Annotated in this window: 38 protein-coding genes and 1 tRNA gene; 16 read left to right on the forward strand and 23 right to left on the reverse strand. The window is 32.1% G+C overall.

Annotated features, from left to right (window positions below):
* The 5 genes from ACHZDT_RS04695 to ACHZDT_RS04715 form a co-directional block, all read right to left on the reverse strand.
* On the reverse strand, positions 1 to 291 hold a 291-nt coding region (locus ACHZDT_RS04695), incomplete at its 3' end, for a glyoxalase (RefSeq protein ID WP_394773488.1).
* A 48-nt stretch (positions 292 to 339) separates the two neighbouring features.
* Positions 340 to 765, reverse strand: a complete 426-nt coding sequence (locus ACHZDT_RS04700; protein ID WP_394773489.1) for an SMI1/KNR4 family protein — start codon at positions 763 to 765, stop codon at positions 340 to 342.
* Positions 766 to 792: 27 nt separating this feature from the next.
* Positions 793 to 1,536 (reverse strand): DUF2625 domain-containing protein, encoded by a 744-nt coding sequence (locus tag ACHZDT_RS04705; RefSeq protein WP_394773490.1) that lies wholly within the window; start codon positions 1,534 to 1,536, stop codon positions 793 to 795.
* A gap of 148 nt (positions 1,537 to 1,684) precedes the next feature.
* Positions 1,685 to 2,344: a hypothetical protein gene (locus ACHZDT_RS04710; RefSeq protein WP_394773491.1), complete on the reverse strand. Its 660-nt coding sequence runs from the start codon at positions 2,342 to 2,344 to the stop codon at positions 1,685 to 1,687.
* 33 nt (positions 2,345 to 2,377) lie between these two features.
* Positions 2,378 to 4,525, reverse strand: a complete 2,148-nt coding sequence (locus tag ACHZDT_RS04715) for a cation:proton antiporter (RefSeq protein WP_394773492.1) — start codon at positions 4,523 to 4,525, stop codon at positions 2,378 to 2,380.
* Between the two features lie 319 nt (positions 4,526 to 4,844).
* Here ACHZDT_RS04715 and ACHZDT_RS04720 point away from each other — a divergent pair, with 319 nt between their 5' ends.
* The 8 genes from ACHZDT_RS04720 (at position 4,845) to ACHZDT_RS04755 (ending at position 16,939) form a co-directional block, all read left to right on the forward strand.
* Positions 4,845 to 6,272, forward strand: a complete 1,428-nt coding sequence (locus tag ACHZDT_RS04720) for an L-serine ammonia-lyase (protein WP_394773493.1) — start codon at positions 4,845 to 4,847, stop codon at positions 6,270 to 6,272.
* 119 nt (positions 6,273 to 6,391) lie between these two features.
* Positions 6,392 to 7,591, forward strand: coding sequence for an SH3 domain-containing protein (locus ACHZDT_RS04725; protein WP_394773494.1), 1,200 nt, complete (start codon positions 6,392 to 6,394; stop codon positions 7,589 to 7,591).
* Between the two features lie 49 nt (positions 7,592 to 7,640).
* Positions 7,641 to 8,459 carry a 3-methyl-2-oxobutanoate hydroxymethyltransferase gene (gene panB / locus ACHZDT_RS04730; protein ID WP_213298945.1) on the forward strand — a complete coding sequence of 273 codons (819 nt, stop codon included), beginning with the start codon at positions 7,641 to 7,643 and terminating at the stop codon, positions 8,457 to 8,459.
* A 386-nt stretch (positions 8,460 to 8,845) separates the two neighbouring features.
* Positions 8,846 to 9,535: an RluA family pseudouridine synthase gene (locus ACHZDT_RS04735; RefSeq protein WP_394773495.1), complete on the forward strand. Its 690-nt coding sequence runs from the start codon at positions 8,846 to 8,848 to the stop codon at positions 9,533 to 9,535.
* Positions 9,536 to 9,610: 75 nt separating this feature from the next.
* Positions 9,611 to 10,939, forward strand: a complete 1,329-nt coding sequence (locus ACHZDT_RS04740) for an aldehyde dehydrogenase (protein ID WP_394773496.1) — start codon at positions 9,611 to 9,613, stop codon at positions 10,937 to 10,939.
* 122 nt (positions 10,940 to 11,061) lie between these two features.
* Positions 11,062 to 11,853 (forward strand): hypothetical protein, encoded by a 792-nt coding sequence (locus ACHZDT_RS04745; protein WP_394773497.1) that lies wholly within the window; start codon positions 11,062 to 11,064, stop codon positions 11,851 to 11,853.
* A 96-nt stretch (positions 11,854 to 11,949) separates the two neighbouring features.
* Positions 11,950 to 15,999 (forward strand): PAS domain S-box protein, encoded by a 4,050-nt coding sequence (locus ACHZDT_RS04750; protein ID WP_394773498.1) that lies wholly within the window; start codon positions 11,950 to 11,952, stop codon positions 15,997 to 15,999.
* Between the two features lie 91 nt (positions 16,000 to 16,090).
* Positions 16,091 to 16,939: a neutral zinc metallopeptidase gene (locus ACHZDT_RS04755; RefSeq protein ID WP_394773499.1), complete on the forward strand. Its 849-nt coding sequence runs from the start codon at positions 16,091 to 16,093 to the stop codon at positions 16,937 to 16,939.
* Between the two features lie 373 nt (positions 16,940 to 17,312).
* Here the strand turns inward: ACHZDT_RS04755 and ACHZDT_RS04760 are convergent.
* The 4 genes from ACHZDT_RS04760 to ACHZDT_RS04775 form a co-directional block, all read right to left on the reverse strand.
* A tRNA-His gene (locus tag ACHZDT_RS04760) sits at positions 17,313 to 17,386 on the reverse strand.
* 87 nt (positions 17,387 to 17,473) lie between these two features.
* Positions 17,474 to 18,190 carry a bacillithiol biosynthesis deacetylase BshB1 gene (gene bshB1, locus ACHZDT_RS04765; RefSeq protein WP_394773500.1) on the reverse strand — a complete coding sequence of 239 codons (717 nt, stop codon included), beginning with the start codon at positions 18,188 to 18,190 and terminating at the stop codon, positions 17,474 to 17,476.
* Positions 18,191 to 18,731: 541 nt separating this feature from the next.
* The gene (locus tag ACHZDT_RS04770) at positions 18,732 to 19,805 is read right to left on the reverse strand and encodes a chorismate-binding protein (protein ID WP_394773501.1); all 1,074 of its coding nucleotides are present in this window, start codon (positions 19,803 to 19,805) and stop codon (positions 18,732 to 18,734) included.
* A 3-nt stretch (positions 19,806 to 19,808) separates the two neighbouring features.
* Positions 19,809 to 20,240, reverse strand: a complete 432-nt coding sequence (locus ACHZDT_RS04775; RefSeq protein WP_394773502.1) for a PaaI family thioesterase — start codon at positions 20,238 to 20,240, stop codon at positions 19,809 to 19,811.
* A 247-nt stretch (positions 20,241 to 20,487) separates the two neighbouring features.
* Here ACHZDT_RS04775 and ACHZDT_RS04780 point away from each other — a divergent pair, with 247 nt between their 5' ends.
* From ACHZDT_RS04780 to purL, 3 genes are all read left to right on the forward strand, one after another.
* Complete coding sequence (locus ACHZDT_RS04780) at positions 20,488 to 22,005, forward strand: hypothetical protein (RefSeq protein ID WP_394773503.1); 1,518 nt, start codon at positions 20,488 to 20,490, stop codon at positions 22,003 to 22,005.
* Positions 22,006 to 22,413: 408 nt separating this feature from the next.
* Entirely contained in the window at positions 22,414 to 24,279 is a 1,866-nt protein-coding gene (locus tag ACHZDT_RS04785; RefSeq protein ID WP_394773504.1) for an endonuclease, read from the forward strand.
* A 373-nt stretch (positions 24,280 to 24,652) separates the two neighbouring features.
* Positions 24,653 to 28,363 (forward strand): phosphoribosylformylglycinamidine synthase, encoded by a 3,711-nt coding sequence (gene purL / locus ACHZDT_RS04790; RefSeq protein WP_394773505.1) that lies wholly within the window; start codon positions 24,653 to 24,655, stop codon positions 28,361 to 28,363.
* 169 nt (positions 28,364 to 28,532) lie between these two features.
* Here the strand turns inward: purL and ACHZDT_RS04795 are convergent, their stop codons facing one another.
* A complete protein-coding gene (locus tag ACHZDT_RS04795; protein WP_394773506.1) occupies positions 28,533 to 28,811 on the reverse strand; it encodes a hypothetical protein in 279 nt (92 codons plus the stop codon).
* Positions 28,812 to 29,149: 338 nt separating this feature from the next.
* On the opposite strand from ACHZDT_RS04795, the gene ACHZDT_RS04800 reads away from it, so the two are divergent.
* The 3 genes from ACHZDT_RS04800 (at position 29,150) to ACHZDT_RS04810 (ending at position 34,078) form a co-directional block, all read left to right on the forward strand.
* Positions 29,150 to 31,555, forward strand: a complete 2,406-nt coding sequence (locus ACHZDT_RS04800) for a TonB-dependent receptor domain-containing protein (RefSeq protein WP_394773507.1) — start codon at positions 29,150 to 29,152, stop codon at positions 31,553 to 31,555.
* Positions 31,556 to 31,690: 135 nt separating this feature from the next.
* Positions 31,691 to 32,122 (forward strand): hypothetical protein, encoded by a 432-nt coding sequence (locus ACHZDT_RS04805; protein ID WP_394773508.1) that lies wholly within the window; start codon positions 31,691 to 31,693, stop codon positions 32,120 to 32,122.
* A 177-nt stretch (positions 32,123 to 32,299) separates the two neighbouring features.
* Positions 32,300 to 34,078, forward strand: coding sequence for an AMP-dependent synthetase/ligase (locus ACHZDT_RS04810; RefSeq protein ID WP_394773509.1), 1,779 nt, complete (start codon positions 32,300 to 32,302; stop codon positions 34,076 to 34,078).
* 69 nt (positions 34,079 to 34,147) lie between these two features.
* Here ACHZDT_RS04810 and ACHZDT_RS04815 read toward each other — a convergent pair whose 3' ends face one another.
* The 8 genes from ACHZDT_RS04815 to ACHZDT_RS04850 form a co-directional block, all read right to left on the reverse strand.
* Entirely contained in the window at positions 34,148 to 35,914 is a 1,767-nt protein-coding gene (locus ACHZDT_RS04815; protein ID WP_394773510.1) for a hypothetical protein, read from the reverse strand.
* Positions 35,904 to 38,444, reverse strand: coding sequence for a ribosomal protein L7/L12 (locus ACHZDT_RS04820; RefSeq protein WP_394773511.1), 2,541 nt, complete (start codon positions 38,442 to 38,444; stop codon positions 35,904 to 35,906). Before ACHZDT_RS04820 ends, ACHZDT_RS04815 begins: the two co-directional genes overlap by 11 nt.
* Before the next feature lie 8 nt (positions 38,445 to 38,452).
* The gene (locus tag ACHZDT_RS04825) at positions 38,453 to 39,151 is read right to left on the reverse strand and encodes a hypothetical protein (protein ID WP_394773512.1); all 699 of its coding nucleotides are present in this window, start codon (positions 39,149 to 39,151) and stop codon (positions 38,453 to 38,455) included.
* Between the two features lies 1 nt (position 39,152).
* Positions 39,153 to 40,283, reverse strand: a complete 1,131-nt coding sequence (locus ACHZDT_RS04830; protein ID WP_394773513.1) for an AAA family ATPase — start codon at positions 40,281 to 40,283, stop codon at positions 39,153 to 39,155.
* A gap of 36 nt (positions 40,284 to 40,319) precedes the next feature.
* Positions 40,320 to 40,946 carry a hypothetical protein gene (locus ACHZDT_RS04835; protein ID WP_394773514.1) on the reverse strand — a complete coding sequence of 209 codons (627 nt, stop codon included), beginning with the start codon at positions 40,944 to 40,946 and terminating at the stop codon, positions 40,320 to 40,322.
* A gap of 247 nt (positions 40,947 to 41,193) precedes the next feature.
* Positions 41,194 to 41,739: an exonuclease domain-containing protein gene (locus ACHZDT_RS04840; protein WP_394773515.1), complete on the reverse strand. Its 546-nt coding sequence runs from the start codon at positions 41,737 to 41,739 to the stop codon at positions 41,194 to 41,196.
* A gap of 187 nt (positions 41,740 to 41,926) precedes the next feature.
* Positions 41,927 to 42,457, reverse strand: a complete 531-nt coding sequence (locus ACHZDT_RS04845; protein WP_394773516.1) for a hypothetical protein — start codon at positions 42,455 to 42,457, stop codon at positions 41,927 to 41,929.
* Between the two features lie 371 nt (positions 42,458 to 42,828).
* On the reverse strand, positions 42,829 to 43,398 hold the full coding sequence (locus tag ACHZDT_RS04850; protein WP_394773517.1) for a hypothetical protein: 570 nt from the start codon (positions 43,396 to 43,398) through the stop codon (positions 42,829 to 42,831).
* A 996-nt stretch (positions 43,399 to 44,394) separates the two neighbouring features.
* Here ACHZDT_RS04850 and ACHZDT_RS04855 point away from each other — a divergent pair.
* Positions 44,395 to 44,550, forward strand: coding sequence for a hypothetical protein (locus ACHZDT_RS04855; RefSeq protein WP_394773518.1), 156 nt, complete (start codon positions 44,395 to 44,397; stop codon positions 44,548 to 44,550).
* Positions 44,551 to 44,571: 21 nt separating this feature from the next.
* Here the strand turns inward: ACHZDT_RS04855 and ACHZDT_RS04860 are convergent, their stop codons facing one another.
* The 3 genes from ACHZDT_RS04860 to ACHZDT_RS04870 are packed head-to-tail and all read right to left on the reverse strand — an operon-like array spanning position 44,572 to position 47,467.
* Positions 44,572 to 46,044, reverse strand: a complete 1,473-nt coding sequence (locus ACHZDT_RS04860; RefSeq protein WP_394773519.1) for a tyrosinase family protein — start codon at positions 46,042 to 46,044, stop codon at positions 44,572 to 44,574.
* A 39-nt stretch (positions 46,045 to 46,083) separates the two neighbouring features.
* Positions 46,084 to 46,512, reverse strand: coding sequence for a hypothetical protein (locus tag ACHZDT_RS04865; RefSeq protein ID WP_394773520.1), 429 nt, complete (start codon positions 46,510 to 46,512; stop codon positions 46,084 to 46,086).
* Positions 46,513 to 46,528: 16 nt separating this feature from the next.
* Positions 46,529 to 47,467: a multicopper oxidase domain-containing protein gene (locus ACHZDT_RS04870; protein ID WP_394773521.1), complete on the reverse strand. Its 939-nt coding sequence runs from the start codon at positions 47,465 to 47,467 to the stop codon at positions 46,529 to 46,531.
* Positions 47,468 to 47,754: 287 nt separating this feature from the next.
* Between ACHZDT_RS04870 and ACHZDT_RS04875 the strand changes: the two genes are divergently transcribed.
* The gene (locus tag ACHZDT_RS04875) at positions 47,755 to 48,156 is read left to right on the forward strand and encodes a helix-turn-helix domain-containing protein (protein WP_394773522.1); all 402 of its coding nucleotides are present in this window, start codon (positions 47,755 to 47,757) and stop codon (positions 48,154 to 48,156) included.
* Between the two features lie 73 nt (positions 48,157 to 48,229).
* Here the strand turns inward: ACHZDT_RS04875 and ACHZDT_RS04880 are convergent, their stop codons facing one another.
* Together ACHZDT_RS04880 and ACHZDT_RS04885 are read right to left on the reverse strand one after the other, a co-directional pair.
* A complete protein-coding gene (locus ACHZDT_RS04880; protein ID WP_394773523.1) occupies positions 48,230 to 49,351 on the reverse strand; it encodes an HNH endonuclease in 1,122 nt (373 codons plus the stop codon).
* The coding region (locus ACHZDT_RS04885) for a hypothetical protein (RefSeq protein WP_394773524.1) at positions 49,348 to 51,476 on the reverse strand (2,129 nt) is incomplete at its 5' end. The genes ACHZDT_RS04885 and ACHZDT_RS04880, both read right to left, overlap by 4 nt.

The following is a 51,476-nucleotide window of genomic DNA, read 5'->3' on the forward strand; positions in this document are numbered from 1 at the left end:
TAAATGGCGCGTTGGAGTTAATTTTACTCCATATTTTTCAGTTAAATTAAGTGCTAAAAGTTCGTTATAATAGCGATCGACATCATCAACTTCGAGAAAAATCATTGTGTTTTCATTCCAGCTTTTCTCATAATAATCCTGAAGATAAAAAGCTATTTCTCCGGTTTTAAATACAGAAAAATTAGCTTCTAAAACTGTTTCTTCAAAACCTAAATCACGATAAAACTTTCTTGAAATTTCAAAATCTTTAGCACCAATAAAAGGTCGGATGGATTTAGCTTTATGATTCATATTTATTGAATTTATGAAGATCTTAATTTCTCTAATTGATTATCAAATTTAAGAAAACCATTCAATTTTATTATCAAGACGAATAAGGAAATCTGTAAATGAAGTTCCAATTACAGTATTATTTCTACTATTTAAACCAATAAAAGGCGAAAGGATTATTTTCACATTCTCAAATTGATCGATTTCGATTCCAATAAATTCACCACTTCCGTTTGTACCAATTCCAATTGTTCCGTTCAATTCTTCAACTATTTTATAGCTTTTATTGGCTTCGATAATTTCTTCTAAACTCCAAAGTTTTATAAACTCAACACCAATAAACTGATCGATTCCCAGATAATTTTCAAGATAAAAAACATAATCTTCAGGAAGTTTCAAATTAGAAAAAGATTCAACTTCAGCTATTTGAATTGAAGAATTCAATTCCCTTTTTGGAAAATCATACTTTGAAATTATTGCTTGTAAATCTTCCATAAAATATACTTTCAAATCTTGAACTAACTATTTACTCGAACTCATTTGTTTTTGTAAATCTATATTCAAGCTATATTGTTCCTGAACGAAAATTATTTTTCGTGAACTTTTATTGATATCATTTCCTTCGGCTGACCATAAAAACGGATAAAAATTAAAAACCTCATCGCCTTTTAATTTTGAAACTTCTTCCCGCCATCCATTCCATCTGTTTCCTTCGTAAAACTTATCTAAATTGTTATTAAAACAAAATTCTAAAAATTCAGAATAAGTAATGTCAAGCGCTTCATATTGGAGATTATCAGGAGAAAAATAGTAAATTTTACCTACATCAGTTCCTAATCCGCCACCATTTAAAAGATAAAAACCGCCAATTGCGTCATCGGCAATTAATAAAAAAGAAGGTGTTTCGCCAAATTCCTTAAATGCTTTTCCTTTATTCCAATCCGGAAGCGTGCGATTAAATCTTGAATTTCCAGAACCTAAAATCCTGATCCATCCATCGTCAACTAAAAGTCCGCCTGTCATAAAAACAATTGCTCCCATTGGCGAACGCGTTGTAACTTGCGTTTTATATAAGGCATCTTTTGCTTTTACAGCATCAACCGGCAAAATCTCCACTTTATTTTTTGCTGTTTTAATCCAATCCTGAACAATTGGCCAGCCCGGATCCTTTTTATCAATAAGTTCTTCTGCTTTTTTCATTTTGTTTTGTCCTGTTGCAACAAAAGTTACCAATATCAATGCAATTAATACAAACCTTCTTGTCATTATTATCTTGTAAATATTATTTTATATCTAGTTTTTGATATTTCCCAAACCTCAAATTGTCTCTTTAAAACCTAAATTGCAATAAAAATTTCGTAAATATTGAAATAGAATAGCCATGTAATTCATTTTTTATCACTGTAAAATATAATCAATTTTCTTTACGATATAGCATTACCATCCTAGCTATCATTTGATAAGCAACTACCAACGTTATCCATATAGTAACGAAGAAAGAAAGTTTGTCTAATAAATTATTAAAGTGATTAATATAAACATCTCTTATCATTGAAAACACAATAACAAATGGGATAGTCCAAATTAACATTGCGGGAATCAAAATAAGTAAACCAAAAATAATTTCGACAAGACTAGCCTTTTCTCTAATAAAATTTGAAATTGAATTTGTAAAAGCATATGGTTTATAAATTCTTGTCAAATAATTATTTAAATCGTCTTGTTTAAACATTTTATCAAATCTTGATTTGGATATAATGTTAAATGCCACCAAAATTTCTTGCTTCTGATGACTTACTGAATTTAAATCATATAAGACATACACAAAAACCAACGGTATTAGTTTCGATAGTAAAGATGAATCAGTTATAGATACTGGTCCTAAGCTCAAATTTTCGATTTTTAGATTACCCGCAAATAAGTAAAGAAAAATAATAACAATTTGCCATACAATTAACTTATCTTCTTTTTCATTCAACACCGTTAAATTTTCAAACAGTTTATCGTGATAATCTTTGATTGTTGATTGATCATTATTAGCTATAAATTGATCTATTTTTTCAGAATTTGTCATATAATTAAACCTATACTATAATAATTCTTTATTTTATCCTTTCTTCAAAATATTTCCCAAACCTCGACCAATTTGTTCAATCGCTTCAAGACCTTTAGTTAATGGCGTTGCAGTAAAATCCTCATAAGCATCCATCGATGTTCCTTTGCGATCGTCTTGTGCATAAACTAAAATAAGGTTATTATCATCGAATGATTTCTCGAATTTCTGAGGCAATTTATCAAAGATCGATTTGTACGAAACAGAGCCTTTGCGGGATAAATTAAAAACAATTAAATCGGTTGGTTTGATTTCATCTGAGATTGATTCAAAATCTTCCCAATTCATGATGCTTTTGAAACCTAATTTTGCGTTCAATTTCAAATTTGTTGCAATTTGCTGAATCGTCTGATGCGTTTTATATTCGGCATAAATTATAATCGAAATACTTAATTCCTGAGATAATCGGCAGATTTTCTGTAGTAAAAGATGAAATCCAACGCCTCTTTCTGAGAATGGCGGACAAATAAAAACCAATCTTTTTTCTTCAATAAAATTTTTCTGAAATCTGCAAATGAATAAACTTTTATCTACGTTATTGATAATCGAATCTACGTTTTCTCCAAAAATTTTATCCAGAAATCCTGTTTTTCTCGGCCAGCCTACAATGACAATATCCGACATTATCTCCTTGGAAGTTCTCGCGATTCCGCTGGCAGGATTATGGTCAATTCTGGCAATCGTGTTAATCTTTACTTCAGAAGCTATTCCCTGAATCACAAATTTATCAACTGCTTTTCTATATTTTAAAATATTTTTTTCGGCCTGATCGTTATTTGGAACAATCGTTAACAAAGTAATCGGATTAGAAGATTTTTTATCTTTTATCAAAAGAGCAAAATCTAATAAAGTGGCTGTCGCCGAAGTTTTTGCTAACGGAATTAAAATATGTTCATCTAAAATCTGGTCGCTATGAGCATCTTCGTGAGAAACTTCTTCTTCGCATATAGCAATTTTTTTCGCTGCTTTTTCAGTTGCGAAAGATGCTACAATACATGTAATTAATATTAAGATAATAGTTCCGTTTAAGATATTTTCGTCAAGAATTTTGGCTTTAAAACCAACCAAAATTACAGCTAAAGTTGCCGCTGCGTGCGCACTGCTCAACCCAAAAATAAGTTGACGTTCTGTCTTTGTATATTTAAAAACAACTTGGGTAAAAAACGCCGCAATCCATTTCCCGAAAATAGCCACAACGCTCAAAGTTCCCGCCACAATTAATGCCGTTGGTCCGCTTAAAATAACGCTGATATCAACCAGCATTCCCACAGAAATCAGGAAAAACGGAATAAACAATGAATTTCCAATAAACTCAATTCTGTTCATCAATGCTGATGAATGCGGAATTAAAGGATTCAAGGCCAAACCGGCAACGAATGCGCCAATAATAGGTTCAACTCCTGCAACTTCGGCTAAAAATGCTGCGAAGAATACAACAGAAAGCACAAAAATATAATGGGCGTGTTTTTCACTTTCTAACTTCTTAAAGAACCATTTTGCAATCCTTGGAATAACCAAAAACATAATCGCGGAGAAAATCGCTAATGAAACGCCTAATTTTATCCAGAAAGCCTGATTTAGATTTCCCTGACTGCTTCCCATAATAATGGCTAGAATTATCAAAACAGCAGTATCGGTTAAAATAGTTCCTCCAACAGTTATGGCAACAGCTTGATTTTTAGCAATTCCCATTTTACTTACAATAGGATAAGCGACTAAAGTGTGTGTCGCGAACATACTTGCGGTTAAAAAACTTGCATTAAAATCATAATTTAGTAAATAATAACAAACCGGAAACCCAATCGATAATGGAAATATAAAGGTGAAGAACCCGAAGAGTAAACTTTTATTTCGGTTGGCTTTAAACTCGTTCATATCAAGTTCTAAACCGGCGATAAACATAATATATAAAAGTCCGATTGTTGAAAATAAATCAACGGCTGAATTTTTGGCCAGAATATTAAGTCCGTGAGGTCCAATGATTACACCGGAAATAATAAGTCCGATAATCCCTGGAATATTTATTTTTTTCAGTAAAATAGGTGACAAGAGAATAATGAAAAGTATCAACGAAAAAATTAATACTGGATTGCTTAATGGTAATTCGAATTCTTGTAAAAAATGCTTGAAAAATTCTATCATAATGTAATTTTATCTTCTTTGTGGTATTTTAATTTTCGTAAAAAGAAATATCCAAATTAAAATGAAATCGCAGAAGTTATTATATTCCAATTTATTTAAAAAGATTAATAAAATTGGATTCTTTAGTGATTGCTTCACTACAAAAATACCTAAAAAAAACGCGAACTCTTTACGAAAACCGCATATTAAGGAATAAAATTTGTTTCATTGCCAAATTATTAAAATTTAATATTTTTTTTAACAAAACTGCAACATTAACAAATGAAAATAAATGTTCGTTGCATTATTCAATTATCTTTGTCTTAATAAATATTGCACAATGGAAGAATGTATCTCTGTTTTTGATATGCTTAAAATTGGCGTTGGTCCCTCAAGTTCACATACTTTAGGACCTTGGAGAGCCGCAGAACGTTTTTTAGAAGAGTTAAAAAACGAATCAATTTTAGACCAAATTAAACGAGTAAAAGTCGATTTATACGGATCACTTTCTTTAACGGGAAAAGGTCACGCTACTGATTTATCTGTAATGCTGGGCTTAAGCGGACAAGATCCTGAATATATCCCAATAGATGATATTGCCGGAATTATTAAAAATATCGAAGATTCAAACGAAATTATTCTGGCAAATGAATATAAAATTCCGTTTTACTTTCTACAGGATATTGTATTCAATAAAGAGTTTCTTCCCTTTCATGCAAATGGATTAAAATTCACCGCTTATAAAGAAGATGATTCTGAATATGATGCTACTTTTTATTCTATTGGAGGTGGTTTTGTGGTGAAAGAAGAACGCACAAATGCCAAAATCAAAGAGGTTATAAAATGTGCTTTCCCCTTCCCGATTCAAAATGCGGTTGAGCTTTTAAATTATACGATTTCAGAGAACAAATCGATCTCGGAAATTGTGTATGAAAACGAAAAATCGATGCGTCCGGAAGCCGAAATTCACTCAGAATTAATGCGCATCTGGAATACGATGTTAGAATGTATGTATATTGGCTGTCATACCGGAGGAATTCTCCCGGGTGGATTAAACGTTCGCAGAAGGGCTTTTGATATGCACCAAAACTTAATAGGTTTATCAAATTATTCGAACCCGCAAACGTGGCTGGAAGAAATTAGAAAAACCGAAGTAAAATTTCGTCAGATCCTGAAATGGGTAAGTTGTTTTGCACTTGCCGTAAATGAGGTAAATGCTGCTTTAGGCCGCGTTGTTACTGCGCCTACAAACGGAAGCGCTGGTGTAATTCCGGCGGTTTTAATGTATTATCTGGTGATTGAAAACCACGATGCAGGCGAAAAAGAAATCAAACAATTTTTAATGGTTGCCGGAGAAATAGGAAGTATCTTTAAAAAAGGTTCTACAATATCAGCTGCGATGGGCGGTTGTCAGGCAGAAATTGGTGTTTCGTCATCTATGGCTGCAGCGGCACTTTGCGAATTAATGGGCGGATCTCCTGCTCAGGTTTTAATGGCTGCCGAAATCGCAATGGAACATCATCTTGGTTTAACCTGCGACCCAATTGGCGGTTTGGTTCAGATTCCGTGTATCGAAAGAAATACAATGGGCGCCATAAAAGCCATAAACGCTGCGGAACTTGCGCTTGAAACTGATTCTAAAAACGCAAAAGTTCCTCTTGATAAAGTCATTGATACAATGTGGCAAACTGCAAAAGACATGAATTCTAAATACAAAGAAACTTCTGAAGGAGGACTTGCAATTGCCGTAAATATGGCTGATTGTTAAAAAATATTTTTACCACAAATTAAAGGATTATCACAGATTAATATCTAAAATGTAATTTGAAAAATCCTTTTAAATCTTTTAATCTGTGGCAAAAAAAATCCTATCCAAAAAATAACTCCATGAAAAAATACCACTTTTTTATAGCATTCTTATTTTGCTCTGTTTTAATGCATGCTCAGGAACGTTATTTCCTTAATTCAGATACACGTTTGTACACTTCGGCAAGTGCTTCGGCTGAATTTTTGGGATATTTTAAATATGGTGCCGAAATTCAATTATTATCCGAAAGCAAAAACGGCTGGTATAAAGTAAAAGCTGATAATTTATCTGAAGGTTATATTCCTGAAAAATTTGTTGCCACAAGATTAAATTCAGCCGACATTAAAGTCCGTGACAACGAAAACCCAATTATTGAAGGCAGCGATAATTATTACGGCAGTAATCACCTTTTTGTTTTGGTTGCCGGTTTAAAAGCAAGAGCACAACCTGATAAAACTTCGAAAATTAAGGAAATTCTAAATGTTGGTGATCCGGTTGCTGTAAATTATCTCCCGAAAAATCAGGAAGAATGGGTAAATATAAGTGGTAATTTTAGTGATGAATATGCAAAATTTACTTTACGCAAATTCATTGGTAAAAGACCTGATTTCAATACTTTATTAAAAGATTTTGATAAACTGGATGTTAATAATATTACAGAGCGCAAAACTGTTGGTGAGCGAATTGTAGAATTAGCATGGAATAGTGATGCTGCAACTCTTGCTCCGGCTTATCAAAGATATTATGAGGTTGTAAAACAATTAAACGATCCGAAACTTCTTGCTGATACTGAACTAAATATGGCTATAGCCAAAGGATTAGCAAAACATAAAAAACCGGAAGAGGTTCTGGCTTTCGTTAAAAAATCAGAATTTGTCCTGAAAGGTTTAAAAACCAAAGCATGGTACTTAACTCAAAAAGATTTGGAAAAAACTTTTGGAAAACCATTAAAAAAGGCGAATGTAAGTGATGAATGCGGTGTTTATTTAAGTGAGACTTTTTACTATTATCCGGATTTAGAAGCTTCTGTAAGTGAGCAAAAAAATCAGGCAGAAATAACAAAAGTTTTTATTAATGAAAATAACAAACTTGTTCTAAATCCAAATGCAACATTAGACAATTCAGTAACTGAAAAAGCATTTATCGAAAAATACGGATCTTATATTGGCGCTTCAATAAAAGCGCCGCATAATTACTCTATACAATTAGAAGACAGCGAATTTAAGGTAGAATTCAAGGATGGAAAAATATTTACCATCGAAATATTCTTCTATTGCTGATTTCAATCTATAATTAATCAATACTTTTACATCTTCAAAAAAAAATAAAATGTCAGTAGCAAAAAAAGATTATAAAAGAATCACAACAAAGTCATTGATCGAAATGAAAAGCAACGGAGAAAAAATCTCTATGCTTACGGCTTACGATTTTACGATGGCAAAAATTGTTGATACCGCAGGAGTCGATGTGATTTTAGTGGGCGATTCAGCATCAAATGTTATGGCGGGTCACGAAACGACGTTGCCTATTACTTTAGATCAAATGATTTATCACGCTTCATCTGTAGTTCGCGCTGTAGAAAGAGCGCTGGTTGTGGTAGATTTACCTTTTGGAAGTTACCAGTCTGATCCAAAAGAAGCTTTGCGTTCTGCTATCAGAATCATGAAGGAAAGCGGCGGCCACGCTGTGAAACTTGAAGGTGGAAAAGAAATTAAAGAATCTATCAAAAAAATATTAAACGCAGGAATTCCGGTTATGGGACATTTAGGTTTAACACCTCAATCCATCTACAAATTTGGAACTTACAGCGTTCGTGCAAAAGAAGACGAAGAAGCAGAAAAATTAATCGCAGATGCAAAACTGTTAGAGAAAATTGGCTGTTTTGGTATTGTTCTTGAAAAAATCCCTGCTCATTTAGCGGAACAAGTTGCTAAAAGTATTTCGATTCCCGTAATAGGAATTGGTGCCGGTGGCGGCGTTGACGGACAAGTTTTGGTAATTCATGATATGTTAGGAATGAACAATGAATTTAGCCCCCGCTTTTTACGTCGTTACCTAAATTTATACGATGAAATGACTAAAGCAATTGGTCAATATGCTGCTGATGTTAAGTCAAGTGATTTTCCTAATGCCGGGGAACAGTACTAGCTTTTTTTAAAGTTGCTAAGTTTCTGAGTTACTGAGTTGCTAAGTTTTCTTTTTAGGTTCAGAGGTTTTAAATGAATATCCTCTGGTTTTACCTCAATGTTATTAAGTTAAGGATAAATCTATAATAATATAGCGAATAATCCTCTCGCAAAGATGCAAAATCGCAAAGAGTTGTCATCTCGACGCAGGAGAGATCACACTAGTATTTCCGTTCAGGTATTCGCCAATCTTTGTCGAGTTTCTTCGTGATCTCTCCTGCGTCGAGATGACAAGATTACGGCTTCTGATTGAGCTTTAACTGAAGGATATATTTTTAATTCACCAAAATGGCTTTAGCCAAATTTCTTTTCTAAAATCAGAAATCTAAAATTTACATAAATTCTACAATGAAAATTCTTTCAGATAAAAATAATCTCCAAATTCTACATGAAGATAATCATATTATTGTGGTTAATAAACGCGTAGGCGATATTGTACAAGGTGATAAAACGGGTGATAAACCTTTATCTGATGTTGTAAAAGAATACATTAAAGACAAATACAATAAACCTGGCGATGTTTTTCTGGGCGTGATTCATCGTCTAGATCGTCCCACAACCGGAATTGTGGTTTTTGCCAGAACAAGTAAAGCTTTAACGAGAATGAACGAAATGTTCAGTAATCGTGAAACGCAAAAAACCTATTGGGCAGTTGTGAAGAATAAACCTCAGGAAACAACTGCTAAATTGGTTCATTATCTTAAACGAAATGAAAAAAATAATACTTCAAAAGCGCATTTAAAAGAAGTTCCGGATAGTAAACTGGCAAGTTTAGATTATACGGTTTTTAAAGAACTTCAAAATTATGTGGCTCTTGAAATCAATTTACATACAGGTCGTCATCATCAAATTCGTGCGCAATTGGCCGCGATTGGATCTCCTATAAAAGGCGATTTAAAATATGGTTTTGACCGAAGTAATCCTGACGGAGGAATTCATCTTCATGCCAGAAAACTGGTTTTTATTCATCCGGTTTCTAAAGAAAACGTTACAATTGTCGCTCCAACTCCCGATGAAACTATTTGGAACGCGCTTTGATTTTTATGTTATAATTTATAATTTTTTAATTTTTATCGATTAACTTGCATAGACATAAATCAAGCTGATCAAAAAATGGATTATAAAAACGACATCGGATATAGAAAAGAAACGCTAAAAAAGTTGTTGTATAACATTCAGAAAAGTGAAGACTTAATTGTAAAAGCTTTATACGATGATTTTAAAAAGCCTGAATTTGAAGCTGTTTTAACCGAAACAAATTATGTGATTTCGGAATTAAAAGACACGATCAAAAACCTCAATAAATGGGCAAAACGCAAACGTGTTTTTCCTTCAATTCTTAACTTCCCTTCTACTGATTATATTTACAAGGAACCTTACGGAGACGTTTTGGTCATTGCGCCCTGGAATTATCCTTTTCAGTTAGCATTATGTCCGTTAATTTCTGCCGTTGCAGCCGGAAACAGAGTTGTTTTAAAACCATCAGAACTTACTCCGAATACTTCAGCCATAATTGCTAAAATCATCGAAAAAGCATTTCATGTCAGTCATGTTGAAGTTGTTGAAGGCGGTGTCGAAGTTTCGAATAAATTACTGGCGCAACGCTGGGATTATATTTTTTTTACAGGAAGTGTTTCTGTTGGAAAAATAGTTGCCAGAGCCGCAGCCGAAAACTTAACTCCTATAACTTTAGAATTAGGCGGAAAAAATCCTTGTATTATTGATGAAACTGCCAACTTAAGACTTGCCGCAAAACGAATTGTCTGGGGAAAATTTATTAATGCAGGTCAAACTTGTATTGCGCCGGATTATATTTTGATTCAAAAAAACATGAAGGTCAATTTCATTTCTTTTGTAATTGAAGAAATCATAAAAGCATACGGCAAAAAAATAGACAAATCTCCTGACTTTGCCCGAATAATTAATACCAAAAACTGGGTTAGGCTAGATAGTATGATTGAACGCGAAAAAGTAATTTTTGGCGGAGAAACTGATGCCACTAACCTATATATTTCGCCTACACTTATTGAAGAACCGTCATTGGATAGTCAGATAATGAAAGAAGAAATATTCGGACCTATTTTACCTATTTTGATTTATGAGACGGAAGCCGATATACAAAACGTAATTAGCCGTTATGAGAAACCTCTTGCATTTTATGTTTTTAGCGAAAATAAATCGTTTGCCAAAAAATTAATCAAAACGTATTCTTTTGGCGGCGGATGTATCAACGATACGGTTGTTCATTTTTCTAATAAAAGACTGCCTTTTGGAGGTGTTGGTCATAGCGGAATTGGCGCTTATCACGGAAAATTGAGCTTTGATATTTTCTCGCACCATAAAGCGGTTGTAAAAAAAGCAAACTGGCTGGATTTACCCATGAGATATGCCCCTTACAAAGATAAATTAGCCTCTATTAAAAGAATATTGGACTGGATGTAAGCTCAAAAAACAATTTCGTAATGTTTTCGAGTTTTTCATACGGAATTGATTAAAAATATTATATTTACGCTTGAATACCATCCTAAATCGCGGAAATATAAAATAATTCTACTTACCCAAAAATGAAATCCATATCTGATCAAATCAAAGACATTAAAAATCATGGTTATACCTTAGATTTTTCAAATGTTTTTAACCTTGCTTTTGAGAATTATAAAAAAATAGCGGTTTACGCGGGATTAATCTTGTTAGTCTTTTCCGTCTTTTTTGGTGTGATCGCTGCTGTAATTTTGATACAAATTTTTGGTGTTGACAAATTAGAGAATGCAAAATTTCTCACTATTGAGCCACAACATCTAACACAGATTCAATTGGTTTATTACATCTTTGGAACCGCAATACTTTCAGCAATATTTAGTCCGTTTACAGCCGGATTTCTAAAAATGGCAGATTCGGCTCAAAAAGATCAGGAGTTTAAAGTTGCTACCGTTTTTACTTATTACAAAAACCATTATTTTTTACAAATATTTCTTGCCACATTTACCATTTCTTTATTAAATGTTGCTATAGGCACATTTTTAGAGTTACAGCACCTCAACGTTTTAGGACTTGCGGTATCTTTATTTTTATCCTTTTTTACATTCCTGATCATTCCGTTAATTATATTCGGAAATCTAAAAGCCTTCGATGCTATAAAATCAAGTTTCATCATTATTTCAAAGCAACCCGCCATATTATTCGCCTTAATAATTACTATTGTTGGCGCAATGCTTATTGGCTTTATGGCATTTTGTATCGGATTACTCTTTACAATTCCATTTAGTTATTCAATGACTTACGCAATATATTGTACCATTTTTAATATTGATAAAGAAGATCCGATTGATACAATTGGAAAATCGGATTTAGAATAAAAACAGAAAATTTTAGATAATATCAGAGCTTAACCTACTCTTTTTTAAAATTTTCAAAAAGGCTTATTTACTAAACCAAAACATACCCCAAAATCTATGGTACAAAACTATAGTTTTTTCAATTCGTTGATTTCAGGAATTGCCTTTGTTGGTAATGCCCTAAAATCAATTATTGCAACGTGGTACGTTTTTACTTCTGACATTATTTTCTATAACAATCCTAAGCTCATTCTTTTAGGATTAGCTTTAATTGGTTTCGTGGGAATTCTGGTTTATCAATTCATCAAAATAAAAGCCAGAATTGGTTATTTTATCGAAAAGAAATTAGAAACCGAAACCGCAAATCGCGAATATCAGCTTTATCTTTTATTTTTTGGTATCTCCATTATTGTAATCGAAATCATTAACGAAATTTTTAAAGTCAGACCGCGAAGTATGCTGGTTTTAAACGTTATCATTGGATCTTCAATACTTTTAATTTATCTCATAACCAATAAAGTTAAATTTTTACGCGACAGAGTTCAGCAAATATTTATTGTATTATTTCTGATGTTTCTTGTACATGTAGGTTATAATATCATTTATCTTAAGCACGATTTAGTTCCTATAATTGCTTTTCTGATTTCCTTCTACTTCTCTTACAGCATTTTAAAACCCATAAAAGTCTATTGGGTATTTGTAGGAGTTGTATTTATCTATCTTATAATCACAGTTGTTTTACATTTGATTCCGGTAAAATCATCTATTTTATTAATTAATTACTGCATTATTGTGTTTATAATTAATCAGGTAAAATACGCAGTTTTATTAAACAACAGAGATAATTTCAGGTTTACAAATGAAATCGTTCACAAAGGAAATTCGCTGACGATTGCTACAAACAAAAAAAATGAAGTCCTGTTTTGTAGTGAAACCATCACTTCAATTTTAGGTTATTTGCCCGATGAAGTAATGGGTTTGAGGTTTTGGAAACTAACTAAAGAAACTGACGTTGATAATATAAAAAACTTCAATCATGAAGAAAAAACGCTTTATATCCGAAAATTAAAAAGCAAAAATGGCGAGTTCAAATACATTCAATGGAAAGATAAAAAATTCTCCGAAGATCTAATTATAAGTATTGGTCAGGATGTTACGGAACAAATCAATGTCAGGGATCAATATAAAAACCTGATTCAGACTGCGACAGATATTATTTTTGAAATTGATACTGATGGTTATTTCACTTTTGTAAATGATTTTGGATTTTCGATTTTAGGCTATTCTGAAAATGAAATTACCGGACAGCATTATTCTAATTTTATACATGAAAATTATCAGCGAAATGCAGTCGATTTTTATGAAAACCTGGATATCAACGAAAACAATTTCCCAACAATTGAGATTCCGATATTAAAGAAAAACGGAAAACCATTATGGATTTCGCAAAAGATCATCATTCGCAAAAATGATTTAGGTCAAACTATTGGTTTTGCGGGAATTGCAAGGGATATTACCGATATTAAAAACATAGAAAACGAGAAAAAGAAGCGTCTTAAAAAAATTGAAGCCTATAATAATTCCACAAAAAAATTATCCACTTCAGATTTCAGCAAATACGATACTTTAAATTCTGTAATTGATTATATTATTAAAGAAGCTTCGACGGTATCAAAAACGAATCGGGTAAGTTTCTGGAAATATTCCAACGATTTAATTACGTGCAAAAACTTATTTAGCCTTGATAATCAAAACTTAAGCGACAAAAATATTCTCGATAAAGAATCATATCCTATTTATTTTGAAACCTTAAAAAGCAAAGCAATCATAAATGCTCCGGATGTATTCAACAAACTCGAAACATCTGAATTTCAGAGGCTTTATTTTACTAAAAATCACATCAAATCAATGCTTGATGTCCCAATATTTTTAAGCGGACAACTTGCCGGCGTTGTATGTTTTGAAAGTACCGATGAAAAAAGAGACTGGGATAATGAGGATATTAATTATGCCAGAACGATATCTGATGTAATTTCGTTAGCGATTTCGTCACAAATGCGTCTTGAAGCAGAACGAAGACTGGAATTCAAAAGTCAGTTACTTTCGGCACTTGCTTTGTGTACAGAGAAATTTTTGCTGAGTAAAACGACGCACGAAATGTTTCAGGAAACCTATGATTTGATAGGAAAAGCTGCCAAAGTCGACCATATGTATTACTACGAAAAAGACTTTACAAGTGATACCGTTTGCCAAAAATACAAATGGTCGAGAAAAGGAATCGAACATCAAATAACTGAATTGCGCCATTTTACAGAAGATAATTTAAAAGAAATTTACGAATCAGCGCAAAACAAAAAAATCTTAAATACACTTACACGCAATCTTGATGATACTTTTTTCAAGACATTATTGATGGAAAATGAAATCAAATCAATCCTGATTTTGCCTTTGTACATCAATGATATTTTTACGGGTTTTATAGGTTTTGACGATTGTACGAATGAACGAAAATGGTCTGAAGAAGAAATTTATATCTTTCAGGTTCTTGCCAATAATATTTCATCGGCATTAGAAAGAAATCGAAATGAAAATAGAATTCTTGAAAGCGAAGAAAAGTTTAAATTGATTGCCAACAATATTCCGGGAACGGTTTATTTATCCAAATTTGATGCTTTTTCGACCAAAATATTCCTGAATGATGAAATTTTAAATTTAACCGGTTATTCAAAATCAGAATTTATTGAGAACAATTTATCCTTTTTATCGCTGATTCATCCTGAAGATAAAGACGAAGTAATCAACAGTCAGATTGACAATTTACAAACCGGAATGCCTTTGCATAATGTTTACCGAATTCAGCGAAAAAGCGGTGAATATATTTGGGTCGAAGAATTTGGAGATGTGATCAAAAAAGGAGATGAAATTGAATTTGTGGGCGGAATTTACTTTGATATTACCAATAAAAAAGAAACTGAAGATGCGATAAAAGCCAAACAACTTGCCGAAGCCGCAAATAAATCTAAGTCTGACTTTTTAGCCAATATGTCGCATGAAATCAGAACGCCGTTAAACGGAATTATTGGTTTTACGCATTTATTGATGAAAACTGAACTTGAAGAAATTCAGGAAAAATACATGACAACAATCAATCAATCGGCACATTCGCTGTTGGAGATTATAAACGATATTCTTGATTTTTCTAAAATTGAAGCCGGAAAACTGGAACTTTTTATTGATTTATATGATATTAAAAAAGTACTGGGGCAAGTATTTGATTTAATTGTTTACGAATCAAATCAAAAAAATCTGAAACTGGAATTAAATGTAGATCCTGATGTTCCTAAATATATCTGGACTGATATTGTGAGGATTAAACAAATTTTAATCAACTTACTTTCAAACGCAGTAAAATTTACTAATGAAGGTTCTATTAAACTGAATGTCTCGGTTTTAGAAAAAAGTAAAGGCAATAATTGTGTGATTCGATTCTCGGTTGTAGATACGGGAATTGGGATTCTTGAAAAAAATCAAAAGAAGATTTTTAAAGCATTTTCTCAGGAAGATAGTTCTACAACCCGAAAATTTGGCGGAACAGGTTTAGGATTAACCATTTCGAATCAGTTATTAGGGTTGATGGAAAGCCATTTGCAGCTTGAAAGCAAAATTGATTCAGGAAGTAATTTTTATTTTGATTTAAATTTAAAAACCAGCAATCAAAGTATCAACGAAAAATACAACGCCGAACTTAAAAAAATCAGCCTTGAATTAAGCGCCAACAATATTATTTCAAACCATAAAGACATTACATTTTTAATTGTAGAAGATAATAAGGTAAATATGTTACTGCTAAAAACTATAATCAAGAACTTATATAGTACAGCTTATATTTATGAATGCGAAAACGGATATGAGGCCGTAAATCAGTTTGAAAGCATTAATCCTGATCTTGTTTTTATGGACATTCAAATGCCAATTATGAATGGCTATGAAACTACAAAAGCCATTAGAAACACGATTTCCGGCAAAGATATCCCAATAATCGCAGTAACTGCCGGCGCTGAAAAAGACGAAAGAAACAAATGCATATCAGCCGGAATGGATGATTATATTTCAAAACCTATTATTAAAGGTACTGTGGAAGAAGCCTTGGTAAAGTGGTTAAAATAGTAAAAACTAAATTACAACTGTAATGCATATTTCCTAAAAAATATATAAATTCGTACAAGATAAAAGGCAATAAACTAAAATACAATATAATATGAAGTGGTTAGGATCAAGAGAAAGCGATAATGTTGAAGACAGAAGAGGTATGTCTGGCGGAAAAGTAGCTGTTGGAGGTGGAGTAATTGGTATAATTATTTTGTTATTAAACGTTTTTGGTGGTGAAACCGGACAAACTGTTGGAAATGTATTGGAGCAAATGCAAGGCGGGCAACAACAAACTGAAGCTGCCGCCCCATTAAGCAAGGAAGATGAAGAGATGGGACATTTTGTAAGAACTGTCCTGGCTAAAACTGAAGACACGTGGAGCAAAATATTTACCGAACACGGTATGACATATAAAAATCCAAAATTAGTTCTTTTTAGAGGTTCTGTAAATACCGCTTGCGGTGGAGCATCATCTGCATCTGGTCCATTTTATTGTCCCGGTGATCAGAAAGTATATATGGATTTAGGCTTCTTTGAAGAGTTAAAAAGTAAATTTGGTGCTAAGGGTGGTGATTTTGCTATTGCTTACGTTATTGCGCACGAAATTGGGCATCATGTACAAACTTTAATGGGAACCTCAGCAAAAATGCATGAGGATCAAGAAGGAAAAAGCGAATCACAAGCCAATAAACTTTCGGTAGCTTTAGAACTGCAAGCTGATTTTTATGCAGGTGTCTGGGCCCATTATGATAAAGAGCATTTAGATACAGGAGATATTGAAGAAGCTTTAAGTGCCGCAAATGCTGTTGGTGATGATGCTATTCAAAGTAAAATGCAAGGTCAGGTTGTTCCCGATTCTTTTACACACGGTACATCAGAACAAAGAATGTACTGGTTCAAAAAAGGATTCAAAACGGGTGATATTAAACACGGTGATACTTTTGCTGAAATACAATAATTCATAAACCAAACTATAATAACCAAAAAAGCATGACTTAAACGTCATGCTTTTTTGTGGTAAAAATTCCAAAAAAGAAATTCCAAATTCCAACCTTGTCGCTCTACATAATCTTGCCCGACGATGGAGAAATCTTCGCAAGGAAGGATCGACAAGATTAGATTATCGTTACCGGAGTTACTTGTGGAGATTTCTCGTTCGAGACGACAGTCTTTTTCATCCAAAAATCTGCTCAATCTGCAAAATCTGCGAGAAATAAAAACCAAATCACTTATAAAAAAAGGGGATTTGTTTTTATCATAGAAATCTAAATGACAAAAAAATTAAGCGCACAAAAAAAGCCTTGAATTTCTTCAAGGCTTTCCAAATTCTGGGTGGCTGACCGGGTTCGAACCGGCGACCCTCGGCACCACAAACCAATACTCTAACCAGCTGAGCTACAACCACCATTTTTCTTTGCGGTTGCAAATATACAACAAAGGTTTACTTCTACAAAGAAAAATTTGAAAAAATTACATCAAAAAATTGAAAAATTTATATCAAATTATCTAAGCTATTGATTGCCAAACACCTTTCAACAGTAAAACCTTCTGCAAATTCTTTACCAACTAACCTTCCTAAGTCCTGCGCACGATAATTTAAACTTTCTAAGAAGTTTTTACTCGTAATTGGTGTTGCAGGTTCTTTTGAATTCGGATCATAAAATTGCGTTTTATAAGCCGTAATCGCTTCCACTTTTTTATTTTCAAAACCTGTAATATCCACTACAAAGTCTGGTTGAATATTTTTCCACTGTATATAATGATACACGACTTTTGGTCGCCAAGCTTCCTGATTTTCTCCGTCAATCGAAGTTTCAATTTTCATCAATCCCGATAAAAAACAAGCGTCAGAAACTAATTTGCTTCCTTTACCATGATCGATATGGCGATCGTCAATTGCATTGCACAATACAATTTCAGGTTTGTATTTGCGAATCATTTTAATGACTTCTAACTGATGTTTTTCGTCATTGGTAAAAAAACCATCGCGCATTTCTAAATTTTCACGAATCAAAACTCCCAGAATTTCAGCCGCATCTTTTGCTTCCTGATCTCTGGTTTCTGCCGTACCGCGGGTTCCTAATTCGCCACGCGTTAAATCAACGATTCCAACTTTCTTGCCCAGAGATACTTCTTTTAAAATTGTTCCCGCACAACCCAATTCTACATCGTCCGGATGCGCGCCAAAGGCTAATATATCTAATTTCATTTTTTGTTTTGTTTTTGTTGTTTCAGGTTTTCTTTGTTCCAGGTTTCAGCGTAATCTTGTCATTTCGACGCAAGGAGAAATCACACAAGAAATTCCGCGCCTAATGTCACCAATCTTTGTCGAGTTACAAGTGCGATTTCTCCTTTCAGTCGAAATGACAACTAAACGTATTTTTGTTTCAGATTTGTTTTGTTTCAGGTCTCAACGTAATCTTGTCATTTCGACGCAAGGAGAAATCACACAAGAAATTCCGCACCTAATGTCACCAATCTTTGTCGAGTTACAAGTGCGATTTCTCCATTCGGTCGAAATGACAAACTAAACGTATTTTTGTTTCAGTTTTTGCTTTATTTCAAGTCTCAACGTAATCTTGTCATTTCGACGCAAGGAGAAATCACACAAGAAACTCCGCACTTAATGTCACCAATCTTTGTCGAGTTATAAGTGCGATTTCTCCTTTCAGTCGAAATAGACAAACTAAACGTATTTTTGTTTCAGGCTTCAAGTTACCAACAAAACCTGAAACTTTAAACCTGAAACTTTAAACTATTTTTCTCCTCAAAACCCTTTTCATCGTCATTGATTTATTGACGCTTTCCTCCCATTCTTTCTCAGGAATACTTTCTTTTGTGATTCCGCAGCCCATGTATAAAATGGCGTTATTATCCTGAATTTGCATGCTTCGTAAATTTACAAATAAATCAGAACTAATATCATTATGCGCAAAACTGCTGTTTAATTCGCCCAGGAAACCCGTATAAAAAGTTCTGTTATAATTTTCATTTTCTATGATAAATGCCTTTGCTTTTTTCTTTGGTAAACCACAAACTGCCGGAGTTGGATGCAGCGTATCAATCACTTCTTCAAGAGTCGAATTATCATTCAATACCCCGGAAATATCCGTTTTTATATGCCAGATTGATCCCGCTTTTACGCTGTAAGGTTCCGTGACATTAACTGACGAAGCTACTTCACGTAATCTTTTTACAATAAAATCAGTTACATATTGCTGTTCGTCTTTTTCTTTTTGCTGCCAGACAATTTCAGTTTCCAGATTCGCTTTTTGAGTTCCTGCCAAAGCCGTAGTTTCAAACACACTTCCATTAGCTTTTAATAATTGTTCCGGCGTTGCTCCCATCCAAAATCCAATTTCAGGATGAAAAAAAACATATGAAAAAGTCGTAGGATATAATTCAATCAAATGCTGAAAAGTTTCGATAAAGTCAAATTCAGATAAAGTTATTTTTTCGCTTCTGGACAAAACCACTTTCTTGAATTCTTCGTTTTTAATTGCCTGAATTCCTTTTGAAACTAAATCTTCGTATTGAATTTTAGCTGCTGAACCAAAACTTAAATCTTCAATTTCGACAGCATCAAAAGTAATTTCTTCTTGTTCCGTCGTTATTATTTCCGATTCATTTTCCGGAATTAAAATCAGTTGTTTTTCATCAAAAGAAGCAAAGACAAAACCTTTTTCTTTGTAATTTGAAATTTTATGTAAAGTATTATTCTGCTGTAAAAGCCCAAAAATATTGCTGGAATTTGGCTTGGAATACATTACAAAAGGCAATTGCTTCTCGTAATGTTTTTTTATTTTAGAAAAAAAGTCATTCATGTTTTATTCTGTTTTCTTTCTGTCTAAAACCATATTCGTCAGTTTGCAAAGCGAAATCAGATTTCCGGCTTCATCCGTAATTTTAATTTCCCAAAGATGAATACTTCTTCCTTTATGGATAATTTTTGCTGTTCCGAAAACCCAGCCTTCACGAATACTTTTCAAGTGATTTGCCGAAATTTCAATTCCCCGTACTTCTTGTTCCTTTGGATCAATAAAAAAAAACGATGCCGCACTTCCCACACTTTCTGCCAAAGCTACAGAAGCTCCTCCGTGCAATAATCCCATTGGCTGGTGAACGGACGGATTTACAGGCATTTTTGCTGTCAAAAAGTCTTCGCCAGCATCTATATATTCTATTTTTAGCGTTTCCATTAGCGTGTTTTTAGAGAACTCGTTACAACGCGCTAAAATTTGCTCTTTTGTATAATTCATTAAAATGGAATTTAAAATCGTAAAATTAAAGAAAAGAAGAGATACAAATTAGAAAATACAATTCTATTATTAAAAATCATCTCCGAACATGTAAGTTTTTTGTTATTTTTACAAAAACAATCAATATCAATCCGTGGCTGATTTTTTTTTTGCCACAGATTACACAGATTAACACAGATTAGAATTTATACACAAAGAGTGAAAAATCTTTCTAATCCTTTAATCAGTGGCAAAAAACTTTATTTAAATGCGTCATTACTATATACTCTTCATTTTCGGAATACTTTTAACTGCCAGTTCTTGCCGAACTGATTTTGATACCGTTGCCAATTCCGGAAATTTAAAATTTTCAAAAGACACGGTGTATTTGGATACTGTTTTTAAAAATATTGGTTCCAGTACGTACCAACTTAAAGTGTATAATAAAAGTAAAGACGATATTTCAATTCCGACGATTCAATTCAAAAATGGCTTAAATTCAAAATACAGAATGACGGTTGACGGAACGAACGGAAACAGCGGAAAAATCTTTAACGATATTACGCTTTTAGCCAAAGACAGTTTGTACATTTTTATTGAAACTACGGCAGATATTACAGACGCTAATCCGACAGATTTTTTATATACAGATCAAATTCAGTTTGATAGTGGCGCGAATCTTCAGGAAGTGGCGCTGGTGACTTTAATTCAGGATGCTGTTTTTCTTTATCCAAAACAAAATCCTGACGGAACTAAAGAGAAAATCAAAATAGAGGATAAAGATGTTGATGGTTTTTATTTAGATGAAAATGATCCTGTAAACGGAAATGAATTACTTTTTACCAACCAGAAACCTTATGTAATTTACGGATTCGCAGGCGTTCCTGAAAATAAAACTGTTACTTTTCAAGCCGGAGCTCGTGTATTTTTCCATGCTAATTCCGGACTTTATGTAGCCAATAAAGCATCACTTCAAATTAACGGAACTGCATCAACAACTGAAAAATTAGAAAACGAAGTTGTTTTTGAAGGCGATCGATTAGAATCTCTTTATGATAATATTCCCGGACAATGGAACTCGGTTATTTTCGCTAACGGAAGTAAAAATCATGCGATAAATCATCTTACTTTAAAAAATGCAATCACAGGTTTAAACCTGAAAAACCCTGATAACAGCACGACAATTCAAATAAAAAACACTCAGATTTACAATTGTGCCGAATATGGGATTCTCGCCCAAAACGCACATATCAACGGAGAAAATATCGTAATTAATTACGCTGGTTTAGCCGGTTTATCGTGTATTTATGGCGGAGATTATGTTTTTACTCATTGTACCTTTAATAACAATTGGCAAAGTAGCGCGCAATTCGCCGTGAATTTAAGCAATAGTTTAGCGGGTGCAACTCCGGAAACTAATCCGTTAACACAAGCGACTTTTAATAATTGCATTATTTACGGATCAAGCAGTAATGAATTCAATTTAAATAAAAATGCGAATACTCCATTTGTATATCAACTGAATAATTGTTTGTTGAAATTTAGCAGTTCTTCCACAAATCCGGATTATCAATTTAAAACTGATGCTGCACATTACAATCAGATTATCTTAAACGAAAACCCGAAGTTTTTCAACATTTCTCAAAACAAATTTAATATCGATAATACTTCTGCCGCTTTCGCGAAAGGGAATCAGGCATATATAATTCCGTTAGATATTTTAGGTAAAACGAGAACTTCTCCGCCTGATTTAGGCGCGTATCAAAGTGCGGCTTTCCCTAAATAATATTTTCTAACCATATAAGTGATATAAGAAAATTTAAGTTTTTTTCTCATTTTATGTCATTTCGACGGAGGAGAAATCGCAGACGGGATTCGATAAAGATTGACGATTTTAATTGCGGAATTTCTCGTGTGATTTCTCCTCCGTCGAAATGACAAAACAATACGCTTAATAAAACTTTGCAGCGTAGCGCATTAGCGAGATTATTTTCTAACATTCTTCTAAAAATGAACTTACATAACTTATATGGTTCAAAAAAACTCAAATATTAAAAAAAAACCCGTAAGAAAATTTATCCAAAAATAATCTTTCCTTAACTCAGCGTATTCCTAAAAGTAGTATTTTTGATACAATAATAAATTAAAAACCTAAAGTTCAATTTATTAACTACCCAAATCTTAAACTATTTTTATGAAAAAAAATTACTCTTTATTATTTTTATTGCTTGTCACGGTTGGTTTTGCTCAAATTCCGTCTGGTTATTACAGCACGGCAACAGGAACAGGATACACATTAAAAACTCAATTGTACAACATTATTAAAGGCCATACAGATAATGGTTATGCAGGTTTGTACACGACTTATCAAACTTCAGATGTTGATAATTTCTATGAAAATGACGGAAGCGTTTTAGACATGTATTCTGAAAATCCGTCAGGAACAGATCCTTATAATTACAGCACCGGAACTACACAAAGATGTGGAAATTATTCTGTAGAAGGCGATTGTTATAACAGAGAACATATTATTCCGCAATCGGTTTTTAATGAAGCATCACCAATGGTTGCCGATGCGCATTTTATCACGCCAACTGACGGAAAAGTCAACGGAATGCGTTCTAATTATCCGCATGGCACTGTAAGTTCTGCAACTTATACTTCTCAAAACGGAAGCAAACTGGGATCAAGTTCTGTAGCTGGATATTCAGGAACTGTTTTTGAACCTATAAATGCTTTTAAAGGTGATATTGCCAGAATGTATTTTTATTTTGCAACACGTTATGAAAATACTGTTGCAGGATATTCTTACCCAATGTTTGACGGTTCTGGAAATAAAGTTTTTACAACTGCATTTTTAAATATGCTATTAGCGTGGAATGCTCAAGATCCTGTAAGCGCGAGAGAAATTGCAAGAAACAATGCTATTTATGGTCGTCAAAACAATAGAAATCCTTATATTGATCATCCTGAATATATAAATCAAATTTGGGGTGGCACTGCTCCTTCCGGAGATACTCAGGCGCCAACTGCTCCAACAAGTTTAGCTTCTACAGCAAAAACTGCGACTTCGATTACAGTTGCCTGGAATGCATCGACAGATAATGTTGGCGTAACAGGATATAATGTATATGCAAATGGCGTTCTAAAAAATACAGTTACAACATTAAACTATACTATAACAGGTTTAGCGGCTTCAACAAGTTATAACATAAACGTTTATGCGAAGGATGCAGCAGGAAATACCTCAGCGTCCAGCAATACAATTGCCGTTATAACCAACGCAAGCGGCGGAACCGGAGGAACTGCAACCGAATTATTATTCTCTGAATATATTGAAGGATCAGGAAACAATAAAGCATTAGAAATTGCTAATAACACAGGAAGTTCTGTTAGTTTATCATCTTATACTGTAAAAAAACAAACTAATGGCGCCGGTTCATGGAGTACAGGTTTGGTTTTAAGCGGAACTTTAACTACAGGAAGTAAATTTACGATCGTAAACAGTTCAATGTCTTCAAGCTGTTTTGCTACAAGCGCAGCTAATATTTCAACAACTGCAACCGAATTGACTTTTAACGGAAATGACGCTGTTGGTTTATTTAAAAACGGAGTTTTAATTGATATCATTGGAACTTTTAGTGGCGGAACTGCAAATTTTGCTGCTGATGTTACTTTAAGAAGAAAATCTACTGTTACTGCTCCATCAACAACATTCAATCTAAGTTCTCAATGGGATTCATATACTGTTGATACCTGCTCAAATTTAGGTGCTAAACCGGCAAATGATTCCAGTCTTGAAATACCGGAAGAAACTTTTACAGAATTACAAGGTTTGGTTTTATATCCAAATCCTTCTAACGGAAATTTCAACATTTACTTTAATACTATTAATTCACCTTATTCTATCGAGATAATTTCAATTTTAGGTCAGAAGGTATTTGAGCAATCAAATATCACTGATTCATTATCGACGATAAATAATTTGCCAAAAGGCATCTACATTGTTCGTGTTAATAACGATTCTGAAACTTTTAGTAAAAAGATCATTATTAACTAATTAAACCGAGTGCTTACTACATTTAAAGCGGCAATATTGCCGCTTTTTTTTATTTCTTAAACCAAATAAGTAATATAAGATAATTTAAGTTTTTCTTTTTTCGCGCAAAGACACAAAGGCGCAAAGTTTTTCTTTTTTACCATATAAGTGATTTAAGTTCATTTTAGAAAAGATAATTAGAAATATCAATAAGTAAAAATCTGTTTAATCTGTAAAATCTGTGGCCATATCCTTTGCGAAAAACTTAAATTTTCTTACATCACTTATATGGTTCAATAATCGATTTTTTTTTCAAAAGACTTTGTTTTCAAATTTGCGCTTGCTATTTATTTACACTAAATTTGCACCTCAATACAACAAACTACACAAAACAATGATCCATTTCTTTGAAAACCAAAGCAAAACTGTTTTTGCCGTACAAACGCAAAACGAAATTTCGGCTCAAGACATTTCAAAATTAAACTGGCTTTTTGCCAACTCTAATAAGATCGAAAAATCCGCACTGTCGGATTTTTTTGTTGGTCCTCGTGCCACAATGATCACACCCTGGAGTACAAATGCTGTAGAAATCACTCAAAACATGGGTATTCCAGGCATTATCAGAATTGAAGAATTTCATCCGGCAACGGAAGATTTTACTGATTTTGATCCAATGCTTTCACAAAAATTCAATCAATTAGATCAGGAGATTTTCAGAATCAACGTTCAGCCAGAACCAATTTTAGAAATTGATGATATTGCAACTTATAATAAAGTAGAAGGTTTAGCTTTAAGCCAGGAAGAAGTTGACTATTTAGACAACCTTGCTGTAAAACTGGGAAGAAAGTTAACCGATTCTGAGATTTTTGCTTTCTCACAAGCCAATTCAGAACACTGCCGTCACAAAATTTTCAACGGAACTTTTGTAATTGATGGTGAAGAAAAAGAAACCTCACTTTTTAAATTAATCAAAAAAACATCACAGGAAAATCCTAACGATATAGTGTCTGCTTACAAAGACAACGTTGCTTTTGTAAAAGGACCAAAAGTGCAGCAATTTGCACCAAAATCAGCTGACAAACCTGATTATTACGAGATAAAAGAATTTGATTCGGTTTTATCTTTAAAAGCAGAAACACACAATTTTCCAACAACTGTTGAGCCTTTTAACGGAGCTGCAACAGGTTCAGGAGGAGAAATTCGTGACCGTCTTGCCGGCGGACAAGGTTCTTTGCCATTAGCCGGAACAGCAGTTTATATGACATCATATTCTCGTTTAAAAGCTGATTCCGCTCAGCCCTTCGACTCCGCTCAGGGTGACAGGACTTGGGAAAATGCAATGGACGAAAGAAAATGGTTGTACCAAACACCAATGGATATTTTGATCAAAGCTTCAAATGGAGCTTCTGATTTCGGAAATAAATTCGGGCAACCGTTAATTACAGGTTCGGTTTTAACTTTTGAACATTCAGAAAATAATCGCAAAATTGGTTACGATAAAGTAATCATGCAAGCGGGCGGAATTGGTTACGGAAAATTAGATCAGGCAATTAAAAAGAAACCACAAGTTGGTGATAAAATCGTAATTCTAGGTGGAGAAAATTATAGAATTGGGATGGGTGGAGCTGCGGTTTCATCTGCAGATACAGGAGCTTTTGGTTCAGGAATTGAATTAAACGCGATCCAACGTTCGAATCCGGAAATGCAAAAACGTGCTGCCAACGCTATTCGTGGTTTGGTAGAAAGCGATCTTAATCCAATTGTTTCTATTCACGATCACGGAGCTGGAGGACACTTAAATTGTCTCTCTGAATTGGTGGAAGAAACTGGTGGATTAATCGATTTGGATAAATTACCTGTGGGAGATCCTACTCTTTCGGCTAAAGAAATTATTGGTAACGAATCTCAGGAAAGAATGGGATTGGTTATTGGTCAAAAAGATATTGATATTTTGCAAAGAATCGCCGACAGAGAGCGCTCGCCAATGTATCAGGTTGGAGATGTAACGGGAGATCACCGCTTTACTTTTCAATCAAAATCAAATGGTTCAAAACCGATGGATTATGCTTTAGAAGATTTCTTTGGAAGTTCTCCTAAAACGATTATGAACGATAAAACTATCAATAGAAAATATGCTGATGTAACGTATTCGGCAAATGATTTCGAAAAATATTTACAAGACGTTTTACGTTTAGAAGCTGTTGGATCAAAAGACTGGTTAACGAACAAAGTTGACCGTTGCGTTGGCGGAAAAGTAGCGAAACAACAAAATGCAGGTCCGCTACAATTGCCTTTGAATAATGTGGGAGTTATGGCGCTGGATTATTTAGGTAAAGAAGGAATCGCCACTTCGATAGGCCACGCTCCTATCGCTGCTTTGATTGATCCGGTTGCGGGAAGCAGAAATGCTATTGCAGAATCGTTATCAAACATTATCTGGGCGCCAATTAAAGATGGTTTAAAAGGAATTTCACTTTCTGCAAACTGGATGTGGGCTTGTAAAAATGAAGGTGAAGATGCTCGTTTGTACGCTGCCGTTGAAGGTTGTTCAGAATTTGCAATTGAATTGGGAATCAATATTCCGACAGGGAAAGATTCACTTTCAATGAAACAAAAATATCCAAATGACGAAGTAATCGCACCGGGAACAGTTATTATTTCGGCTGGAGGAAACTGTACCGATATTAGAAAAGTGGTTGAACCGGTTTTACAGAAAAACGGAGATTCTATTTATTATATCAATTTGTCACAGGACGATTTCAAATTAGGAGGTTCGTCTTTTGCACAAATCAGAAATACAATCGGGAACGAAACTTCTACTATTAAAGACGCTTCTTTTTTCAAAAATGCTTTTAATACAATTCAGGAATTAATTGGTGAAAACCAAATTTTGGCGGGTCACGATATCGGAAGCGGTGGTTTAATTACTACTTTATTAGAACTGTGTTTTAACCCCCTAACCCCCGAAGGGGAAAATCCTGTAGAAGCAGGAATGAAAATTTCGTTTGATGCTTTTAAAGAAAAAGATTTAGTGAAAATTTTGTTTTCAGAAAATATTGGTCTTGTAATTCAAGCAAAAGAAGATGCTGTTTTCGAAAATAAATTAAATTCAAATAAAATAGAATTTTTCAAACTTGGAACAGTTACTGAAAACGGAACTTTAGAATTTGGAGATTATAAATTGGATATTCCAACATATCGTGATATTTGGTTTGAGACTTCTTATTTATTAGATCAAAAACAATCTAAAAACGGAAGAGCTCAGGCACGTTTCGAAAACTATAAAAATCAGGTTTTACAATACACTTTTCCAGCACATTTCACTGGTAAAAAGCCTGTCATCTCTAGCGAAGTCGAGAGACCAAAAGCAGCTATTATCCGTGAAAAAGGAAGTAATTCTGAGCGTGAAATGGCAAATGCAATGTACTTGGCAGGATTTGATGTAAAAGATGTTCACATGACGGATTTGATTTCCGGTCGTGAAACTCTTGAAGATATTCAGTTTATTGGTGCTGTTGGAGGTTTCTCAAACTCTGATGTTTTAGGTTCTGCCAAAGGTTGGGCGGGAGCTTTCTTATACAACGAAAAAGCAAAAACAGCATTGGATAATTTCTTTAAAAGAGAAGATACTTTATCTGTTGGCATTTGTAACGGTTGTCAATTGTTTATGGAACTTGAAGTGATTAATCCTGAGCATGAAGTTCACGGAAAAATGCTGCATAACGAAAGCCAGAAACACGAAAGTATTTTTACCTCTGTAAAAGTTCAGGAGAATAATTCGGTAATGTTATCAACATTGGCTGGAAGCACTTTAGGAGTTTGGGTTTCTCACGGAGAGGGAAAATTCAATTTGCCTCTTGCCGAAGAAAACTACAACATTGTTTCTAAATATGCTTATGAAGGTTATCCTGCAAACCCTAACGGATCTGACTATAACACGGCAATGATGTGTGATAAAACCGGAAGACATTTAGTGATGATGCCTCATATTGAGCGTTCTACTTTTCAATGGAACTGGGCTAATTATCCAAAAGACAGAAACGACGAAGTTTCGCCTTGGCATGAAGCTTTTGTTAATGCAAGAAAATGGATTGAGAAAATCTAAAAATATATTTACTAAAAACGCTCGAATTTATCGGGCGTTTTTTTTTGTTCTTTTTGCCACGAATTTCACGAATTTCCACTAATTACTTTGTGTTAATTATTGTGATTCAAAAAAATAAAATTAATGATTCGTGCTAATTCGTGAAATTTGTGGCGAAAAAATATTTTTTTTATCTTTTAGTTAAGGAAGCAAGTCCCGTAACAATTCCTGAAGAAGCAAATGCTGCTAATCCGGAAGCAATCGCAATTTGACCTGCAAAAAATTGGTTCTCCATTATTGCATTTCTAAACAATGTTCCGCCGGCAACTCCGGCAATTATTGACAAGCCAAGAACAGTATAAATCCACCAAGGCTCAGGATCTGGATGTGGATGTGGATTTTTCCAGGGTCTCCAACCCGGATATTTTGTGCCACACCATCCCATCATTATAAAAAAAGCAATTTCCATAATATAAATTTTAAAATAATGCCTACTCGTTTGCTTTTCGGCTTACGCAATTAATTCATTTCAAAACTACATTGTCCTGAAATAGAATTACTTCTGCTTTTTCCTGTTTTTATTAGGGGAAAAAAGCCCTTTTTTCGTAAGCTTAAATAATAAAATTTCTAACACATAGAAACATAAATTAAATGTTCTTAAAAGGCGTTTCACTTATTTAAATACACAGAGCGAAATATGAAAAAAGTATCTTAGAATGCATTCCTTTAATACTATCTAAGAATAATTTAATACTATCTTAAGGCAGTTTTAGCGAGCGTATTTATTGGGATAAATATCTTTGCCTTATGAAAAAATGGAAGCAAAACTTATCTCTGTTGATTTTCTTATTTACACTAAGTCAATTTTCTTTTGGTCAAAAATCCACATCCGTACAAGGAAAAATTTCAGATGGAAAACTTCCTGTGGAATTTGTTGATGTTATTTTAAAAACTGCAAACGACTCTACAAAAGTTGCCAATTATACTGTGACAGATGCTTCCGGGAATTTTTCTCTTGATAATGTACTTTCGGGAGATTATCAATTACAATTCAAATTAATAGGGTTTAAAACTATTACTCAAAAAATTAAAGTTGCTGATTCTCCGCTTTTAATTGGAACAATAACTTTACAAAACGATACTAATTTATTGAACGCAGTTGTTGTTAATTCTCAAAAAAAACAAATTCAAAAAACAGCTGAAGGTTTTGTTTTTAATGCCGTTTCGAATATTTCGCAATCCGGAGGAACCGCTACAGATATGCTGAAAAGTATCCCGACAATAGCTGTTGATGCTGACGGAGGAATAACATTACGCGGAAAATCGCCAATGATTTTAATTAACGGAAAAAATTCTGCGATTACGAATATGGATCAAATTGCCTCAAGCAGTATTGAAAGTATTGAGGTTATTAGTAATCCTACTGCTAAATATGATGCGAATGCCGAAAGCGGAATTATCAATATTAAGCTTAAAAAAAACAATCAAAGCGGTATTAATGGCGCCGTTGTTTTAGGAAGTGGTTTTGGTGCAAAAGGCAGATTGAATAGTTCTGTGCTTTTAAATCAGAAATCTGAAAAATGGAATTTTGGTTTGGCATATGACAATCGTTTTGCGGGAAGAACTAAAAAAATAAAAGGTGAAAGAATTAATAATTTTATTGATGATGAACACTTTATCAATCAAAACAGAAATGACGAAAGAACTGAAGGATTGCAGAATCTAAAATTCAATATTGATTTTTCTCCAAACGAACGCAACAGTTTTTCATTTGAAGCTCTAGGAAACCTTGAAAATCAGGATAATGACGAGACTTTGCATACGCAGGTTAATACAAATACAAATCAGTTTTTTTCTGATAATATTAGACATTCGTTAGAATTAGAACGCTCAAAAGTTGGTGAGCTGTCTTTTAGTTATGACAGGAAATTTGCTGATGATCGAAAAAGCCTGACTGCAAGTATTACTTCTTCTTTTAATAAACACAGGGAAAATACCAATATTGACACTTTTAATTACGACCAGTATAATGCGCAAATTGGCGATGCTTTTTTACAAAGAACGCACAATTATGAACATGAAAATATCTCAAATGCTATTGTAAACTTTGCGATTCCGGTTTCGGAAAAATCAATTCTGGAAACAGGTTACAAAGGAACATTCCGCTTTTTTACTTCTGATTTTGAAAGCGCGGATATGAATAATGGAGAATATGTTGTCAATCCATTGGCGAGCAATAGTTTTAAATTTAATGAACAAATAAATGCTGTTTACGGAATGTTAAATTCCTTTATTGGTGATAAAGAAAACCCAAAGTGGAAATATAATCTAGGTTTACGTGCAGAAAATGTTTCGAACACCGGAGCAACAAAAAATAATAGTGATCGCTTTAGTAATGATTATTATAAACTTTTTCCATCAGCATCTTTACAATTAAATTTAAGAACAGATGAATTTGTAAAAATTGGATACAGTAAACGTATTAACCGTCGGGATTTAGACGAGTTGAATCCGTTTATAGATATTACAGATGCCTTGAATCCTCATGGTGGAAACCCATATTTACAGCCGGAAATTATTCATATTGGCGAAATGAGTTATAATAAAGAGTGGTCGAAATACTCGTTTTCAACTAATGCTTTTTATAGAAATGCCACCAATACTATTAAGCAATATGCAGAATTACAAGACAATGGAGTTATTTTCCTGCAACCCAGAAACATTGGAAGCACGATTACTTATGGTTTAGAAACGATTTTTAGTTTAAAACCTATTGGCTTTTATGATGCAAATATCAGTATTACAGCTTTTCAGCAGAATATAAATGCCTCTAATCTGGCACAGGATATTGTAAATAACGCTTTTAGCTGGTACGGAAAAATCATTAACAATTTTGTTCCCTGGAAAGGCGGAAAACTTCAAATTATTGGTAATTATAATTCGGCATTAGCAACTCCGCAAGGAAAAAGAATTCCTATTTATAATGTTGACATGGGTTTCCAGCAAAAAATTGGCAAAGGAAATGCGCGCTTGGGATTAGTAATTACAGATATGTTTAATACGCTGGAAAGCGGTTTTAAAAATAACACTTTACTTTTTAGCAATAATAGAACTTCAAAATCAGATACACGCGCACTTATGGTGACGTTTGCTTATACTTTTAAATCTGATTTTAAAGAAAAATTATTAGAAAATCAGTTTTCTACAGAGTAATAATTGATATAATAAAAAAACTCATTCTTGTAATTGGGATTCATTTTTCTATTGAAATTTGAACTATATTCGCCATAAAAATCCTGCCACTGGATTTTTTTTAGTATTTCCAAAAACATTAAAACCTGCTATAGAATGAAATCTTTACATTTATTACTAATTACGTTATTTTTTGTTGCAACACAATCTCACGCACAAGTTCATGTAGATCAAATCACCTACAATGGGCGCGAACATTTTATTACCACAACTATTGGTTATCCTGTTCCGGGAACTTTTATTCCTACGGGGCAAAAAGCACCAAGTACGATACTTAATCCTGATGGAACGGGTGTTATTCAGGCTGACGATTTAACGAAACAAAAAATAAATTGGGGATTGGAATGTACTGATGAAGGTATTCCTATTTTTAAAGAAGGGTTTAATAGTGCATCATATACATTTTGGTACAGAACAAATGATAGCGATGCCTGGAACTATTCGCAATTTTCTATTCATTTTGCCAAGAAAAAAATGTTTTTAATGGGCGAAAGAGTAAAAGAATATGTTGATTATAATGTACAATAATCTGCAGGCACCTAAATCAAAATAAATTTTTCTTCGTTTTTTAGAACATTTACTACAAATAAGAAAACGTTTTCGTAGAATTTCAATAGTACCTATAATTTTTCCCATAAATTTTAATAAAATCAAGATTCATACCTTATTTTTATTTAATTTGCAGTAAAATTCAATATATTAAACATGGTTTCAATCACACGCCTTTTTGATTTTCCTTATTATCAACAAGAAACTTATAACCTTCAGGTTGCCTTAGCAACTAAAAAAAATGGAGTCTGGGAAAAAACTTCTAGCCAGGAATATATTGCAAAAGCTAATGCTGTTTCAAGGGCATTATTACGAATGGGCGTTCAGAAAGATGATAAAATCGCTTTAATCACTTCAAGTAATCGTACGGAATGGAATATCATGGATATTGGTATTTTACAAACCGGTGCGCAGAATGTGCCTATTTATCCAACAATTTCCGAAGAAGATTACGAATATATATTAAATCATAGCGGTAGTATTTACTGTTTTGTTTCTGATGATGAAGTACTTCAAAAAGTAAATGCAATTAAGGCAAATGTACCAACTTTGAAAGAAGTTTATACTTTTGATGAGATTTCAGGCGCTAAACATTGGTCAGAATTATTGACTTTAGGATCTGATGAAAGCAATCAGGCTGAAGTTGAGGCTAAAAAAGACAGCATTACCGAAGATGATTTAGCTACTATAATATACACATCAGGAACTACAGGAAAACCAAAAGGCGTTATGCTTTCGCACAAAAATATTGTGTCGAATGTTTTAGACAGTGCACCAAGAATTCCGTTTGATGCAGGAAAAAGTACTGCTTTGAGCTTCCTGCCTATTTGCCATATTTTTGAAAGAATGATTTTGTACATCTATCAATATTATGGTGTTTCGGTTTATTTTGGAGAATCAATTGACAAGATCAGTGATAATTTAAAAGAAGTACGACCAACGGTTATTACTGCTGTACCAAGGCTTTTAGAAAAAGTTTACGATAAAATTTATGCAAAAGGAGCTGAATTAACGGGCATCAAGAAAAAATTATTTTTCTGGGCTATTGATTTGGGTTTAAAATATGAACCATACGGAGCGAATGGTTTCTGGTATGAATTTCAGTTAAAAATTGCCAGAAAACTTATTTTCAGTAAATGGAAAGAGGGTTTAGGAGGGAATTTAGAATTACTGGTTTCCGGTAGTGCCGCTTTACAACCTCGTTTAACAAGAGTTTTTGCTGCTGCCGAACTTCCTGTTATGGAAGGTTACGGATTATCTGAGACGTCGCCGGTAATTGCGGTAAACGATCAAAGAAATAAAGGTTTCAAAATTGGAACTGTTGGCAAAATAATTCGTAATGTGGAAGTTAAGATTGCACAAGACGGAGAAATTCTTTGCAAAGGACCAAATGTAATGATGGGTTATTTTAAAGATCCTGAAAAAACTGCCGAAGCTTTACAAGACGGATATTTTCATACAGGAGATATTGGCGAAATTGACAGTGAAGGTTTCCTTAAAATTACAGATCGTAAAAAGGAAATGTTCAAGACTTCTGGAGGAAAATATATTGCGCCTCAATTGATTGAAAATGCAATGAAACAATCTCGTTTTATTGAGCAGATTATGGTAATTGGTGAAGGCGAAAAAATGCCGGCAGCTTTTATTCAGCCTAATTTTGAATTTGTAAAAGAATGGGCAAAAATTCATAAAATAACGTTAGGAAGCACCGATAAGGAAATCAGCGAAAATCCTGATGTTATTAAACGTATCGACGAAGAAGTAGAAGGAATCAATGAAAAATTTGGTCATTGGGAAAAAATCAAACGTTTTGAGCTAACTCCGGATGTCTGGTCTATCAATGGCGGACAACTGACTCCTACTTTGAAACTGAAACGTAAAATTATTAAAGAAATTTACAAAGATCTTTATCTTAAAATATACGATCATAATTAAATCAAAATAATATAACCAACGTAAAACGGCTGCCTTAAAAGGTAGCCGTTTTTTATTTTAATAAAACTTTTACTTCTTCAGTTTCAGTTTATACTTCATCACATCTTTTAGCATTGACTTATTGTTTTTATTAAAGTGCAATAATTCTGAAGCGATGTCCGGCATTTTATCAATTTTATCAGCTGCAATTTCATATGCAATGTTTTTGATCATTTCTTCTAGTCCTTCATATTTTGTAAACTCATGCTTTAATAAATGAAGAAATATTACACTATTTGCCGAAGACATTTCAGCGTTATAGACACTTTTTATTGCACTTGATAATTCATCAGGAGAATGAATGTTTGCAAAGTAATTATTAAGACATTTTCCTGCATCTTTATTTGTTTTCCAGCCTTCTAATAGTAATTCCTGAGCTTCTGTAATATCTCCAATTTTATTTTTATAAACTAAAGAGGCTTTTAAGTATTGAAAATGAGTTTTATAATTATCAATTACTTTATTAAAATATTTATCTGCTTCGGTTTTATTATGTAACATTAGGTATAAATCGCCTACTTTTTCATCCTCATTAAGTTCTTTGTAAAGTTCAATTGCACGTTTATATTCACTGCCTTTTTCATAACATTCGGCTGCTTTTTTATTGTTTTTAAGATACTTTAAATAAAGTGCCGCAGCTTCAGAATAAAACTCTCCTTTTTCCAGAACTTCGGCTGCCTTATGATATTTTTTTAGCAATTTCAAGTAAATATGTGCCGCTTTTTGATAGTCTTTGTTGGCTACGTATTCTTCTGCTAACTTCTCGTATTTATTTTGTAAAGTGATGAATCTGTCAGAATCTATTAATGCTGAACCTCCTAAATTTGAATTACCCGACGATTTACTGTTTTTTAATAAAACTGAAACTATAAAACCAACAATCAATACCAAAGCTATGAATATGAGAAATGGCTTAAATCCAAAATTTGAATTGCCTGAACCACAACTTCTAACTCCAAATATAAAAAAAAGAATAAATGCCCATTTTAATACTGTTATAAAAGAATCATCTCCAGCGGAACCCGAGTTTTTCCTATCAAACAAATCTCCTATTTTTGAAAAAAATGTTTTAAATACATTTTCTGATCCAAAAGAAAATCTACCTGCATTTCCTCCTCTTGAAGTTCCTAATGTATCCAGCGGAATTGCTAATTGCAAAGCTAGTTTTGGATTTTTATCAAGAAATTCTAAGAACTTGTCCATTTCCTTTTGATTTCCTTTCATCAGCTTTTGCATATCAAAAGGCAATTTAGCAATCATTTCTTCTTCTGAAGGTGGATTCTCAATAGATTCAAGAATTTTTTCCTGATCAATTTCAACTCGCATTGAGGTAATGAATAGCGGAATTGAAACTGTTTTTGACGGTTCTGTTATTTCGATTTGTTTTGGTTTCGATAACAAAAATAAATCAGACCAATTTACTTCATCCATCAATTCAACTAAACCTATTTCAGGATGCAAAAAATGATAGTGTTCTGAAAATAATTTATGCCATTCCTCTTCTGTTAATTCTGGGATAAGTGATGAGTTTTCAGGAATAAATAACTTATCTGATGCTAACTGGCAAAAATTATTTTTTCCTGTATCTGCAATTTTAATTTCGGTCTGATTGAAAACTATTAAACACCCAAACAATTCATTTGCGCGAATTCCCGGAACAGGAAATACCTTAATAGAATCTAGCGCTAAACCCATTTTCTGAATTTCATGAAGCCATACTTCTGCAGAGGTACTTTTAATTAAAATACCTCTTTTAGGAAATGTATTTTTCGTATTTATTTTTAATTTAAGCTCCATGATTCACAATATTCATAATAAATGGGTTAAAATATTTTTCTGTAAATCTTTCACAAGTTGTAACGTCTTGTTTGTATTCGTCCGAAATAAAAAACTCATTTCCGGTCCTTTCATCTATTGAAACCATTGTAGATTGCGTATCTAAAACAAAAGGAATATAAAACTTTTCAATTCTTGTATCACTACTTTCAAAAATTAAAATTCCGTCTTTATTTCTAATAGTACTTCCATCTTCAGATTCAAAAACTATTGTTTCTATATAACATACAGCTCCTGTTTCTTCGATTTTTTTTTTCAATTTTTCGGCTGTATCTTTCGTAACATTACTTAGAATCATTCCTAAATTATCATCTATAATAGTTTTAGCCTCTTTTAAATCTTTCTCAGTATTATTTTTAATTACTTTTATCACTTCAAGAGGTGAATTTCCTTTATTTTTTAAAATGAGGTTTACTTTTTCTTTTAATACTATTATACCATCTGGTCTCAATCTATATTTATTTTTTTCAAATTTTAAGTTTCTAAAACAATATTCATTTAAATTCAAGACATCTTTATCTATTACAGCGGTTTCCAATCTTTTAATTGTATTATATTTGATTCTATTTGCTTTATAAGACCTAATAAAATTGGTGCGTTTTTCAAAATAATTATCATATTCTAATTTTATATTCTCTCCTTTTATCTCCTCAATTTCAAAGTCATCATTGATTAACCAAAAATTTATATTATCCGTTAGATAAAAATCACCATTGTATTCAAATGCTAATAGCTTATTTTCCGGAAGCTTACCTTTTTCTATTTTTTTGGTTTTTAATTTATTAGTTTTAAGATTCAGAAAACTAACATTATGCATAGCATCAACAAAATAACAATTCAATAATACTTTTTCTTTATTACTATTAGTTTTTAATGCAAATTCACCTTTACCTACTAAATCAGGATTTGATGTTATTTTTTTTAATGCCTTATTAAACTTATTATCATAAAACATAAATAATGTACGACCTACACACTGATAAAAATCGTTTCCATCCTGAAAAATATTATAATAAAATCTTTCTATTGGATATAATAGCGGTAAACTCTCCTCATATAAACTTTTTGAAGTTTTTATCAATTCCTTATCATTTCTTAGCCATAACTCATCTAACGGCAAAATAATTTGCTGTAGCATTTTTTTGCCTTTATTATGATTTTTATAAACTCCGATATTTTGCATACCAATTGCAAAAACATATTTGATATCATCAAAATAATTACTCATTGCTTTTTGCATTGGAACTATCTTTAAACTTTCTTCTGATGAAAAAATAAAAACTTCCTGATTCTTACTATTGACCTTATTGGCAGTAAAAAATGCATTTAATCCCGCTGAACAATCCAATTTACCACTAAGTTCATTTAAGGCATTAATAACCTCATCAACGTTTTCAACCGAAATTTCTTTGTAATCTTCGCCAACAACATAAACCTGGCATTCAATATCAGTTTTTGGATGTCTGGCAATTGCAATTGCCGAGGCAAAAGCAAGGATTTTAGGATTTCCCCAGTTTTTTAATGTGTTATCGATTAATAAAATGCGTTTGAATTTATCGGCTTCAGGCGGAACTTCACGCTGAATATAAAGCGCTTCATTATTTGCAATTCTGGACATGAAAACATCATCATCATAAGCAAATTCAGAAATTACGAGTTTGTCGAAATCTCCTTTATTGGTCAAATCAGAAATTCCTCCTAGTGGCTGTTCGCTTGGATGATTGTGATGAAGCGGAATATTTAATCCTGACCAAAGTCGTTTTATTAAACTTCCTACATAAAAAGTTTTGTCTTCCTGAATAAGCTGATCAACAAAATTGGTCATATTATCAGATAAGTTCTTTTCTTCTAAAACTTCTTCATTCAATTTATCCTCTAAATCTGCATGAGGAACCCTTTCCATTGCATTTAGTATTGACTGAAGTGTTGGGAATTTCACTTTTAATAAAGCAAGAGTTCTGAAATCTTTTCTAAAAGTGGCATCATTAAATTCCTCTTTATCAGATGCCCGAACTAAATGGTGTCTGTGGTCTTTATATTCTCTAAGAAAATATTTTGCATCTGATGACGAAACTCTGTTATGACATTTATGAAAAATAGTCTCAAACAATTTCAATCTTTTTTCGCCAATTTTATACTCATTTGGCAAATTAGAAAGCATCTTTAAAAAATCGATACTTGCACCAATTCTAAAAGACTGCGACTGCGGAAAAGCGGTTACTATATTCTTGCTTATTGCCAGATTATGAATCATTTCAATAGCTTGCTCACTTTCTGGATTTGTTGCGGTAATGGCTAATAACAAGCTCCCAAACGGTGGAATGCTGTCATCCGAGAGATAATCTAAAATTTCAAAGATGAATTTTTCATAACCAATAGTTTGTCCATTTGGAATTGTTATGGATTCACAGACACTTTCTTCAGAAAATGTCTGATTATCCCATTCCCAGAAATAGTCATCGTATGATTGAAAATATTTTAGAAATTCCATTTTTTATTTTATGAAAAAGTTAGGCGAAATGAGCTAATTGATAGCGGTTTTATATTTTGTTTTGGAATTTGAGAATAGCTGTTATCTTCATTCCAGAGTATTATGTTTTCCTGTGTTGGATTTAATTTTTCCTGAAGCGTTTTTGTCAAAGCAAACCATTCAAAATCGTATCCGGTTGGAATTAAAAAATCATGATTCAGCCAATATGTTTTACCTTTTATTGGCAATAACGGCTTTCCTGTTATCAATATCTTTTCATCAATTACAATCCAGTTTAAAGGCTCAAGCCTGAATTTTGGTGCTTGTTCGATATATGGCTTAAATTCATCAAAATTTACAATCATGGCAAAAGCTTCTTTTACATTTTCAGACGGCTTTAAAACCATTTGTAGTTTTTGATCAATTCCAAAAAAATTATGATTGAAATTAGGCAATGAAACGGGCAGCGCACGTAAAATTGGACTCCATAATAATCCTGAAGGCAACTTTTTTGATGGCAAAATTTTATCCTTCTCAAACAATAAATTCTCCTTTAATTCATATACTTTTTTGTACGGAATTTGCTGAATTTCGGCTGTATTTATTTGTTCTAAAGAAAAGTCCTTTATCCAGATCATATTCGTTACAAAAGCTACTTTTAGCGTATCCCAATGTCTGATTGATCCTAACAAATCTTTGTGTTCTTTTTTAATTTCTAAAAAATACATATTAAATAGTTTGAAGTATTTTTTGCCACAAAGATTCTATATGTTCCTGAATATATTTTTTCTGTTCTGGATCTTTAATCCAGTCGCAGCGTGTTTGAATGTAACGAAGTTTATCCTTAACTACATTTTGTTCCTCGAAAGAAAGACTATCATCCTGCCATTTTTCTATCAGGTAATTTACTTCTTTCATTACACTTTCTGCATCTGGGGTTTTGTTGTACAATGCCTGTGGATGTGCTTCTGCCGAATCATCTTTCTCGATAATTTTATTGATTATTCCTTCCAGAATTTCGATTTGTTCTTCGTTATCCCAAATGTATTTCAAAACCCATAAATCAGATAAAACAGCTTCACTCCTTCCACACATTAATGCACTTGCTGCTATAAGATTTTGAAGTTTTACGGCACGTCTGTCAGATACTTTTATACCCGTATTTCTAAGACTGTGAATAACATCAACATATTGGTTTCTAATGGCATTCAAATCTACTTTACGGCAAAGCTGCTGTAATTTTTTAATTTCATCGGCTGTAATTGTTGGAGCCTCTGTGCTACTATTACTTTCAAATTTCCATCCTGCCAATAATACTCCGTGCAATAAATCCGGTTCAACATAATCACATTTTATCCTGATTAAAAAACGATCCAGCAAAGCATTTAACGATTCATCTTCCGGCAATATATTACTTGCACCAACGAACATAAGTGCAGGTAACTTTTTAGTTTCTTTGCCACGACGGAATATTTTTTCATTAAGCGCCATTAATAAACTGTTCAAAATTGCCGAGTTTGCATTAAATATTTCATCCAGAAATACCATTGAAGCTTCCGGCATCATACCTTCGGTATTGGTAATTAATTCGCCTTCTTTAAGTTTACGAATATCAAATGGTCCAAAAATTTCATTAGGTTCCGTAAATCGGGTTAAAAGATATTCGAAATTTTTACCATCCTCAATTCCATTGGATAAAGCTCTGATAATGGCACTTTTTGCAGTTCCGGGAGGTCCTAATAAAAAAGCATTTTCTCTGGCTAATAATCCAATTCCTAACAAATCAATAATCTCATTTTTTCCAACAAAAGTTTCTTTAATATGCTTTAAAACTATATTTAATTTATCGGTAGCTTTCATTTACTTTTACTTCTATTTATTTATTCGTTTTTATATTTATAGTTCTGCCCAAAATATTTTTTTATAATCACCAAATCCTATTTGCAGTTGTTCTTTTATGAAATTAGATTCAGTAAATTTTATTGCTTTTCTTTCAACGATTCGGTCGATATAAAGTTGTTTCAAACAATCATTTGAATAAAGAATCTCAAAATTTATTTGCTCTAAATCAACATCAAATCCTATTGCCGAATAATGAAACTTAAATAAATATTTTTCCAGAATTACAATAACCAAATCATCGGGATCTATTCGTTTCATTTCCATAATAATTTGTGGTAAAAAACGAAGACAAATATCAGCAGAAAGTAATGCCGATGCACTAATTTCACTATTATAATCAGGCAAAATAACAGCAAGATCGCTAATTTTATGTTCCCTGCATAGTGAAAGCTGCGCTGCCAGATAAACTGTTTTCGATGCCCACAAAGCAGCATTTGGATTAAAGTCCGGAGCAATATTTGGATATTCTAAAATTTCCCTTTCATATTCAGATTCAAGAAACGAAACAGTTTCACTTTCTTCCTCTTTGGCAATAGTTATTAGTTTATCGTATAAAATAATCTGCTCAATGGTTCTGAGATGAAAAATAGTATCTAAAAATGGGGTTTTCGTAGTGCTCATGATGGTAAAATTGTAACCTGTTTAATCTTAATTATTTTCTTTTACGAAAGGCGTGAACAAAACTTTTTATTTAAAATTGTATATTAACAAATATATCATTAAATATGAACTTTGCTAAAATATTATTTTTATTTAGAGAGCCCTTTATAAACTTAATTCTACATAAAAAAGAAACTGCAAATAAAAAATATTGCAGTTTCCTCCTGTAGCTATCACCTCAATAATAATGCTTTGCAACAAGATAATTCTAGTTGTTTAAACACCAATTCAAAATTTTGGCAATGTTCTTTGCATCGTCAATTCCGCGGTGATGCGTTCCTTCCAGCGGAATATTCAGCAAATGCAAAGCACCGTTCATTCCGGTTGGTTTTTGTAAATTTAGTTTCTCTGCTACTAATGTTTTAACATTGATATGCTGATCTCCCATTGGATACTGAATCCCAAATGATTTACATTGTTTTTTAATCATATTGATATCATATTGACCGTAACTTACCCAAGTATATAAATCAGGTTGATATTCATCGACCAATTTTTCAATAGCTTTCTCAAAAGAGATTCCGTTTTTATCCAGTAAATCCTGAGTAATCGTTGTTAATTCTGTACAAAACGGACTTACACTCGATCGTTGGGGCTTTATTAATATGCCTTGATTTTGAGTAATTTCTCCGGTTTGTGCATTTAAAACGGCTAAACCAATTTCAATAATTTCATTTTCCTGACCTTCAGGAATTGTACTTTGCCAACATGTGGCTTCTAAATCGATAATAATAATTTTATCTGTAGTTTTCATTTTTGTTTTTATTATTGGGTTGTTGATATCAACACATAGAATTTGTTTTAGCGTGTATTATAACAAGCCTTTAAGTTTCTATGTATTTAATAAAACTCCCCAGGTTTTATATTAATTTTAAATTTCTCTACTATATAGAGCTTTCAGTTCAGGAATTTCAATCGATCCTGTTTTTTAACCTGTTTCCCTAGAAAAGGTAGCTGCAAAATTTCAGGAAAAGATTTTCTTTTTTAGGATGTCTTATTGACGCTCCATTATTATTTTTCACAAAACGCTGTGTTTCTATGATATCTTTTTCTATTGCAATAATTGGTTTAGGCTTATCAGAATTTTCAAACTGTTTTGCTTCTTCAATTCTATACTTTTCATTAAACTTTTTAAAAGGACGCGGTTGAAAATCTACCATAATCGCAGCCAAATTTATGGCATCGATATTCAATGGATCTGTTTCGCCTTTAAAGAAGGTTTCAATAGGTCGGAACTTATCTTTTTGTTCCTTAAACTTATTCTTTTTTGTATGATCAAAATCTATAGAAAATAAATTTCTAAAAACATTAAGGTCATCCTGAGTTGGGTTATTTTCGAAAATTAACCAACAGAAATCACGTAGTTTTCCACGAGACGGACTATACAAATAATCAAAGTATTCTTGTTCTTTCTCTATCTCATATTTATTTTGGATCGCTTTTTTATATTCTTTTAGTGTATTGTTACGCATGATATTTCTTTTTTAGAAATTCTTGGGAATCTCAGGAAAGAGAAGTATTTCAGGGAATCGTTTACATACTATATCCCTTGAATTTACCTTTTCATTCCATCGTTTAATGAGCTCCACATCTGTTTTTTCTACTAATGCAAACAGACACTCACTAAACCTTATTATATTTATAGGACCAACATATTGGCCTGACATAAAAAATATTTTTTGATTCATTCTTAAATTTTATTTTTTAATTAAATCATCCACATTTACTGCTAATGATTTCTCTTTTTTTACTTCACGAATGTTTCCTTCAATTGAAGTACTACATTCAAATGTTCAAATGACACTGCGCAGTTATTTTGCGCAATACAAAATGTTTCATCTATTTATACAACTTCTAATTCCAGTCGTTTAATTCCAAAGTCTGATTTCCTTAACTTACACATTCGGTTATCTGAAATATGATGAAATACAATTCCCTCAATATCATTTTGGGATAAAAACTTTTCTAAATCGCTAAAGTCAAAACTTACAAATTCAAGCACTTCGCTACCGTGTCTAATTAAAAAGTGCCTTTCTAATTTCTCAGGATTTCCCTGTACTTTAGGTCCGCATAATTCATATGTTCCGTCTGTTTTTGCTTTTAAACGATCAAAACCTTCAAAGAAAAATTTATCCGATGATTTTGAACGATCACATTTTACCCAATGCGGTTGATGTCCGGTTATTGTATCGGCTTCCTGACACGGAATGGCGTTTTCCGGAATTGATCTTCCTTTTTTAGCATCAAATCTTTTAAACAACTCGCCATCAATAATTGCAACAGCTGTACCGTCAAACTTTCTTGTCGCGATTGCTTCGCCATTTATTACCCATGCATTTTCAGCATTTATCTTGTTTATTACTGTTGCTAAATTGTTTGGGTTTTTAGCAAATAATGTACTTATCTTTTTCATTTTTATATTTTTTTAAAATTTGCCGCCAAGTCACAAAAGCACTAAGCTTAATTTTTCTGTTATTTGTTTTTTTATCAATTTCTAGCAAAACCGCAAAGTTTTTTTGCCACAGATTAAAGGATTAAAAAATCTTTGCTCCTTTGTCCCTTTGAACCTCTGCACCTTTCTTCCAGACAAAAAAAAAGCACCCGATTAAAGGTGCTTCATGAGATTCAATATGATATAACTATCCTATTGCCTGTATTCATGCACCTGTATTGTTAAACATCCCAGTTCAAAACCCGAGTTTAGCAATTCTACGTTATATATATTTTTATTAAAATCCATTTTGTGTATTATATTATATATTGAAATCATTGTTGTTGTGTAAATCCGTTTGACAGATTTTCTTATGCAAATATAAAGTCAAAAAAATCAATTATCCAAATCATTTTTTAACTTATTTTACTGATAATCAATTAGTTAAATTTAAAAATAAGTCATAGAAATTCCTGTCCGCATTATAATGCAGATTCTTGATTTTATCAAATAACTGTTATTCACCAGAGTACTTTTCAAGATTATATTTCGATATTGGATTTAATCATTAAACATTTGGTTATTAATTTTTTAATTATTTTAGTCATGGTTTATTTTTTTTATCTTTTTTCTCACATTTTGCGATTCCGAAGTTTGAAGAAAGTTCTTGTAAAACTTTGTTAAACAAAAAAAGCGCCCTATTGAGGACGCTTTTATATATTTATGTTGAGTTTGTAATTACAATTTACATTTCAATTCTTTAAATACATATCACATCCATATCATTTAGCAGGTATAAATACCACTAAACGATCGCTATATTCTTTTGCGGACAGGTTGATATGTATGTTTTTCATTTCCATTTGTAAAGCAAATATAATTGTTTTCTCGAATATTTTAACATTTGTAAAAAATTAATTATGAAATATTATAATTAAATGAGTTTGTTAAAATCGAATGAAACGTTTTACTTAAACGATGCTTTCTATCAAAAATGATATTGATTTTCGCATAATGGTTAATCTGACTTCGAATTTATATAAATGGAATTATTGGGTTATGATTTTAGCAAAAGCACATTTTTACCGTGCTGTTCCTTTTAAAACCGAACGTATTGAGGGCGATTTTATTTAAAACAAAACAATCTTTTCTGGATTAATTTATTTTTGCAACACTAATTTTTTCCAGTGTAACTTTAGCATCGCCGCTTCCGGTCTTCTTGATTATGATTTCAAAATCCTTATCTGACTTCACTAAATCATCTGAAATATAGTAAGAGAAACTCAGTTTAATTCCATCCTCGGCAACTTCGTGTTTTACGTCGATTCCGTGATCATGAGCAACTCCAAAGAAAGTCATTGCGCCTACATATTGATCCGGTTTTCCGGGATAACGAAGGTAAACTGTATAAAAATCCTTTGGTTCTTTGTAAACCACAACATCCAGATTTAATACTATTTTAGAGTTTACTTCGGCAGTAAAAACTTTATTGGTACTTTTTGCTAATGTACTTGTAACTTTATGGGCAAAAGGAGTTGCGCTAAGAGTTTTACCTACTTTTTGTTCCCAGATAACTTTTTCTTTTGAATCCTGAAATGAAATTTCATTTTTGGTTTTCACTTCGTTAGCCGCCAAAACCGGAGTTTTAGATCCGTAAAGTAAATTATCATATTTATAATCTAAATTGAAAACAATTTTATAAACCTCTTCCATTGTATAGGTTTTATGTTCACCATTTGGCGTTATAAATTCATATGTCCACGGATTCGCTTTTAGTTCCTCTAATGTTGGACGCTGACCGTAAGCCGAAACATCCCAGGATTCCCAGATACGGTCAATCATGCTGTGATGTACCCAAAAAATAGGATCAAATCCAGCCGAAGGAACATTTGCCATTAAGCCAGAATAATCCTTTAATTGATAGATATTATTATAGTAGCTTTCAGTCGGTTCTGCATATTCTCCTCCTATTAAATCGTGCATAAAACCGTGAGGCGCAATTTCAAGATTTTTACTAAATCCAGCCGATCCTGCAAACGACGGATTTGTTTTTAACTCACCAAGTGCTAATTGGATGTCGTTAACACGTTCAGCAGGAATGGGTTTTCCATCGTTAAGAACGCTATATCTTGCCGCTACATATAGAGAACCGGATTTATCCCTAGCTCCTTTTGCCATAACATTATCAGCTTCTTCCTTGCTTCCATAATTCCAATACGGAATTGCAAAATCTTGTTTCCCTGATAACTCTCTAACAATTTTTTCTAAATACCAAATGTACATTCTGTGCCATAAAAGAAAATTTAAAGATGCAGCGTCAGAGTTTTTCTTGTGCGTACAATCGCCCCACGCCCAAAGTTTATCCTTGCTGGTTTGATACTTGGCACAAAGTTCATTGGGACCGTTAATTAAATCCGGAATATTATGCATGGCTCCCTGATAATACCAGCCAAGACCGTTCTCACAACCCATATCGCGCATTTTTTTAAAAGCAACATTCATGGCTTCAAGATTTGCCTGACCTTGCGGTGTATTAACATTATACCGCGTATATTTCGCATTGGGATTATCCTGAGCAAAGGAATAGAGCGAAATCAAAATAATAAACAGATTAGTAATTTTTTTCATTTTGTTTGTTTTTGGGTGAATATAAAATTGGTTATTTCCTTAAAGCACATCGACTTCAAAGGTTAAAATTTTAGCATAATCCGGGTTTGCTTTATCATAGATTTTAAACTTTACAATGCCGTTTCCTATTTTGTTTTCGGGAATTACATGAATGGCGATAAATCCTTGCTGATCAGCATTTAGCTTATTAAAAACCGAACCTTTTGGAATCCCAATCTGGCACGCTCCGTGCTGGCACATCGAACAATCCCACTCTTTAGGAAACGTGTTTGAAACGGTTTCCCAAACGAGATAAATAGGTTTATTTGAAATGTTTTCGACTTTGATTTTAGAAATATCGAGTCGTTTATTTTTTAATAAACTTTCCTTATTTTTGGCGTTTCCTACTATAGAAAATGTGGGTTTGCTTTGCGCAAAAGAGTACGAAAACGAAAGAAGAACAATAAAAGTGAGTAATATTTTTTTCATAATTGTTTGTTTAATTTTAATAGAAAACCGGAATATTGGCTTGATAAATTATTTTGTTTGAAACAGGATTTATAAAATGATATACAATAGAATCCTTATCGTTTGTATTTTCTAAAAAAGCAAGTATTTCCAGGCATTCGCCGGAATTTAGCCGAACTTTATTTCCTTGAGATAGTACTTTTATAGAAGTTTCATTTCCTGAAATTAACTCAAGTTTAGTTTCAGGCGGAAACTGTATTTCATGAACGTATAATCCCGAATTTACCAAACGGAGAAAAACCGCTTCTTTTTTATTATCCAGAGATTGTAAACCTTTGATATTGATTGTTGTTTTGCCATTAATCAAAAAGTAATCAGGCTTGTAATCAGGAAGAATCAGCGGTTTATTTTCGGCATCATATTCTGTTCCCATAATAGCATTTGTGTGCCATTTAGTATCAATTTCGTTGCTGCACCATAAAACCTCAGCCAAAGATTTAGGCGCAGCATCAGTTTGTTTTGGGCGAATAATTATTAATCCAAACATTCCTGCCTGAAGATTAAACGGGTAATTTTCAGGACTATAATAAAGATAGGTTCCTGCTTTTTTTGCCTGAAACGAATAAAAACCATGTTCCATATGATGAATGGCTTCTTTGGTTTTCATTACTTCGTTATCTTTATTGCGTTGCCGGAATTCGATTTCTTTACAAAACAATGAAACAGGATTTCCTTGCGAAATATTCCAGAAGTCAATATTCAGGCTATCACCTTGCTTAACCTGAATATCTGATCCCGGAAATGTTACTTGTGCCGAAAGTGAATTGGTGAAACCAAATGTTCTTATTTCCAAATTTTTCCTGATGGATAACTTTCCTGTTGTTCTGCCAATAATTAATTTTTCATTTTGAGAAAACGAAAATGTAATAATGAATAAAAACAAAAACCCAAGTAATATTTTATTCCATTTTTTCATTTCTAAACTCAAATAAATATTGATTATCAATTGTTTGATAATTCAAAATTAGAGTTATTTACAGGTTAAAAATAGCGTATAAATACCTGATTTTGTAGTAAAAATCTCTATTTAAGAATAATAGATTTATCCAAAGTTTACAATAAAAACAAAAATTAAAACAATTAATTAAGTAAGAAAAGACGTATATTTGATGCTTAACAAAACAACGTGTAAATTATTTTACCAAATAAATCTTGTTTTTTATCAATCAGTATTTTTTAAAATAATTTAAATATCTTTGAATTATGAGCACAGCAACAAAACCAAAACACATTGGCAGAAATATAAGCCGAATTAGAGAGCTTCGCGGAATGAAACAAGAAGCACTTGCAGAAGCTATTGGCTTAAGCCAGCAAACGGTTTCTAGTATTGAAACCAGCGAAACTGTCGATTTCGAAAAACTTGTACAAATTGCAAAAGTATTGGGGGTTACAGTAGAAGCAATTGAAAATTTTACAGAAGAATCAGTTTTTAATTATTTTAATAACTTTTACGATAATAGTAGTGCTGGAAATGGATCATTCAATAATCATCCAAGTAATTGTACTTTCAATGCTCTTGATAAAGTTATTGAACTTTACGAACGTTTGGTTCAAGTTGAAAGAGAAAAGGTTGAATTTATGGAAAAATTGATGAAAGGGAAATAATATTCTTGATAAGATTTATTATATATAAAATGCGCAATGAGAATTGCGCATTTTTTTTTGTTATTATTGAGAATTATATTAGCCCTAATTGTTTTGCTATATCTTTTTTGTATTTAGCAAAAGGCTCATTTTTTTCGTCCTCATTAAATATTGAAGTCCCAAAAAGATCCTTCTTAATTGCTTCTTCATCCTTAGCAATCCCCTTTTGTATAAACAAATCTGAAAGTTCCTTTATCTGAGAATCAGAATAAATTTTACGTTTATTAATCATTTTCAAGGCTTCATTTTTATGAAAATCATATCGTCCTTCTAATTTAAAAAAATCAATAAAACTATAATTACCAATCATTTTAGAACAATTTTCCAACTTTATTTCAAAATCATTATTTGAAATAACTTTTTTTAATTTTTCTTCCAAATTTTGCCCAGAAATATTAAAATATAAATTAAAAAATAATTCGTTATCCACTTGGTAAAATTTACTACTTGGAGACAAACTAAATAATTCTTTATCAAATTTAAATGTTTTCTTTCCTTTAAATTTCGTATTACACGGAGAGCAACAAGGAACCAAGTTAAATAATGAGATAGAAAGATAAGGGAATTTTTCTTTCGGAAAAAAATGATCTAAAGTAAAGTGATTTTTATTTTCCCCTTTAGAAACAAATGAATTTATAAAATCAATATTACAGTAATAACATGTCTTTAAGTTTATGATATCGCTTTTCGACATAAAAAAATTAGAAATTTTTTTTCTGATAGAATCAACTTCGTAAACAATAGAATTTGATTCTGACAAAATTGAATTCCATTCATTTTTCATATCATTAAGTATTTTAGTTTTTATTTTACTATCAGATAAAAAAACAGGTAATATATTATCATTTAATCTACTTTCAAATAAATAATCAATATACTGTTCATTACCAATATTCTTCATTTTGACCTTATCTTTAAATTCATTACAAAACTCATTTTCAAATAATCTTACAAGCTCTATTAACTCATCAAAATCAGCAGTAATAAGCTTTTCTAAATCCAAAGTTCCCCCTTTAAACTTGATCCTTTTTAATACTTTGTTAATTTTAGTAACTTTAGTTTGAGATAGTTTTATTTCATTTACATTCTTGTTTTTTGTAACAATTGAATAATAATACTCTTCAACAAATTTGTCTGGATATTCAATCTTTATCATTTACTTAATTTTCTTTTAATACTTTCTAATTCTAATTCTAGACTTTCTTTTCTTTTCATCAAGTAACTTTCATATTCTATTTTTTTATTTATTCCAAGAATATCTTCAATTTCATCTATATGATTTTTCAAAATTCTAGTAATATAATCCTCTCCTATCATTTCAATAATCTTGGAATAATTAAATTTTCCCTTATTATATCTTTCAATTAAACTTAATTTATCTTCTCCATTTGCAATTTTCACTTCTTGACAAAATTTTAGAATTTCTCCAATCTTAAAAACGGCAAAAGCTCCTTTTGTACTTTCCATAAAGAAACCATCTGTCAATAGTTCATGAATATTTGAAGCAAACGTTTTTTGATCATTTTTTTGTGGCAAAGCATATTTTTTTAAGTCATTATTACCTTCAGATATACTCTTAACATTTAAAAATAAAATATTATTATTAGGAATATCTGACAAAATAAATGGCGAATGTGTTATAAAAATTATATTTAATTTAAAACTTCCAGTTAATTTTGATATGTTTTCTAATAAATCAAATATGATTGTCCGTTGCATTTCAGGATGAAAATACATTTCTAATTCATCAAATATAATATTATAATTAGTATATTTTATTGTGTCCAGTTTATCTTCCTTACTCGTTTTTAATTTTAAATTAGTTTTAATTGGATGAACCGACATTAAATTCCTTAGATGATAAATTATTGTAGAAAAGGCATATACTTTTTGTTTTTCTCCCGAACTTAATTGATTAAAATTGCCATTATTGTTTGAAAAATTAATATCCACATTAAAAAATGAAGGTGGTAAAAAATATATTAATTCAAATTTAAAAGGTTCTGAATAAATAAATTTTAGAGACCTATTTTTTTGATTAATTTTTGATTTAAATTTTTTTTGCTTAAGCAAAAAATCTTCTCTTATTAACAAATTAATTTTTTTATGTATAGATTCAGATAATTTATCAATTGGAACAATAGCACCATTTTCGAATAACTTCCTATAATTAACATCATATAATTTATAGTAAAAAAAATGAATAGCTTGTCTAACTTTAAAAACAATATGACTCGAATCATTTACCAATTTAATTAAAAAATTTTCTAATGTCTTTTCATAGTTTTGGTTAGGAACTCTCTTAAAAACACTTTTAAACTCTTTGTAATTAATATATTTCTCAGTTATATTATATATCTTATTTAAAATATATTCAATAGTCAATTTATCTATGTCCGACAAGGTTTCATAATCAATATTAACTATATCTTTATCACTATAAAAAAAAACATTCAATATTTTCTTCAACATTAAATCTCTAAATCTTCTAGAAAAATCTAAATTAATAGCTTTATCATTAATTGTTAAAATGTAATCAAAAGTAGAAACTGCGTCTAACTCACTTTTGTCTAAAACTTTAAATTTTGAAAAATTTATACTTAAAGTTAAATCTTCCGTAGTTTTATTATTTACTAAATTACGAAGGCTTTTTTCAGGCTCATTTGTATTAATTGGCTGTAAAATATTACTTAATATTCTAGCTTTAGTTAAATATGTTTCCGTATTAACATTAATATTACCTTCAGTTCGCATAGGATTTAAAACTATTGGTGTTTGATAGCCATCATTCTTATGAAAAATAGATTGCAACCAAAATCCAAAATCATTTGAATTTAATCCATAAAAAGAATAGTTTATTATTATGGAGTAGAAAAAATTTTCAGAAATAAATTCTCTATCAAGTATATTCCTATGTGCTTTATTCTTTTCAAACTTTTTACTTAAATTATTATAATCAAATTTAACAATTGAAATTTTTTCACTTTTTTTAATTTTTATAATTGATTTATTGTGAACATAAAATAATTCAATTTTCATGCCTATCAACTCTTTAAGACTGTCTTCAAATCGAGCTATCTCATAATCAATCTGATCTTTAAATTTCTTTATTTCTGTTTTTTTATACCTAGCATAAATATGATTTTTTATAAATTCATCTTTTTTTATAAATCCTAATTTTTGATCAAATGATAAACAAAAGATAAATGCATATAATAATTCAACAATACTACTTTTTCCACTACCATTTTTACCCACAATAGCAGAAATACTTATCCGTT

Origin of the sequence: Flavobacterium sp., assembly GCF_043722275.1 — a bacterium.
In the GTDB taxonomy this organism is placed as follows: Bacteria; Bacteroidota; Bacteroidia; order Flavobacteriales; family Flavobacteriaceae; genus Flavobacterium.

Coding starts and splice junctions, on each gene's coding strand:
- ACHZDT_RS04700 (WP_394773489.1), bottom strand. CDS start 765: ATGGAAGATTTACAAGCAATAATTTCAAAGTATGATTTTCCAAAAAGG.
- ACHZDT_RS04705 (WP_394773490.1), bottom strand. CDS start 1,536: ATGACAAGAAGGTTTGTATTAATTGCATTGATATTGGTAACTTTTGTT.
- ACHZDT_RS04710 (WP_394773491.1), bottom strand. CDS start 2,344: ATGACAAATTCTGAAAAAATAGATCAATTTATAGCTAATAATGATCAA.
- ACHZDT_RS04715 (WP_394773492.1), bottom strand. CDS start 4,525: ATGATAGAATTTTTCAAGCATTTTTTACAAGAATTCGAATTACCATTA.
- ACHZDT_RS04720 (WP_394773493.1), top strand. CDS start 4,845: ATGGAAGAATGTATCTCTGTTTTTGATATGCTTAAAATTGGCGTTGGT.
- ACHZDT_RS04725 (WP_394773494.1), top strand. CDS start 6,392: ATGAAAAAATACCACTTTTTTATAGCATTCTTATTTTGCTCTGTTTTA.
- panB (WP_213298945.1), top strand. CDS start 7,641: ATGTCAGTAGCAAAAAAAGATTATAAAAGAATCACAACAAAGTCATTG.
- ACHZDT_RS04735 (WP_394773495.1), top strand. CDS start 8,846: ATGAAAATTCTTTCAGATAAAAATAATCTCCAAATTCTACATGAAGAT.
- ACHZDT_RS04740 (WP_394773496.1), top strand. CDS start 9,611: ATGGATTATAAAAACGACATCGGATATAGAAAAGAAACGCTAAAAAAG.
- ACHZDT_RS04745 (WP_394773497.1), top strand. CDS start 11,062: ATGAAATCCATATCTGATCAAATCAAAGACATTAAAAATCATGGTTAT.
- ACHZDT_RS04750 (WP_394773498.1), top strand. CDS start 11,950: ATGGTACAAAACTATAGTTTTTTCAATTCGTTGATTTCAGGAATTGCC.
- ACHZDT_RS04755 (WP_394773499.1), top strand. CDS start 16,091: ATGAAGTGGTTAGGATCAAGAGAAAGCGATAATGTTGAAGACAGAAGA.
- bshB1 (WP_394773500.1), bottom strand. CDS start 18,190: ATGAAATTAGATATATTAGCCTTTGGCGCGCATCCGGACGATGTAGAA.
- ACHZDT_RS04770 (WP_394773501.1), bottom strand. CDS start 19,805: ATGAATGACTTTTTTTCTAAAATAAAAAAACATTACGAGAAGCAATTG.
- ACHZDT_RS04775 (WP_394773502.1), bottom strand. CDS start 20,240: ATGAATTATACAAAAGAGCAAATTTTAGCGCGTTGTAACGAGTTCTCT.
- ACHZDT_RS04780 (WP_394773503.1), top strand. CDS start 20,488: ATGCGTCATTACTATATACTCTTCATTTTCGGAATACTTTTAACTGCC.
- ACHZDT_RS04785 (WP_394773504.1), top strand. CDS start 22,414: ATGAAAAAAAATTACTCTTTATTATTTTTATTGCTTGTCACGGTTGGT.
- purL (WP_394773505.1), top strand. CDS start 24,653: ATGATCCATTTCTTTGAAAACCAAAGCAAAACTGTTTTTGCCGTACAA.
- ACHZDT_RS04795 (WP_394773506.1), bottom strand. CDS start 28,811: ATGGAAATTGCTTTTTTTATAATGATGGGATGGTGTGGCACAAAATAT.
- ACHZDT_RS04800 (WP_394773507.1), top strand. CDS start 29,150: ATGAAAAAATGGAAGCAAAACTTATCTCTGTTGATTTTCTTATTTACA.
- ACHZDT_RS04805 (WP_394773508.1), top strand. CDS start 31,691: ATGAAATCTTTACATTTATTACTAATTACGTTATTTTTTGTTGCAACA.
- ACHZDT_RS04810 (WP_394773509.1), top strand. CDS start 32,300: ATGGTTTCAATCACACGCCTTTTTGATTTTCCTTATTATCAACAAGAA.
- ACHZDT_RS04815 (WP_394773510.1), bottom strand. CDS start 35,914: ATGGAGCTTAAATTAAAAATAAATACGAAAAATACATTTCCTAAAAGA.
- ACHZDT_RS04820 (WP_394773511.1), bottom strand. CDS start 38,444: ATGGAATTTCTAAAATATTTTCAATCATACGATGACTATTTCTGGGAA.
- ACHZDT_RS04825 (WP_394773512.1), bottom strand. CDS start 39,151: ATGTATTTTTTAGAAATTAAAAAAGAACACAAAGATTTGTTAGGATCA.
- ACHZDT_RS04830 (WP_394773513.1), bottom strand. CDS start 40,283: ATGAAAGCTACCGATAAATTAAATATAGTTTTAAAGCATATTAAAGAA.
- ACHZDT_RS04835 (WP_394773514.1), bottom strand. CDS start 40,946: ATGAGCACTACGAAAACCCCATTTTTAGATACTATTTTTCATCTCAGA.
- ACHZDT_RS04840 (WP_394773515.1), bottom strand. CDS start 41,739: ATGAAAACTACAGATAAAATTATTATTATCGATTTAGAAGCCACATGT.
- ACHZDT_RS04845 (WP_394773516.1), bottom strand. CDS start 42,457: ATGCGTAACAATACACTAAAAGAATATAAAAAAGCGATCCAAAATAAA.
- ACHZDT_RS04850 (WP_394773517.1), bottom strand. CDS start 43,398: ATGAAAAAGATAAGTACATTATTTGCTAAAAACCCAAACAATTTAGCA.
- ACHZDT_RS04855 (WP_394773518.1), top strand. CDS start 44,395: ATGCTTTCTATCAAAAATGATATTGATTTTCGCATAATGGTTAATCTG.
- ACHZDT_RS04860 (WP_394773519.1), bottom strand. CDS start 46,044: ATGAAAAAAATTACTAATCTGTTTATTATTTTGATTTCGCTCTATTCC.
- ACHZDT_RS04865 (WP_394773520.1), bottom strand. CDS start 46,512: ATGAAAAAAATATTACTCACTTTTATTGTTCTTCTTTCGTTTTCGTAC.
- ACHZDT_RS04870 (WP_394773521.1), bottom strand. CDS start 47,467: ATGAAAAAATGGAATAAAATATTACTTGGGTTTTTGTTTTTATTCATT.
- ACHZDT_RS04875 (WP_394773522.1), top strand. CDS start 47,755: ATGAGCACAGCAACAAAACCAAAACACATTGGCAGAAATATAAGCCGA.
- ACHZDT_RS04880 (WP_394773523.1), bottom strand. CDS start 49,351: ATGATAAAGATTGAATATCCAGACAAATTTGTTGAAGAGTATTATTAT.